Consider the following 57,671-nt stretch of genomic DNA (forward strand, 5'->3'; position numbering starts at 1 on the left):
GTGACGGATCACATTGGTCAGCGCTTCCTGCAGCACACGGTATAGCAGCTCGGATAAATCCGGCTTCCACCGGCTGGTTGGGCCGGAGACATCCAGTGCGATATGCAAGCTGCTGTGACTGCTTACCTGCGCGATCAGGTTCTTCAAACCGGCCAGTCCCGGCAGCCCCTCATCCGCAGCCATCTGATGGACAACGCTGCGCACCTCCGTCAAACAGCGCCTGGCTACATCCAGTACGGTAGCCACCATTTGATCCGCTTCCGCCGGATTAGTCCGGAGCACATACGGCATCGCCTGAAGCTGAACAATGACGGAGGTCAGTCCATGTCCGATACTGTCGTGAATATCCCTCGCGATCCGGGACCTCTCCTCCAGCACAGCATACCGTAGGGACCGGCCGGCGGCCTCCTCCAGCTGCGTATGCGCCTGCTCCAGCTCCTCATGAGTCCGCTCCAGCTCCTCGTGCGCTTTCTGCAGCTCCAGATGCGTCCGTTCCAGCTTCGCGTGCGTTTCGCCCAGCTCGCGAAAATGCCGTTTGCTGACGTCCTCGGCCTCCCTTCTCATCCGGTCGCCCCATACAAAGATATAGATCGCCGCATGAAAAATGGAGTACATCCAGATGAAATCATACGGCTCCCCTGTCCAAAGCATGATGGCTGCATCCCCCGCAATAACCCCGGCAGCCAGCAGAGAGGATTTGGAGGAAGGCAGCCGCAGCGCAATATAGGCGATGAGATAGAAAAGCAGCGAGATGGATATGCTTACGTTATGAAAAACACCCCATGGCACTGCCATCGCGATCCAGAGCACAAAGACAATGACTATGCGTCTCCGGTCAGTTCCGACCAGCCGGTCAGGTATCCAGAGTACGGCTATATGTGCAAGGCACAGCAGGATATTGACCAGGATAATGGAGAATATTCTGTCTGTCGTCTGGAATCCGACTATGACAATGACCAGGCTAAGGAGCACGAGCCGCAGGCGCTGAGGAGACTGTCTGCGAAACCACGAATGCCGTTGTACTGTTTCCATCTTGTTTCCTTCCCGCATTCCCCGCCGCTGATCAGGGTGCTTGTTATCTGTGCTGGCTGGCCATTTGCCTGTATCTTGAATAAATAATATATCGCCGCGCACAAACGCTGCCAAGAGGAATCAACAGCAGCGCGTTACTCAATAATACCAAAGCATGTCCTTTTCCCCAATACTCTACCAGCAGCCGCAGCACCATGGCACCGACGAAAAGCGCGATGCCGGCAGCGGTGCTTTGCGAGGTTATTTTGCCTGTCGCCGGGTTTACACGGACAATTTCAACCCTGCCTCTCCATATCCCAAGCGCCAGCCCGATGATCAGGCAGAGCAGATAAAGAAGAAATGTCGAAGCTTTTGGCTGAAAAGACTGGACCATGCCGGAACCGATAACGAATGCGTACAACACCGGAGTGATCCACAAGCGGGACGGCTGGACTTCCCTCTCCCTGCCCAGACGCAAAATAATGATGACAATAATAATCAGATAAACAGCACTGCTCGACATAAATTTCCTCTTTTCGTTTTTTAAAATCTGGCGGTTCTATGAACAAAGTATAGTCTTTCCCGCCATAGATGAAGTCCACCTCCGGATTGATATTAATTCGCTGCCTCTCCACCTGCGGATGCATGAACCACGAATGTCATGCATGGCTGTCCACTTCTCGCGGTCCTATGATTAATACAACCCTCTTCCCTCTGAGCTTTCAAGAGGCAGGGAAAAGGCATGACGCAAACCCGTACTTCTGGAACGTTGAACATAAAACAAGCCGTATGAGCGTTTTCGCTCATACGGCTTGTTTTATTTCATTATTGCTGATGATGAGCTACCATTCCAGAGTGACTTCAACACCTTCCGGACTTCCCGGATAACGGACCAACACGGTTCCGGATTCTGCATCCCGGCTCCACTCGGCCGGCTGCCCGCCAGCCACTGCGCGCACCGGCTCATTTGCCATCCGAATCCGCGTACTGACAGTCATATCGGACGGGGATTCGGAGAAGAAGGTGAGACGATTCGCTTCAAGCCGCTCATCCCGGATTTGCGACGAGCTGATAAGAATTTCCGCAGCGCCGCTCCCTTCCCTCGTCCAGCTCAAATCATAGAGGAGGCAGTCCTCTCCCTGCTTCAGCGCTACCCCTTGAAGAACGGGCAGCTCCGCCTCGAACAAATCGATATACCGGCCTTCGAAACGGATATCCTCAGCGGTATTCGTCTCGTCCAGCCGATGGGCGATCAGATAAGGGCCGCGTCTGATCTGCAAATGTCCCCTCGCCTTGTACTGTCCCTCTTCTCCGCGAATTGCCAAAGCCCGGCGGACGCTTGCCTGCACCTGCTTCGCACCCTCTCCGGATCTGGACAGACTGGCCGGATCAATCCGGTGAACCAGCACCGCGCCGCTGCCAACCGAATGCTCGCCATCCAGCGGATCAAGGCCAAGCCCCATCGACTCGAACAAATGCTGCTCCGGCCGCTCATACCGCTTGCGGCTGGCGGCATTGTTCCACCATTCCTGGACCCCGTGAAAAGGATCCGAGCCATCACCGACATAGATGAGCACGCCGCCTTCTCTGACCCACTGCCCAATCGCCTGATGAATGCCGGGATGCTCAGGCTTCATGAACTCATAGCTGAGCAGCAGCACCCGGTAATCCTCCAGGTAGCCGGGGAAGGTCAGGATATTGTCCAGCTGCACCGGGCGCAGCGGGATTCCATCCTTGACAAGCGGCAGGGCGAGCCCATAGAACGACGACCAGTCCAGCAGTTCCTGCTGGGGCGGCGAAAGCAGATCGGCGGTTGTCGTGCCGTCGTATTTGAACGCTGCTGCCTCTTCCTCGCCGGGAGCCAGCACCTCCCCGCGCTGATACATGGCCGAATTGGCCAGACACAGCCCGACCCCGGAGGTATAAGCTTCGCCCGCCTCCGCTTCTTCGTGATTATGCATATCCCGAAGCACGCTCATTACGGTCAGCAGGACCGTCGCGTAGCTGCCGGGGATGGTTTCTTTGCCTGTGCCGTCCTCGGTTGGATAACTGCCTTCGAATACCCGGCGCGGCCATGGACATACTTCATATTGGCTGACGCCGGGATGCAGCAGCGAAGCGACCACAGTCGAGCGGTAATTCTTCCGGTAATCGCTCCAGCTGTAGCGGGGATTATCTTCAATGGGATCGTGCAGGAACCACATCTCCCGCCCCGTACCGCGGGTCAACTCCTGCATAATGCCGTACTCCAGAAAAGCCGTCTCGAAGGTCCGCTCGCGGCGGACGCCCTGATACACATTCGGCGTCCGCGCCGTTCCCGTCCAGATCTGGGCGATGAAGCCATCGCAGGAGGGCATGGATACCAGCAGCGCCTCGGGACTGACAATCCGCCACTGCGTATAGTTGATCAGACTATGGGTCGGTACATAGAATCGCACGGTCCGGCCATAGGTGACAAGCGAATATTCCTTCATCTGGCTGCAAATCCGATCCAGCGCCCGGTAATAAACCGCAGCCTTCAGCTTCGATGCCCGGTACTGGGCGTCGGGCGAGGAATGGGGCGGAATCCACTCCTCCCCGTAAGCATTAAGCCATTCCCTCTTGAACGCCTCCGAATAGCCGCCAGCCGCCCAGAATTCAGGCTCCTCCATATGGATGGCTTCAACGCCGCAGTCAATGGCCTTCTTGATATGGCTGGCCAGATATTCGGCAAACGAAATTGTCGGCACCATGTAAGGCACATCCTTGCCATGCAGCAGATGCGTTCCTCCACGCTCGGCCTGCGCCTCGTCCCAGTGATCGCGCCCGTCATAACGGCCATACAAATAATCCTGATACTGCCCCCACGAAACGCCTGTCATCAGGTGGATCGTGTAGCCCGCCTTCTTCCAGCCTTCAATTCTTTCGGGCAGGTCGTTTGATATCCCGTATACCATGACAAAATCAGTGCGCAAATCATACTTTGGCCCGTAAGGACGTGATTCCTGAAATCCGGTCCATTCGGGATTTGCTTTCGTTCCTCGGCTCATGCCATTCCCTCCTTGGATCGATTCGATTAGTTCGGCATCTGCAGCTTCACAATTTCTTTGCCCTTCAATTGTTCATTGGCATATTGAATCGCTTCCGGGTAACCCGTTTTGTTCATCTGCCCGCGAAGATCGTTAATAACCTTCAGCGCCGCATCATCGGATTTGGTGAAAATAGCTGTTTTCCAGACATCGCCGATCTGATCCATAGACGGCTTCAATGTTTCCCACTGCGGTGAATTGCTCACGGCATCCCCCGGATTATAGGCCGAAATGACGCTGATTCCGTTAGGACGGAGAATCTTGCGCGCCTTCTCCATGGTGGCGATCCGGTCCTGGTCTGCCCAAATATCTCCGGCCCCCAGGGAAATTGTGCGGTCCTGCCCGCCAAGCGATTCGAAGCCGTCGGTAAGGCCTTCGTTTTTCTTCAATTTGCCTGTCGTATCTGCCATAAACTTATCGAACCATTCTTTCTTCGCCACCGGCTTGCCGTCTACCATGTCCCAGTGTACGCCTTGAACGCCATAACGAACGAGCAGCGTACCTTCGTCAGAAGCCAGATAATCGAGCAGGCGCAGAGCGGCATCCACATTTTTAGCCTTTTTCGTGATCACCGTTACATTGTTGCCTTGAATCCCAAGATCAGCAGGCCGGTCAGGCTCGGCTCCCGCCCGCTCCAATGGACCAAGCGGAATATACTCGCTGCCTGGATGCGTTTTCAAATATTCCTTGGATGCGTCAAGGATTGCCGGATAGTGAGCGGCCAGCACGGCGACGCGGCCCTGCGTAATTTTTTCTTTGGCGATAGGGTCTGTCTGGGTAAAGGTTTCCGGGTCGAGCAGCCCTTCGGCAATCAGCCTGCGGTAATACAGCGTATAGTCCTCATAAGCTTTCGTGAAGAAAACATGCTCGAAGGTCCCGTCCGCTTTGGCCGGATAATCAGTGCCATAAAACATCGTATTGCCGATCCCGACGGCCCAGCCGTTGCTGAATCCGCCAAGCGGCATGACAGGCATGCCATTCTCCTGCAGATTGGCGTCTTTGATTTTCTTCAGAAAATTGTACAGGTCATCCTTCGTCACGACGGATTGCGGATCCACCCCAAGCTTGTCGGCCACATCCTTGCGGACATAAAAGCCGTACAGCCAGTCGGTCGCATCCTCGTCCGTGGCGGGTTGATTCTGATAAAGCAAATATTTCTTGCCGTTGATTCCGCCGATGGCTTTGTCATACAAAGCAGGAGGGACATTTTCTTTGGCGACCGCCTTCGACAGATTCGGATATTTGTCCAGCTTATCGGTCAAATCGGCCAGCTGGCCTTCCTTAGCCGCCTTGATAATGCCGTCAAGCTCACCGCCCCAGGCCGGTCCGGTGTAAATATCCGGAAGCTCCTGCGTGGTGAATATCGTATTCACCTTCTCTACTTCGCTGCCTTTCGTATACTCCCATTTCACCGTAATCCCGGTTTTCTCTTTGATGTACTCGCTGACGGGCGTCATGTCCGTATCGGCACCCGTAGAACCATTCCAGTTATGAAGAATAGAGACCGTCACTTGCTCCGTTTCACTACCCCCGCTGTTATTCCCGCCTGATGGGGCATTTGTATTTCCATTTGTCGATCCATTACCGCCGGAATTGCTGCAGCCGGCGATCATTCCCGCAATCAAGCCTACGGCCAGCAGTGCTTTTGCACTTCCATACCTCTTGTTTCTCATGCAAACCCTCCTGATTAATGAGATTTATGATAAAGTTCCGGATCGGAACGCTTATCCATAGCTTTCTATCCTTTTACCGAACCGATCATGACGCCTTTGACGAAATACCGCTGCAAAAACGGATAGATGCACAAGATGGGAAAGACGGTTATGACCAAGAGGGCCATACGCATGGATTCGGGAGTGGCTCCGGCATTGGTGCTGATGGTCTGCCCGCCCTGCTGCTGCGAACGCTGCATGGAGGATGAGAGCGCTTCCGCTTCGGTCAGCAATTGCTGAAGCAAAGTCTGAACGGGAATCAGCTTCTTGTCGGTTACGTAATAGGCGCCCGTGAACCAATCATTCCAGTGCGCAACCCCGATGAACAGCGCAATTGTTGCCAGCACAGGACCGGATAAGGGAAGAATAATCTTCAGGAAAATTTGAAAATCCCCGTATCCGTCAATACGCGCCGACTCTTCCAGCTCCTCCGGGATTCCCTGAAAGAAGGTCCGGATGATCACAATATGCAGAAAGCTGAACAGCATCGGAATGACATAAACCCAGAAGCTGTTGATCAGGTGCAGCTTCTGAAGGGTAATGAAATAAGGAATGAACCCTGCGCTGAAGATGGTCGGAAGAAAGATATAAAAGGTGAAGAAGGTCCGGCCCGGCAGCGACTTTTTGGATAAGGCATAGGCCATCAAGGTGCAGAGTGCCACATGCAGGAACGTCCCCAGCAGCGTGCGTGCAATCGTGATTTTATAGGCCTGCCAGATCAAAGGGTTATCAAACACCTGCACATAATTATCCAGCGTAAATTGACGCGGCCAGAAGTAGAGCGCACCAAGCATGGAATTCTTGCCGTCGTTTAACGAGTACACGAGAATATAAATAAAGGGATAAACCATCGTAAACGCAATCAACGCCAGAATGACGTAATTGAACAGACTGAATAGTGAAAACCTCCGTTGACTCAACTCACATCACTCCTTAGAACAGGGATACATCGCTGTATTTACGAGCTAATTGGTTCACCGTTACAACCAGAATCAGTGCGATCAAGCTTTGGAACAGACCAACCGCTGCGGCGTAACTGAGACGGCCCTCCGAAATACCTGCGGTGATGACATGCACATCGAGTACGCTGCCGATGGCCGTTGTGGCAGGGCCATTCAGAAGCAGAAGCTGTTCGTAACCCGCATTCATAAGGCTCCCGGTGGCCAGAATTAACAAAATCACTGCAATATTGCGGATGCCCGGCAGCGTGACATGCCACATTTGGCGGAATCGCCCGGCGCCGTCGATCTTGGCCGCTTCATACAGCTGCTGATCGATACCGGAGATCGCCGCCATGTAGATGATGGAGTTCCAGCCGATATTCTTCCAGATATCCGAGCCGAGGACCACCTGGTAGAACCATGACGTATTATTCATGAACTGAATCGGACTCGTACCGAAAACGGTGGTAATCATGTCATTGACCGGTCCTCCGTATGGAGTCAGCAGCCGCTGCATGAGGGTGATCACGACAATCCAGGATACAAAATATGGCAAATACGAAAGCGTTTGCACAACTTTTTTGAATTTGCGGTTATGGACCTCATTCAGAAGAATGGCCAGTATAATCGGCATGGGGAACCCGATCAACAGCTTCATCAGACTGATGATGATCGTATTGCGGATGATCGTTCCGGATTGGTAATAATCAAAGAACTGCTGGAAGTATTTCATCCCGGCCCAGGGGCTTCCGGTGAATCCCCCCATGAAATTAAAATCGCGGAACGCCACCTGAATGCCATATAACGGAACATAAGAGAACAGAAAAAACCAGACGATACCGGGCAGCATGAACAGATAAAATAATTTATGACGCCAAATTCGTTTCCCCAGCAGGGAATCCTTCATCGTCGTCAGCCTCCTTCCTGGATTTAAGGGGTGCGTCTTGGGATAGCCGGCACGCAGCAACCGCCGCACACCGGTTATCCGGCACCCCGTATCCTTAACAGGGATGTTTCCCGCCGTTCATTGATCGTTTGCTACTCCATTAAGCGTCAGTTAGCCGTAAGCCTTAACGTCTTGATTTCAAACGGAGAGAAGGTAAGCGCAAGCTTCCCGTCTTCGGGATGAAGCTGCCCCCCATTGGTCTCCATCAAGTCCGTCGACCAGGCTTCCGAGAACGCGAAGCCGGTTGCCAGCCTGGTATTCAGCCTTGTGCCGGCTGTTTCGTACATGCGTACGATGATGCCATTACCATCCTCCGCCTGCTTGACCGTCTCGATCATGACGTTCGGATGATCCAGCGCAAGCAGCGAAGTTCGTTCTAACAATTGCCGCTGCCCTCTTTGACCTGCCGGTACGGCTGCCGCACGCACGGGAACATTCAGTTCATAGCCTCGCTTGTAGACCTCGGCCTGAACATGGTTGCCCCCATGGGGATAAAGCGAATAGGTGAATTCATGCACGGCGCGGTCTGCCTCCGGATCGGGATAGGACGGGCTGCGAAGCAGATTCAGATCGAGAATGCTGCCCGCTGCGCTGTAGCCGTATTTGCTGTCATTCAGAAGCGCAACGCCATAATCCGCTTCGGAGAGATCGACCCATTGGTGGGCGCAAATCTCGTCTTTGGCATAATCCCACATCGTATTGCGATGCGTCTGGCGCTTCAGGTAACCGAACTGGATCTCGCAGCTGACACTGTCCGAGCGGACATCGACCGGGAATGATGTGCGGAGCATCCGCCCGGATTCCTTCCAGTCCACCTTCGTGACAAAATCAATCCGGCGGCTCCCCTCGGTAAGCACAAGCTTCTGCGTCAGAGTGGATTGCCCGTACCGGTATTGCAGGATCAGGCCTGCCGCAGGTCCGTCGCTGAATGCAGCCGTTTCTTCAAGCGCAAGCGGAGCGCCTCCGGTATGGCGGTAATCCTGGCGGAAGTCCCAGGCATCGCCGTCGTCGTGGTAGATGCGCAGATCGTTCGCCCGCTGCCCCGGCGCGACCACCTCCCGCTGATGCTCTTTATCCCAGATGGATACGATAGCGCCGTCTTCCCCGATTTTCACGGAAAGCAGCCCGTTCTCCACCAGACGCTCCTCTGCCGATGCCCGCAGCCTGCCCGCCTCGGCTTCATAAGCGTCAGCACCTGCTTCGGCAAGCGCATAGCCCATCGCCGGCACAGTGACGCATACCCATTGCCCGCCAAGCTTCAGCCACTCATCCCGCTCCCATGGAAGGGAATTGAAGATAGCTGCAGGTCCCGCAGCGCTATGGGCCGCCGCTGCCGCTGCCGCCGGAGCGCTCCCCTCCACAACCGTGGCGTAAGCCTCTGCAATCAGCGTCTCCACACGCGCAAGCAGCAGCGCATACCGCTCAAGCGATTCATCGTAGACCCGCTTGATCGACGAGCCTGGCAGAATATCATGGAACTGGTAGAGCAGCACTTCTTTCCAGATTTCCTCCAGCTCGCTGGACGGGGCGGAAGCCTGGCCGTTAAGCTGCGCCAGCACCACAGCAAACTCCAGCTCGCGGAGCGCTTTCTCCAGCTTGCGGTTGTACCATTTGTTGCGGCCCTGGCTGGTCAGCGTGCCCTGATGCTTCTCCAGGTAGAGCTCCCCGCTCCAGGTCTGGTAACGCTCCGTATCTGCGCTCAGCTTCTCGAAGAATTGCGCCGAGGTTTCCTGAACGACCGGACTCAGGCCAAGCAGATTGCCTTCGCGGGCAAGCCGCTCCAGATGCTCCTCCCCCGGGCCGCCGCCGCCGTCGCCAATACCGAACAGCATCAGGCAGTTGTCCGAAATGTTCTTATCCAGGTACTGCGCTTCCGCCTTCAGAATGGAACGCGGCGCCGCCGGACTGTTGTAGGTATCCTCCGGAGGCATATGCGTCAGCACCCTGGAGCCGTCTATGCCTTCCCACATGTAGGTGTGATGGGGATGGCGGTTGTAGGTGCTCCAGGACAGCTTCTGCGTCATCATCGAATCGACGCCGGATTTTTTCAAAATTTGCGGCAGAGCAGCGGTATAGCCGAACACGTCAGGCATCCAGAGCGTCTTCATCTCCTGGCCGAACTCCTCCATGAAATAGCGCTTGCCGTACAGAATCTGCCGGACCAGCGATTCCCCGCTTGGCACATTCGTGTCCGATTCGACCCACATCGCCCCCTGCGGCTCCCACCGTCCTTCCTGAACGCGCTCCTTGATCTGCGCATACAGCTTCGGATAATGCCGCTTCATCCAGTCGTAAAGCTGGGGCTGGCTGGCTCCGAAAATATAATCCGGATACTGCTCCATCATCCGCAGCGCCGTCGAGAATGTCCTTGCCCCCTTGCGGATCGTCTCGCGGATAGGCCACAGCCAGGCCAGATCGATATGAGCGTGGCCGACCGCGCTGACGGTCAATACCGGATCGCCGCCGCGCTTCGCCAGCTGCTTGCCCAGGAGATCCCGCGCCTTGGCAATGCGTTCATCCGTAAGCTCGGTCAGCAGCAGCGAGACATCGTACAGCACGCGCAGCAGACGCTCCTTGCGCGCCGTTCCGGCAGGCAGCAGCTCCGCCGTCTCCAGCAGCACTTCCACGTCATAGTACAGCTGACGGGCATTCTCGCGGCAGATCGCGATGACGGCTTCCTTCAGCGTGCCGCTGCGGTACCGGCCGAACAGATCATTGCAGCCTGCGTCGGCCCAAATATCTATGGCCTCCGATCCCGCGGACTCCGGGCTGATATGCACCACCCGCTTGCCCGGAAGGCCAAGCTCGTAATCGAATTCCGAATTGATATTGGTCAGCCCCTGTACCGGCGAGCCCTCCTCATCGACCAGACACAGCTCGCCATTCACATCGATAAGCAGGACAACCTTGGCTCCTCTGGCGCTCTTCGGCACTTGACCGGTGAAGCGGAACCAGGCGCAGTCCCACAGGCTGCCCCATCGGTCGCCTTGAACAAGGTCTACTTGGGCTCCTGACATCCGCTGCTCATAGGAGACCGGCTCCGGCGTGACCCAAGCGTTCACCCGCAAATCCGCAACGGGTTCATAGATATGGGCCTGCAGCCGTTCCAGCATGGATTTTAGTCGGTTTGTTTTCACTGTTTCGTATGGCATGTTGGCCTCCTTGGGCGATGTCATGATGAAATTGGATGTACCGCAGCATAAAACGCAGATTCCAAATGCTTCTAAACGAACTCTCCATCCCAATATAATATAAATATTATATATATTCAATATATTAAAATTATTTTAATTTTTAAAAAGCCTTAGAAGCATCGGTTATCGATTCGAATAAATAAAAAAAAACCGCTTCCACGGTGGGAAGAGGTCTTAGTTTCCGTTGATTTCGCGAAGCTATGAGGAAGCATTCGGGCCGGTCGTTTGACGGATAACGAGCTCAGGCTCAATCAAGGTTTTGCTGTATTTGCCGAAGCGGCCTTCACCGGCATGGATGACTTCCAGTAGCTTGTCCGCCGCGCGGTAGCCCATATCATACTCAAACTGTTTGATATGCGTAAACGTGCTGAATTCCTCGACGATCGCCGTCGGATCATCGAAGCTTACAATCGACAGGTCCCGTGGAACACTTAGGCCGGCCTGACCGGCCATTTGGTAAATCTGCACCCCGAGCTTGCCGTTAAGGGTAATGTAAGCCGTTGCCATCTTGTTGCGGATATAGCGGAATAACGGGTGCGTTTCCGCATCTTTCAGGCTCTCTACTTGAAAACCGGTAATAATGTGGGCGGGGTTGATAAGCGCCCCCTTGTTCTTAAGCGCATTCATATACCCTTCGATCCGCTCCTGTACCGTAACCGTTTGCAGCGGAGAATCCGAACAAATCGCAATTTCCCGGTGCCCCAGCTCCCACAGGTAATCGACCGCAAGGCCCGTTCCCATCCTGCCGTCGGCAGCGATATAGTTGGTTTCCACGCCAGGCAGATAGCGATCCACCAGCACAAAGGGAAAGCCGCTGAATTTCATCCCGATAATTTCTTCGTTGTACTGCTCCTCATCCACCGGGAAAACCAGCATTCCTTCGACACCGATGTCCTTAAGCGCCTTGATGGCTTCCTTCTCTTCCTCAAGCTCGCCGTTGGAAAGCAGGATCATCATCCGGTAATTCTTCTCGCCAAGCGCCTTCTGAACGCCTTTGATCAGACGGGTGGCAAAGTAATCGTCAATGGAGGGCATGACCAATCCGATGATGCGGGTACGCAGACCAGCCTCGGATCCAACCGTTTCAACCATCTGATCCTCATGGGCGCCGGCGGCCTCCGGCTGAATATGCGATTCCCTGTCACTGACGAAGCTGCCTCTTCCGGGCACGCGGTTAATAATCTTCTCATTCGCAAGTCCGGATAAGGCGTTGACCACCGTGATCTTGCTGACATTGAAGCGCTCCATCAGCACCTTCTCCGTCGGAATACGATCCCCGGTCTTCAGCCCCTCGGAATCAATAAGCTCGCGAATATACTCCTGGACCTTCTGGTAAAGCGGTATTCGATCAGCCGTGCTCATTTTATCACCAAACTTCAGATATTTGTAATATATATTATATCCTAGATTGGTATAACGCAACTGCATGAGCATGGTCCAGGCAGGACTTAAACAAGCTTTATTTGGAAAAAAATAGCTTGGCTCTTCCATCATTTGAACTAATTAAGCCTTATTCAGCCCTATTTCTTGGGAGGTTTTGTCGAATGACTTGAAATTATTAAATATAATATATTTAATATGTATTATATCTCGACCAGAGAGGGGGTGAGCGATTACAAATAATCAGGCCTCAGTACGCGACGGTCACGTTCAGCCGTTCATGCAAAAGCAGCCGCTGCGCTGCTCAAGCTCTGCTTATTCTTCAAACGCTTCGCCAAATCAGCATAAAGTTGAGGTGTTTTGTTCATGATTCGAAAATTAACCAGCGTAAGCCTTGCTCTAATTTGTCTCTTCTCTCTGTCCATCGCGGTATCTGCGGAACCGGCAGCCAAGCCCCCGTCCTCAGGCTCTATCAACTGGCCAAATTCGCAAGCGCTTCCATCCTTCGCGAAGGCGAAGCAGCTGGAGGTAGCCGATGTCTATGACGCTCCCGGGGATATCAAGCTGATGATGGCCACCCTGCAGGGTGTGGTGAACCGTGCGGAGCCCCGCATCTACCTGCTGGAGAACAAGGAGGAGGGCAAATTCGCATGGCTGAACGATCTGGATGTCCCTTATAAGGTACGTGACGATTACTGGGACATTGTGCTCAAATTCAAAAATGAAATCAAAGGCATCATTGTCTATGATCCGAAAGTGCCGGACAGCATCAATGTCGCAACGACGCTGGCCGGGTTGAAAAATGCGGTTGTCGCAAGCCCCGAACTCGCAGCCAATTTGACGGGGGCTCCCTACAATCTGAAGGTGCTCGATGATCTTCAGGGCAAATTTAAGGACCGGCTGGACGCCTACACCTGGCAGTACGATAATCTGTGGAATCAGGCGACCCACCGTATGCTGATCGGTTTGAGCCCGGATACATCCGTCAAGCTGCCTCCCGGCCTTCCGGCTTCGTTCAAAGTGCTGGCGGAGGATACCACCCAGGAACGCGACGGCAATAACCGCCAAGCCTATGATTTGGACTTGTCATCCCTGCTTGGAAAAGAGGCGGTTTATCTGCGTTTTGAAGACGCCTTTACCCAGGATGGCTGGGGTGCGGCCGTGCATCAGGTGACAGTGAAGGCCGATGACCAGGTCATCGCACAGTTCATTCCCGGCACGCCGGAGGAGGAGCCGTTCCTCTATGACGCCCAGAGCTCGCAGCTTTCCGCAGGAAATGAAGGGCATCGTTTTGCCGATAACGGCCGCTATTTTGTCTACAAATTCGCCGTGCCCGCCGGAACCGGGAAATTGACCGCTTCCGTGGACATGTGGAATCAATACAAAGTACTGGCAGGCAATGAAGAGCCGCCATCCTCGGAGCAGAAGGAGCCTTACGGCTATCTCCGCGATTACGCGGTGGCGAACAAGGCAATGGTGTTCTGGCTGGATTCCAATATTCCGGAGCAGAAAGCGCTGTTCGAGAAGATATTGTCGGACGTACAGCCCGGGACTCCTTATCTGGGATGGTTCAGCAACGATGTCGAGGGCGAATTCAGCTCGGTTGAAGTCACATCCAACCATAGTGTTTATGTGCTTGCGGCAGATTGGTTCAGCAACCTGACCGTGTTTTCCGCAGCTCAGGCCAAGTCCTCTACCCCTGACCAGAAACCGCAAAAGCCAAAGCTGGAGAACAAAATCTACGTCACCTACACCTTCAGCGAAGGCGATAATTTCCAATACAACCAGCATCGCATGCGGATTTTATGGGATGATCCGGGCCGCGGCCAAGTGCCGATCAACTGGACCTCAAGCCCGCTGCTGGTTGACGGAGCTCCGGCTATTCTGGACTACTACAACAGGACAGCGACCAGGAACGATCAGCTGATTGCCGGTCCTTCGGGAGCCGGATATTTCTATCCGGATGCATGGCCCAAGTCCACGCTGCCGGCATTCCTGAAGCAGTCCTACTCCTATCTGAAGAAAAGTGGCATGACGGTACCGTATGTGCTGAACCGGGTAGACGGCCAGAACATTCCGCTCAGCCAATCAGTAGCCGACGCCTACCAGCAGAACTATCATGCAGCCGGCCTGTTCCTGAGCTGGGAGGATCGTTATGGCGTTGAAATTGTGAACGGCAGCCTTCCCGTATCGATCATTCAGGGTATCAGCACCGTGCAGGACGGCAAACGTATTCTGGAGGACGCCAAAGCCAAATGGGACGGCAAATCGCCGCTGTTTGTGTCCCTGGGACTGCTCGCCTGGAGCCTGACTCCAACCGATGTCGCGGCAATTTCCGATTCGCTGGGGCCCGAGTACAAAGCCGTTCTGGCCGACCAGTACTTCTCGCTTATCCGCGAAGCGAATAAGCTGCCGGCAAAGCCATGAGGTTTGTAATCGTGTAGAACAGTCACGAAGAAAAGAATGAAGCCTGGCTGTAACAGGCAGGAAAATTAAGAACCGCAAAGCGAGATTATTGATCTCGTGCTGCGGTTCTTTTGTTTTGTGTCTTCAACGCTGCCGGTAGCTCTTATAGGGATTGATTTGATCCTTTTCTCTTAGAAGCCATCCGCAAATTGATAATGAAGAAAACACCTGTAATGTTATACAATGATCTCAACCCTCATGGAAAGCAGGTGCAGGCAAATTGAGTACCACCCTAAGCAGATTCATTCGGGAAGATGAACTGGAAGAGCTCTTGCTGCTTTATAAGTTTCTGCAGCCGGCTGATCCGGAGCTGGCAAGAGATCAGGAATTGGCTGATCTTTGGCAGGATATCCTGAAGGACGAGAATATGAAAATCATTGTGGTCGAGCACAATGAAGTTATCGCCGCTTCCTGCGTCCTTGTCATTGTCAGGAACCTGACCCGAAGTGCAAGACCCTATGGATTGATAGAAAATGTCGTTACACATGAAGCATATAGAAGGAACGGATTCGGGCGAATGGCTCTGGAGAAAGCGATAGAGATTGCCGGGGAAAGGAACTGTTATAAGCTGATGCTGATGACGGGTTCCCACAGAGAAGAAATACATCGATTTTACGAGCAGGCCGGATTCGTGAAAGGGAAGAAAACGGGATTTATTATGCATATGTAAGGGATAAATTGTGGCGAATTATCTAATCCAGATACCTCTTAAACCCCTTGGCACCTCGCCCGATCCCGCCATTCTGCCTCTCTGAGCATGAATAACCTCCGATTTATTGAGAATAGTTTAATTTTACCATATATCCTAATATATGATAAATATCGTCAGCAGAATGGCCAGTGGGGCCCCCTCATGGAGAGCAGGCACCAATTCAGGAAGTCCGGGCATACCCTGTATTGTGCTGAGACGACAGCCGCCTTCAGATAAATGAAGAGGAGGATTTCCATGCCATTCAGCGGCAAAATAGTTACCGATACCCTGATCAAGCGGGAGGATATCCCTACGGGGCTCAGTTATGAGGATCTTATGCCCGCCTTCGAGCGGGAGCTGGGACGTTGGGACCCGGTCATCGAGAACGCGCTCATCGAAGCCGAGGCGCCCTGGGACCAAGTGAAGGCTGCCTTCCATACCATGGCCGGCCCGCATGGACTGATGATTTTCTTCAAGGTGAATCAGGGCCGCTTGACGTCGCTTCATAATGGAATCAAACGCTGCTGTCTGTATATTGTGGGCAACGGGATCGTGGCCGAGGAAATCCTCTCCATCGATATCCGGGCCAGCCTCTATGTGCCGTTCCATGTTTGTCTTTATGATAATGGCAATCCCGGCGGCGCCATCATCGCTTATGACCGTCCTTCTTCCTTTCTGGCGGTATTCAACAACCCGGCTCTGGTTGAAATCGGCTACCTGCTCGACCACAGAATGGATCGTGTCGTACAGGCCATCAAAAGCAATAATCGTTAAGATCGGCGCCCCCCGCATGTTCTTCATCCTTGGAGATTAAGCGCGGGCTGCTATTTTTGCTTCCACGCTATAGCTTGGCAGCAATGCCCGGTTCATAGAAAATAGTCGATATCAAGTCGGATAAATTGAAGAAGCTTGGACTTAATGAAACAACGGTTAAAATGCCGATCCAACCCTCCTCATTAAAAGCTCCCCTGAGGATGTTCACGCTGGGCCAAGCGGTAAAAGCGGTCGTCGTGGACGGAAGCAATCTCGCTCGAACATGTGAAAGAGTCATTCCTATAGCTCCCACAGAAGGAGTGCCATCCTGATGACCGCTCTTGCCACCATCGGCGCCCTGCTGCCGATACGTTTCGTAAAAGAATAATCGCCCCCCACCTGGTCTGAATAACCAAGTGGAAGGCGATTGTTTTCATTAAATGACCGGTATCGGGACGAACCTTGATGCCTCGGTGTTACTCGTAAATAACAGCTTTCACTTCATCGCTGTCGATATTCGTTTTGTCGTACCAGACGAAGCCGCTGTCGATTAAGGCTTCAACTGTTTCGCCTTTGGCTGCCGCTACCGCCGCTTTGACCGTTTCGTAGCCGATGCCGACCGGATTTTGGGAAATCGCGCCAGCCATCAGGCCGCTTTTGATCGCGTCGATTTGCGCCTTGCCGGAGTCGTAGCCGATTACGGTAATTTTGCCTTCGGCCTTCATTTCGGTTACCGCATTGATAACGCCGACTGCAGATCCCTCATTGGTGCCGAAGAAGCCCTTCAGATCCGGGTGAGCCTGCATGATCGCTTTGGCCAAGTCGGTTGATTTCAGATGGTCGCCGCCGCCGTATTGAATGTCGACGATGTTGATGTCGGGATATTTTGCTTTGATCTGGTTCACGAATCCGTCGCGGCGGTCAATCCCCGTACGGCTGGTTTGGTCGTGTGCGATTATGGCGATTTCGCCTTTTCCGCCGATCAGCTCAGCCATCTTGTCTGCGGCCGTGCCTGCTGCGGCAACGTTGTCCGTCGTGACAAGACTGGATGGAATGTCGCTGTCCACGCCTGAGTCGAAGGCGATAACCGGAATGCCTTCATCCTTGGCTTTTTGCAGCAGCGGAATCGATGCCTGGCTGTCGAGAGCGGCGAAGCCGATTGCGCTCGGTTTTTTGTCCAGCGCGACCTGCAGCATCTCCAGCTGTTTATCCACCTGCGATTCCGTCTCAGGACCCTCAAATGTGATTTCTACATTAAATTCAGAAGCGGCTTTCTCGGCGCCTTGTTTAACCGCTTGCCAGAACTGATGCTGGAATCCTTTGGAAACGAGCGGTATATACATTTTTTCCGCCGGCGCATTGGCGCCGGCATTCGCGTTATCGGTGTTAGTGGCCGCAGGGTCTGCTGCCGGAGCCGGCTCATTGCCGCCGTTTCCATTCCCGTTGCCTCCGTTACCATTCGAACCACAGGCGGTGAGGACTAATACAAACGCTGCCAACAAAACAAACAAACTCTTTTTCATCTTCATTTCCCCTTTTATGCCATAGTATGATTGCTGTTTTCCATTCCCCCGCGCCTCTCTCGCGGAAGAACGCCCTGCTGTTCAAGCATTGGTTCAAGCTTTGCGCCGGCGCAGAATATCCGCATAGACAGCGAGCAGAATAACGAAGCCGACGACAACCGTCTGCCATTCCTGCGGCACCGACAAGATGCGGAGACCGTTCGTCAGCACACTCATAATCAGTGCGCCGATGACGGTGCCCACGATGGTGCCCTTGCCTCCGCTGAGCGAAGTGCCGCCAATAACCACGGCCGCAATCGCTTCCAGCTCATAGCCCGAACCAAGCGACGGCTGAGCCGAGTTAAGACGAGAGGCGATCAGGATCCCGGCAAGACCCGTGAACAGACCGGTAATCGTATAGATCACGATTTTCCAGTTGCGGACATTGACGCCGGACAGGCGCGTTGCTTCTTCATTGCTGCCGATTGCGAAGTTATACCGTCCGACAATCGTGCGGGCAAGCAGGATGCTGCCGATCACCGCCGCGAGGAAGAAGATGAGCACTGCATTCGGAATATCGAAGCCGGGAATCAATTCGCCCAGCAGTGAGCCCTGCGAAATTTCCATAAACACCGGGGTATCCGTAAAATAAACCGGCTTCGTGCCCGAGATAACGAGTGCCAGCCCTTTGGCGATCATCATCATGGCCAGCGTCGCGATGAAAGGCGGTATGCCGAGCCTCGCGATGACGACTCCGGATATCAATCCGCACAGCGCTCCGGTGAGCAGCCCGCCGATTATGCCTACCGGCACAGGCAGCCCCCACATCGTAATAAACACCCCGGTCATAACTGCGCACAGCGTCATCACCGTTCCCACCGACAGATCGATCCCGCCGGTGACGATGACGAATGTCGAACCGAGCGCAAGCACGCCGATTACCGCGGTTGACAGCAGAATTCCAACCATGTTGGAAAAATGAAAGAAGTTGCTGGATGCAAGTGAGAAAAAAACAATCATCAGAATCAAACTGCCGAAAGCCAAAAACTGCTGCAGCCCCGATTTAAACGCAAATTTCGGTTTCGGGGATACCACTACCGTATCCTTCATAGCCCACAATCTCCTCCTGTCCGAGCCTAGCCGATCCGCCTGGTCGCATACGTCATAATCTGTTCCTGCGAAGCATGCTGATCGTTAATAAGCTCTCCCGTAATTCTTCCTTCGCACATGACGATGATCCTGTGGCTCAGCCGCAGAATTTCCGGCAGCTCCGAGCTGATCATGATAATCGATTTGCCTTCCGCCGCCAGACTTTCGAGCAGCTTGTAAATCTCGCTTTTGGCCCCGACATCGATGCCCCGCGTCGGCTCGTCGAAAATCAGAATATCGCAGTCTCTTGTCAGCCATTTGCCGATAATAACCTTCTGCTGGTTTCCTCCGGACAGGAATTTGAGCTTCTGATTGATCCCCGGCGTCTTCACGCGCAGCTCCTCGACGACCTTGACCGAAACTTCGGCCATCCGCCTGTCGCTCATGAAGCCGAGCCCGCTTGTAAAGCGGCCCAATGCCGCGAGCCCGACATTCGTCTTGACGTCCATATCCAGCAGACAGCCGAAATGCTTCCGGTCCTCGGACAAGTATCCAATGCCGTGCTTCACCGCCTGATGCGGCCCGGCAATGCGGACCTCGCGTCCGCGGATCAGGATGTCTCCGGCATCAATCGGATCGGCGCCGAAAATCGCCCGCGCCATCTCCGTTCTGCCTGCGCCGACCAGTCCCGCGACGCCCAGGATTTCCCCTTTGCGCAGCGAGAAGCTTAAATCGTGAAGGACGTTCCTCCGCGAAAGACCGCGCACCTCCAGCACCGTCTCCGGCGCCTTCTCCGCCTTGCGGTCCGGCTTGACCGGCTGGTAGATTTCCCGGCCGACCATCATGGCGATAATCTGGTCGATGCTGATATCCGGCGTCTGGACCGTATCGATATAAGTGCCGTCGCGCATAACCGTAATCCGGTCGGTAATTCGCTTGAGCTCCGCCATCCGGTGCGAGATGTAGACGATACCGACGCCCTTCTCCTTGAGCTGCGCGATCATCCGGAACAGCTCGTCGATTTCGGAATCGCTGAGCGCCGCCGTCGGCTCATCCATAATCAGCACTTGGGATTCGTAGGAAATCGCCTTGATGATCTCCACCATTTGCTGTTTGGCCACCGTAAGCTCCGCCACAGGCGTCGTCGGATCGATGTCCAGCTTCATCTGCTTCAGCAGCAGAGCCGTTTGCCTGTTCATTTCCTTGTCATCCAGAAACAAGCGGATCGCCTTGCGCGGCTCCTTGCCAATAAATATGTTCTGCGCCACCGTCAGATGGGGAGCCAGATTCAGCTCCTGGTGGATCATGCCGATCCCCAGCTTCTGGGCGGACCTTGTATCGGCGATTTGCACTTCCTCGCCTTTATAGAAGATGCTTCCCTCATCCTTGCGGTAGACGCCGGTCAGCACCTTCATCATGGTTGACTTCCCTGCCCCGTTCTCACCGACGAGCGCGTGCACTTCACCGGCCCGCAGCTCAAACCGGCAGCCCTTCAACGCATGAACGCCGGCAAAATGCTTCTCGATTCCTTCCATGCGCACAATGGTCTGTTCCATCTTTCCACCTCCCTCAAACTCTTGTTCCTGCTGTTGTAGCTAACTTTACACGGTCCGGCTGCAGGCTAACATGTGATTTCTTCCTGTAAAAGTCGAATAATTTTGGAGGTTGCGCGCCGGACAAGAGCAAAAAAACGGGGCCCCCGAGGCCCCGCATAATACGCTATTTGTTGACGAAGGGAAACAGCAGCTTCTGGTTTTCCTCCTCGTACATATTCTGTTTCGTAATGACCAGAGAGCCGGTATCGATCATCTTCGGCACCTTCTTCCCCCTGACCGCGTCCACAGCCGTCTTAACGCTCAAATAACCCATCTGGAAAGGCCGCTGAATGACGGTTGCCTTCATCACCCCTTCGTCCAGCAGCTTGATCTCGTTGACGGAGCTGTCGAACCCGATCAGACTGACCCGGTCCTTGAGCTTGAGCTCCTGAATCGCCCGGCCGGCGCCGACGGTTGTAGGCTCGTTCAGTCCGATAATGCCCACGACATCCTTCTGCGTCTGCAAAATATTCCTTGCCATCAAGTAGGCGTTCTCCTCCGAGCCTTCGACATAATAGGTGTCGAGCAGGTCGAGACCGGCATTGCCGCCCAGAATGGAACGGACGCCTTTCTCCCGGTCGATATGCGAAGCGGCATTTTTGACATAGCTGATAATCGCGACCTTCGCATTCCCCGAGATATGCTGCCGCATCGCTTCGCCCGCCTTCCTGCCGGCAATTACATTGTCTGTCGCCACGCTGCTGTGCGCGACACCGGAGTTGATGCCCGAGTCCACAATGATGAGCTTGATTCCGCTTTGCCTGACTTTCTCGGCAACGGGAACAAGCCGGTCAAAATCGTTCGCAGCCAGCACAATCGCATCGGGCCGGTCCCGGATCGCCTGCTCCACCAGCGCAATCTGCTCGTCGACATCCGTTTCGGTTTTGGAGCCTGTAATCTGGACTCTGGTGTCGAATTCCTGCGCTGCCTCGCGTACCCCGTCGATCAGCACCAGCCAGAACTCGATCGAAGCATCCGTCGATTTAATAATGACCCTGATATCCAGCGGTTTCCGCTGCGACAGCCAGCCTCCCCAGCCAGCCAAGCCTGCCGCAATAATCAGAAGCAGCCCGACAATCGCCAGTGTCCGCTTATGCTTCCAAATCATCTTCTGCCTGCCTCCAATAACGGCGGAGACTTGGGAAAGCGGATGAGCACCGTCGTCCCTTCGCCTGATACGCTTTTGTAAACCAGTCCATACTGCGCGCCAAAATAAAGCTTGAGCCGTCCATGCACATTGCGGACGCCGACACCTCTGCCATCCTCTCCTTCATTCAATGGAGTCAGAAGCCTGGACAGCTTCTCCTCGTCCATCCCGTTCCCGTTGTCCCCGACGATCAGCAGTATATCCGTCTCCGTCTCTTCGGAGGAGATCGTAATGAGGCCCGGCCCCCGCTTCATCTTGATGCCGTGATAAATCGCATTCTCCACGATCGGCTGCAAAATGACCTTGATCGTCCTGTACTGCCTGACCGAATCGCCGATCTCGATCTGATAGTCCAGCTTGTTCTTGTAGCGCATCTTTTGAATCTTCAAATAGTTCGTAATATGCTCAAGCTCGGTTTCGATCGTGACAAGCTCCTCACCCTTGCTGATCGACGCACGGAACAGCTTCGCCAGCGCCGAGGTCATGAGGACGACCTCCTGGAACTTCTTGCTCTCCGCCATCCAGATGATGGAGTCCAGGGTGTTGTACAGGAAGTGGGGATTGATCTGCGCCTGCAGCGCATTCATCTCGCTTCTTCTTTTCAGCTCCTGGTCCCTGACGACCTGCGACATCAGCTCTTTGATCTTGCCCACCATAATGTTGAAGGCCCGGGCCAGCCTGCCGATCTCAATCGTGGTCGGAACGGGAACCTGAATGTCAAAATTGCCCTTCTCCACCTCTTTCATGTAGCCCTGCAGCTGCTTGATCGGCTGGCTGACCCGCTGCGACAGGAACAGGGAAATGACAATCGCCAGCACGATGCAGATCAAGCCGAGAAAAATAAAAGAAAGCCGCACCTCATTCTGGTTGCCGACCAGCTCATTGACATAGGACACGCCGACGATTTTCCACCCGAAGTCCGACTCCTGAACGGTGTACATCCTGCTGTTGCCGCCTTCATCGCTGATGAATGTGCCATTCTTGATCTGGAGCACCTCGGCGATTTTCTCCGTTTTCAGGCTGCTGTAAATCAGCTGCTGCTGCGGGTGGTACACGATTTTGCCCTCGGAATCGACGATGAACAGATAACCCCGCTGGCCAAGCCGGATATCCTGGAACATGTCGTTCATCACGCTGAAATTCAGGTCGATCAGGAATACGCCAAGCTTCGTCCCGCCGTCCTTGCTGACCAGCTCCATGCTCAGGGAAACGACCCAAGGATACCGGTCCTTGAACACCGGCTGCACATGCGAGGGAGAAATCACGTACGAGCCTCCCGCCTCCCGGGCGCCACGGTACCAGCTGAGGCTCGAAATATCGATGAACGGGTTCAATTCCAGCCCTTTGCTTCCCGTCACAAACTGCCCGTTGTAGCCAAACAGGCTCACCGAAGAAATGTCGGCGCGCGATACAGCCATCGATTCCAGAAAGTCCGCGACGGCCTGTTTGCTTTTCTGCTCTTCCGTCAGGCTTTCGTATTTGAATTGAGACAAATATTGCTGCACATACGGGTTGCCGTCCACCATATCGGAAATATATTTCATCCCGTTCACATAAGACTTGATATTGTTGTTCACTTGCTTCACAAGCTCCGTCGTATAAGTCTGCGCATTGGACTGCACGGCGTCTTTGGACAAATAATAAGAAACGACGCTCATAATCAGAATCGTCATCAGGATGAGCAGGACAAAGGCCAGCACCATGTTCGTCTGGATGCTGCGGAATCGCGAGAAGAGGCCCAGCTTCATCCCTCATTCCCCGTCATTTTGAAGCGAAAGTCCGTCGGCGTGTCCCCGGCATGCTTTTTGAATGCGCTGCTGAAATACTGCGGATCGCTGTAGCCGACGGCGTAAGCGATTTCGTAGCTTCGCATGGAGGTCAGCTTCAGCAGCTCCTTCGCCTTCTCCATCCGCTCGTGAATCACATATTCCACGAAGGTCCGGCCGGTATTCATCCTGAACAGGGTGCTGAAGTAGCTGGCGCTCATGGACACATGCTTGCATACGGTCTTCAGCGACAGATCCGGGTCTGTATAATGCTGCCTGACATAGGCCATCGCCTTCTCGATCTGCAGCACGCTGTGATCCTCCCGCATGCCCCGGATGACCGTCACCGCTTTGCCGCACAGCTCTTTCATCCAGATTTCGATTTCGTCCAATGCCGCGAGCCTGCTGATTTCCGCCACCGGATTGGCCTCTTCCCCGAACACCCTGCCGGTATCGCTCTCCATTTCATACAGCGTATGCATCAGGGTAAGAACATACCGCTGCAGGTAGATATAGCAGACATCAATGGGGACAAGCTGCTTACGGAAGGTCGAAAACAGCTTGGCGATCCATTCGTCCATTTCCTGCGGCGTACCCGTCTTCAGCTTCGTGATCAGCTCATGCTCCCAAGTGACCGCGGACAGCAGTTCCGGGCGCTTGCGCCTTTCCATATCGGAGATGCGGATAATTTCATTGGTGCCGATAACATAGCGGTAATCCAGAGCGGACAACGCCGACCGGTGAACCAGGGCGACATGATCCTCAAGCCTGCAGGTATGGCCGATTCCAATAGAAGCCTTCACGGGCAAATAGGTGGTGACCGCAGTGTGGATTTCCTCCGCCGCCGCCCCGGCTTCCTCGCACAGCGCTTCGGGATCGGTGCCGGACAGCAGGATGAGCACGCGGTTTTCCCTGTCGCGGAACACCTCCGCACCGGCACTCTTCTCCGTTAATTCCTTGGCGATGTTATAAATGGCAAACCGGAACAGCTCATCGTCGGACGGTGTAGCCGGATGCTTCAATATAAGCTCGTCGACATCGATCGCAAGCTCGATCAGGAATGACTGGTCCCAGACGATTTGAAAATAACTGCAGCTTTCGCGTTTTTGCTTCGCTGTCATCGATGAAGTAACGAGCCGCTCCAGAAACCGCTCCTTGAGCAGCGGCATGCTTTCCTTCAACTGGCGCTTCAGCTTCTCGTAGTCCCGCTTATGCCGGTTCTCATTGTCCAGCTGTTCGCCAAGCCGCAGCAGAATTTCCTCCATCTCGGCGGCTGTAACCGGTTTCAGTATATAGTCCGCAACCTGCATCTTCAGCGCCTGCTGGGCATATTCGAATTCATCGTACCCGGTCAGGATGATCACTTTCACATCCGGGTAACGCACGGAGAGCTCGCGCGTCAGCTCGATGCCGTTCATGAACGGCATCCCGATATCGGTCATCACGATATCCGGATTTTCCCGCTCGACGAACTCGAGCGCTTCGATTCCGTCCTCGCAGGACCCTACGCATTCAAGTCCCATGGCCTCCCAGTTCATGCCATCCTGGATCGCTTCGCGAACCAGCGCTTCATCGTCCACAATCAGCAGCTTATACATGAAGTTTCACCTCGTTGTCCTGCGGTATTTGAAATTTCACGATCGCTTCGGCAAGTTTTACAGAGGCTTGTTCCAATTCCTGCGCCATCTCGCCGTCCGGCGAGCTTCCGCCTGCCACCCGCTGCGCCAATTCCCGATCCGGAAGCGGACGGTTGACCGGGTATCGGGCCTTGTTTCTGCTCGATATGACGCTGTCCTGATCATCCAGAATAAAAATCTCTGCCGATTGGCCCAGATCGGTCCCTTCATAAAGCCTGGCGATATGGTTTTCCTCCAGTGTGATGACGATAACGCCAAGCGATTCCCCGTTGACTGCCGATCGGATCGGCTTGCTTATGGAGAGAAACGCTTTTCCCTTCACCTTGTCGTCTATGAGAAAGTAGCGATAGTCCGTACCGCCCTCGGTCCTTTGAATAATCGAATCCAGCTGCTCCTTATCCAGGGAATTGTACGTACCCAGCGTCGTCTGCCGGTCTACGCGAATTGTGACGCTGGAGATGTAAGTGAGCATGGACAGCTTGTGAGAAATGGTCTTGTTGATGGCATTGGTCAGCGTGTACTGCTGACCGCCGGATATCTTCAGGCCGGCCAAGCCGCTTTGCACATCTTCGCCCGATATAATATCCTCCATGACAAACTGGATATGCTGCAGCTCCAGATCAAGATTTCCGCCGATCTGTCCGATCACCTGCCTGGAATACAGCTCGATTTTGCCATTGAGCGCTGCGCTGGATTGCCGGTAATTCACCACACCGACAGTCGCGATGGAGGCAAACAGGATAAGGGTGAAAAAGAGGGTCAACCTCACTTGAATCGTGGAAAAACGTAAAATGCCAAGATTGGAGATGCGTTCCAGAATCGAATTGTGCCTGAGCGACGAGTCCACCGCTGTCCCGTCAATCAAACGCAATATAAGGCTCCAGCTCCGCGAACAACGGCCCAACCTCCGCCTCGTCCGGAACGACGAGGAATAACGGCTCGTTGATTTTCAGCACATACATGCCCAGCAGCGATTTGGCGTCAGCCATGCCGCTTTTGCTGTGTATCCAAATATCGAACGGATACCTGGACACGATGCGGTTGATTTGTTCGATATCATTCGCATTTCTCACTTTAATCGGTTTAATCATAGTCAATCGACCCTCTCCCGCAATTGAGCTCATATTCGGCTTTGAATCCGCTTTCAAGATTGCCTCAAGCTTCCTGTCTTTGTCTTTTTAAAGCTTCCGGCTACGCCTATTATACAGCCGTCCCCGGCATTAGCACATGTATAATTATCGCTTTTTAGTCGAATTATTTTCTGATCGCGCCGCAGGATCCAAACCGGGCATATCAACCCCGCTGCGCGCGAAAATGAACGTGGAAAACGGAGCTCCCGGAGCCCTGGAAGATCCGAATGCCCAACACTAACGAAAAAAGAGAAGAGCGCAACATCCTCTTCTCTCTTCGTACGCTTACGATAATCCCGCTCAATCCGCGCGATTATTGCACTGCGTTATAAATGTTGTACAGCATGACCGCCGCTTCCGCGCGGGTTGTTGCCGATTTGGGTTGAATTTGATTATTATAGCCGTGAATGATTCCGCTCTTGATCAGATACTCGAAGCTTTCCTTGGCGTAAGTGGCGGCGGCATCTTTATCCTGGTAGTCATCCAGGCCTGTCGCCGTCGTTTCCTTCAGGAGTTTGTTCGCCGCTTTCAGCGCCTTCTCCGTCAATACCGCCATATCTTCCCGGGTGATCGGATTCATGGGCTGGAACAGATTATCGCCGGTGCCGTCGGCAATACCGAGTGCTCTGGCCGTCAGCAGGGCCTCACTATAATAAGCGCTCTCGGGCACATCGGCAAATGAAGCTCCTGTTTTCCCTTTCAGCTCCAGCATCCGCATCAGCAGCACCAGGAAGTCTGCGCGGGTAACCGGCTTGTCCGGTTCGAACGACTCATTCGAGAACCCGTTGACAATGCCTTTTGAAGCCAGCACTTCAATCTGCGTTTTCGCCCAATCCAGAGCAGCGATATCGCCAAATGTTTTCTGCACAAATGCCACGGCATACGTACCCGATTGTGCAGCTGTGAAAGTGACCTGCCCGGATTCGGGGTCATACCTTCCGCTGGTTACAGGCTGAGTCCGGCCTGCATCATCGACAGACCAGATGACGATATGCTCGGGATTCTTCAGCTCTTCCGCGCTTGGATTGTAAGGAATTCGCACGGTAACCGGCGTCTGCGAATGATTCCATTCAGCGGTCTGGCCGCCGGACAGGACCTTCAATTCAATTGCCGGACGGCCGCCGATCTGCTGCTTGATGCTGTCATTCAATTGCCCATCAGCAGGCTGGCCCAGATGAAACTCTACGTCACCGGAAGTCAGCGCGCTTCCCCGGAACAGGCTGCTTGGAACAACAAGCGTCGCCAGAGGGGTACTGATTTCGATCGGGACGGGATTCGACTCGCCGGACAGCGCGGAGACCCGCAGGGTTTGCACATAGCCTTGAGCGCCTTCCGCATTTAATTCAATGCTTACCGGAGTTTTGCCGGTTGTGTCGGCTTTTGCGGCCGCAATCGCTTTATTCAAGGCTTCCGCATCGACGGAAGAGCTCGCGATGCCCGTAGCCTTATCCAGTACAGATACCGGCTTGATCACATTAGGTGTACTGGCCGGCGAATCTGTTGAGTCCCCCGGATCCGTTGTATCCGGATCGGTCGGGTTTGGATCTGTTGGAGTTGGATCCGTTGGATCCGGATCGGCCGGATTCGGATCGGTCGGGTCCGTTGGATCTGTTGGATCTGTTGGATCTGTTGGGTCTGTTGGATCGGTCGGGTCCGTTGGAGTCGACGGATCGCTGATAACGGCAACCACATGGGCATCGCTTGTAAACTCGGACGAGGCAAATTGGGAATCCACCAGCGTCAAGCCCGCAAGCCCGATTTGGGCGGACCCTGTGCCAATCGCTTTGAAAGTCAGCCTGGCCAGCGTCGGATTGCCGGATTGCCCCGGCGTGCTTCCTGTTTCCGTATGCGCGATTTGAATCGTACTGCCGCTGACAATCGGTGTAATGGAGTAGCCTCCAGCCAATGGTTCCACGCCTTTGAACTCCAGAAGAGCGGGGTTATAGCTTACATTGATCTCATAACCGTACATATCGGTGACCTGGCTTGCCGCTACGCTGACTTGGAATTCCTCCTGCAGAGCCGGGCTTTCATTCGTAATCGCAAGCGAAAACGATGGTGTGCTGTCCGCCAGCGCGATACCCGGGCTTACCAGGGAAACCAGCAGAATGAAGACCATACTTATGGATCGCAATTTATATGTCATGAACTAAGATTCATCCTCTCGCGGAAAGATAGCCCGGGGAAGCGTCATGCTTGGCCGCTTCCCCAAGCTGTAACAACTGCTGTTATTGCCCGATCTTGGAGGCCAGTACCGCAAGATCAACAATCGTGATTCTAAGATCGCTGTTCCAATCGTACCTGTTGACCAGCTGCCAGTCAGGATTTGCGGATGTCAGGCCATACTTCATTCCCAACAGGGCAAGATCCTCAATAGATGCCGTCGTGTTCACGGCTGCCGTGAAAGTCTGCACGGCGGTATCCAGTGCATTGGCTGCCTGATCCGCCAGCTCCTGGGTGGCGTCCACGCTCGCAGCCGCCGCTTTGGCATTCGCGATCTCCAGCAGGAGGGCATCAACTGCTCCCTGCGAATATTGACCCCACAGCGTTCCAACCGAAGCTGCGGATACCAGTGAATCGGCATTGGTGATTTTCACATTCAACAGCGCCAGATCTACCGGTATGTTCAGCTTTCCGGTCGGCAGCGAAGGAAGAGCGCTTGATGTCGCTGCTGTCCGGACGCGGAGATCGTCATTCGGCGCTGCAGACAAATCAAGCGTGGCCGTGCCTGCAGCAATCGAAACCGTAACATTGGACCAGTTAGAGCCTCCATCCAGACTGTACTGCATCGTTGTCGCTGCTCCCACCAGCTTGACTTGCTCCATGCCGTAGTAAACATTGGCTGTTACTGTCGGTGCGGGAGCCGGCGCTGCCACTGTTGCCAGCAGGCTGTTGATGCTGTGATTGCCCACTACCCGCAGATAAATCTTGCCCGGGACGAATGCAACCGGCGTAGTTCCCGTACCTGCCGCAGCCCAGCTGCCGTCGCTGCCATCTGAGGAATCCAGGCTGAATTCCATATCCTCAGTTGTGCCGGAAATTTGACCTGCCCCCACATTTACGCTCACACCGTTGAAATTATCCAGAGGCTGAACGATAAAATAGTCGATGTTCGATCCGGAATCTCCATTATTGAGCATCAATTTAACCGCTGATCCAGCCGGAATGCTGACATTCGTCTTCACGACGGCATACGCTCCGCTCCAGACGCCGGTGGAAGGGAAGCCGATGCTCTTGATAAACTTGTCGTCTACATAGAGACTCAGCTTGCTGTTTGCATTGGCTGTCGTATATCCGATAACCAATTGCCCGCCCTTGGCCGTGCTTGTGAAGACCATGGAAGAACTGCCCGGGGTGGACAAGCCGGTAACCGCTTTGCCGCCGGAAGCCGCTCCATCCGAAGAAGCGTCTACTTTGGTTAATGTGGTGTTCTCCGCCTCGTACATTTGTCCGACAATGGTCTGCAGCAGCTTATAGTTGTTCGGGTTTGCCGCTTCTCTGACAAAAATCTTGCCCGGCGCCATGACAACCGGCGTATTGTCCGCCTTGGCCGCGGTCCATGTGCCGTTCCTGCCGTCGGTCGAGTTCACGCTGTACTCCAGGAACGGATTCGTGCCTGTAATTTGACTGGTCGCCGTGTTCAGGCTTACGCCGGTCAAATCCTGCGATTGCACAATCATATAGTCAATATTGGCTCCCGAATCTCCGCTGTCCAGCTGCAGCTTGACCGTTGCGCCCGCTGGAATGGCTTTGGTGACCGTGACCATGGAATAGTTGGTATTCCAGCCGTGGGTAGTCGGGAAAGTGATATTCCCGCTATCCATTCCATTGATGTACAAGCTGAGCCTCCCCGGATTATTGTCCGTGCAGTACGCAATAATCAGCCGCGAGCCCGTCGCAACATTGGACAAGGATACGGAATCTCCGTTATTGGAGAAGTGATCCACGACTTTGCCTTCGGAAGCTTTGGAATCCGAGGCTACGTTGGTTGAACCGGTTCTTGTGCCGCTCTCGGCTTCGTACTTCGGTCCGCTGAACGGCGGTACCGTTGCAATCAGGGCAAAATGACCCGGATCGCTTATATCCCTGATATATACTTTTCCGCCCAGGAACATAACCGTCGTGCTGCCGGCTGTAGCCGTCGTCCATGTGCCATTGAGACCATCCGTGGAATCTAGGCTGTACTGCATATCGACCGTAGTGCCTGTTATCAGATTGGAAGCTACATCCACGCCTACCCCGCTCAAATCCATGGATATGTAGGAGAGGGAATCGAGATTGACAGCGCTGTCCCCGTCATCCAGCTGGAATTTGACGGTTGCGCCTCCCGGAATATTTACCGGCACCGTCAAGGAAGGATATCCTCCCTGCCATACGCCGTTCGTCGGGAAGCTGATAGGCTTGCTGAAGACACCATTAATATAGAGGCTGATCTGTCCAGGGTCGCTGGCTGTGGCATACGTAAATATGATCTTGGAGGCCGAACCGGAGTTCTCGAAGGTTAACGAATCGCCGGTCTCCTCGAATTTTATTGCATTGCCGCCCGAAGCCGCAGCATCCGCATATTTGTTCGCAGGATTGCTTAATGTGCCGCTCTCGGCTTCAACCTTTGTGCTGCCGTCGCTAAGATAGATTTTCACCGATGACATCTTATCGTTGGCATTCGGATTGGTTCCGGACGGGAAATCCGTATCCGAGGTGAACAGCCACTTGGTTCCCGTAAAATTGTCATTGTCGTACACAGCAACCGTGTAGCCGGCCGGTACCCGTACCGACGACGCCCAGTTATTCGGTATGTTCGCCGTCATCAGCTGTGCTGTCGTGTAGCTCCCCGGCGCCAATGTCTCATCTGTTCCTCCGTAAGAGCCGTCCGCATAAAAAGTCGTAATGGCAACGCGGCCTCCCGCAGCGCTAAGCCCCAGCTTGGAGCTTGTGCCGCTTAAGGATTTTACGCCTTCATTGGCAGTCCCAGTCAGTTTGGCATGTGTATAATTGCTCAAAGGCTTGGCGGTGCGTTCTACCACATATACGGTGTCCGCATCCGTATTGAACGTAAATTCACCGCTTGACGAGGTCGTGACGACAGAGTTGTCGGAAACCTTTCTGACCTGTACCGCCTCCGTTCCCCAAGGATTGACTACAGTTGCCGGGTTGCCGTACAGGCTTTTGATCCCGACATATTTGATCTCGTCGCTATCCTTCTCGGAGCTTACCTGGAACCCGCCGCTGGCCGACAATGTAAACTTGCTGACAAAAGCGGCGTCTGTTGGCAAAGCAGGGAAAACTCTGATCTTGTCGTTATAGCTTTGCAGCAGCGATTCGTTCATGGCCAAAAGGTGCACGCCCATGTACTCATACTCGCCGTTGGTATTCGTCGTGCGTCCGTTCGGATACTGCTGGTACCGTTGAAGCATCATTCTCATACCCAAATAAGCTTCGTCTCCCAATCCGAGCCGGGCTGCCTGGATAGGGGCCGGATCCCAAACGTTGTTCGACGTGTACTTGTATGGACGGTTATTGTATCCGTTGACCAGCTTCTGATAGTCCGGATAGCCGATGCCGCTTACGTTATAAGGCCACGCCAGCTCCAAAATGGAATTCTCATTGTTCCGGTTCTGGGACAACGGCGGAGCATGCGGCAAATACTGGTTGGGGTCGTTCGGATCGAGCGGGTATGGGACAAGATTATCCAGAACGTCCTGCCACTTGAGGCGGAGATCCGCATCCAGCTGCAAATCCTCGCTCGTCTTGATTGCCGCCGGAAACAGACCCCGTACAGCCGCCAGGTCGGTAATGGCATTCTTCACGTCCCAATGCTGCTCATGCACATTCGAGGATTCCATAAAGTATTGGCCCGTTGTTTCGTCGAATGAGAGCTTGGCCGCATAGAATTTGGCCGCCTCCCGCATGAACGGATACGCGATATTCTTCAAGTAATCGGTATCATTCGTATACTTGTACTGCGCATACATATTCATCGCCGCTTCCGATGCGGTCGATAGCGTATCCTGCGTGTAGTCGCTGTTGATCGTGCCTGCAGCGCTTGCGTTCCAGCCCATCGTCTCCGGAACCCAGATGCCGTCGATGCCGTACCTGGTCTGCGTGTATGCCTTCAGCGTATCGAAATTGCGGCTGTATAGATTGTTGAAGACTTCCACCATATCCGCATGGTTGGAGGCGAGGAACGAATGGTAAATATCCCTCTGATTCCAGTACCAGTACGCGTTGCTCCACTTTCCGCTGTCGCTGTCTTCCACGGCGCTGAATACGCCGTTGATAAAGTGGAACGGATAGTTGCCGAATGCGCCTGCGGCGATAATATACGTGCTCAGATAATAAAAGCTTTCCATATAATCGGCATCGCCTGATGCGTCGGAATACTGGACGAAGGACTTGGACCAGAAATCATGCCACCAGTCCTTGTAGCTGGCCAAGGTGGTATCGTAGCCGGCAGCCTTGACAGTGGTTAACTGTTTCTTGGCTTCGGCAATCGAGTCATACTCCGGGGCATTGAGCCGGCTGGCCGTAGAAATCCAGATCGTATAGCTCGATGTAGGCTTAATGTTCAGCCTTACCTTGCTGCCATTCACAGTCTGGGTCGTGAAGTCCGCCCCTTCGACCGTCGCAGCCATCGTGTAGCCAAAATGATCCGGGTCGGCCTGCCCTCTGCTGAACCCGACGACAGTCGGATCGGCGAAGGTCGTGACCGTTCTCCATGCGTTGATATTCTTCACGTCGCCTCCGCCGAAGTTGCTGACATCCCACAGGCTCAGATCCAGCGAAACGCTGGCCAGGCCCACACGGCTGTCTTCGACATGGATGCCCATCACCTCGGAATTCGGCGATCCCATAATCGTAATCTTGCGGTTGGAATCGTACTCGGTCGTCAAGAGACCGTCATACAAGGAAAGTCTCTGTTTATATGCAGAGTAGCCCGTATTCAAACCGGGGTTCGTATATAAATTAACCAGGCCTTGCGAAGCGAAGCCTTCCTGCGAAGCATCCACTCCGGAAACCTGCATCGTAAGTCCGTTGGCTGTATCCCAGACCATTCCGCCCACCTTGCCGTTCCCTACGGTCAAAGCCCCTTTGGGATCGGTGATCGGCGCATTGTATACCACATCGTGCTTGGACAAGTATGAAGCATAGTCCACATCGAGCGTGCCCGTGCTTGTGTTGAAAGCTTCAGACGCCGTATTGTCCGCCGCCCCCGCCACGCCCGGTATCAGGCTGGAAGATATCGCAAGGGATAAAACAACTAGCGAAAGGAAAGATTTCTTTACTTTTCTATTCTTATAAAACTTCATGGGCCAAAAGCCTCCCTGTATGATCATCTTTGTTTTTCATTTATCCCTGCCGGGACTTCCGTTCACTGATGAAACTGAATGAAGCGCTTTCACGTTCAATCATTTGTTATCGCTTACAACATCGGATACGCGAGTCTGTCCGTCAGCGATAGTGACCCTCATCCTTTCCTTTTCTAAAATGATTCTGTTCATTGCAACACACCCTCCTATGGTGTTTATATCCTAATCATAGTCCCTGCGTAATTAAAAACAATTGAATAATATCTTCAAACAGTTTAGAAAGTTACGATCAACGATTTTTCACCCCAGACTCTTGCTGTCATCGCTGCTGCACAACGCCAACCCCTCTGATCTACCTTCGCTTTTCAATATCAATCCATGTCATCAAATGTCCATACAAACGCAGCGCGAAGCGATTGCCAATGATGTCAAAATGGCGTAGTCTAAAAAGAGACCGTACCGTCCGGTCTCGAAATCAATCGGAGGGGATTCAAATGCTTGTGCAAATTGTGTTGTTCGACGGATTCGACCTGCTGGACGCATTGGCGCCTTACGAGGTTTTTACCGAGGCAGGAAGGTACACGGGAGGCGCGATTCGCGCCGAGCTGGTGTCGGCTGAAGGCCCGAGATCCGTTCCCAGCGGGATCAACGGCCTGCAAATTTCCGCATCCGGGGCGATCGATCCGACAGCCGCGGCGATAATCGTTGTCCCCGGAGCGGCCGGACCTGTGTACGGGGAAGGGGACGAATCAATCGTCTCTCTGCTGCGAAAGGCGTCGCAGACGGAGCTGGTCCCCAAGATAGAAGCTGCCTTGTCGGTTCCGGGACTGACAGTCGCAGCAGTGTGCGGAGGTTCGCTGCTGCTCGCCATGCAGGGGCTGCTTGAGGGCCGCCGTGCCGCAACCCACCATCTGGGCATAGCGGCGCTGGGAGCGACGGGAGCTGTCCCCGTGCATGCCCGCGTCGTCGATGACGGCAATCTTGTATCGGGCGGAGGCGTGACTTCGGGTCTCGATGTGGCGCTGTACATCGTCGAGCGCGAGCTGGGGCCGCAAATCGCACATGAAGTGGAGAAAATGTTCGAATACGAGAAGCGGGGGACGGTCTGGCGCCCGGTCGGCATGCTGCCCATTATGGAATCTTCGGATTTCGAAGCAGCGGCATTCGGGGCGGATGAGCGGGAGCCGGAAAATACGTCCGGCATTCTCGATACCGGAGACGGGATCATCTCCACAAACGGGCCAACTGCCCGTGAGAATGCCGGAATAACCGTGTTTGTCGGGAGGTGGGAGGTAATCGTTGCCACGCCCGTTGGAAAGCTCCCGGTCACGTTGAACATCTCCGGGGACAGTGGACGTGTGAGCGGAACGGCCGTGCAGGGCGATGAGAGAGTCGAGTTCATCGATCCCGTCGTGGCTGGCAGCCTCTTAAGCTGGTCGCTGAAAGTGAAGAAGCCGATGCGTTTGAACTTGAAATTCGAGGTGACCGTGCTGGGGGACGAAATGTCGGGCAGAGCCAGGGCCGGCCTGCTGCCTGCTTCCAAGGTATCGGGCAAGCGCACGGCAGCGAACTGAACGAATCCGCAGAACCGGCCACTAAGAACCGGCTGACGCCGGAAGTTGGCGGCTTCTCCATGTTTCTTTCTTCCCTAAGGAATAGAAGCAGCGTATTCAGAAGCCCCTGGACCGCCGCCGTTACGTTTATGCCGTATGGTTCACGTCCGGACGCAGGAGCGCAGTGTGCTTTCGATCTGTTTCGTCGCGAAGGCGACATGCTTGTTGTCCCGGGTCAGCCGGCTCGCCATTATGGCGCCTTCGATCGCCGAGAAGAAGAAGGAGGCGAGAGCCTCGGTGTCCATATCCGGCTGGAATTCTCCGGCAGACACCCCCTGCTCCAGAACGCCTTGCATAAAGGATTGGGTATGCCCGTATGCATCGATCGCCTGGTCCCGCAGCAGGGGAAAAGAATGATCGGCCTCGACGGCGGTGTTCAGAAACGGGCAGCCTCCCTGCAGAGGAGGATTGTTCACGGTGTCGCTGTATACGTTGCACATCGCGATAATCTTCTCTGTTGCCGTCTCGCAGTTCTCGGTCGCCTGGGAGAACAGCCGCCAGAGCACCTCGCCCGCATATTGAAACGCAGCAACGGCAATGTCATCCTTGCCGGAGAAGCTGCGGTACAGCCCGCCCTTGGTCAGGCCGGTCTCGTCCATGATATCCTGCATGGTCGTAGCCGCGTATCCTTTCCGGTTGAAAAGCTCGGCGGACTTCATGATGATCCGGAGCCTTGTTTGTTCGCCCTTGCGCATGGTTCAAACCCTTTCACGATGCAGACTGTTTCCCTAAATAATAGCACAGAGGTGTCCGGAATGCCCAATACGAAGCGATTGTACCGGCTTATGCTGATAGTGGCGGCAGGCTTTATCGCGTACGTTCTGTACGTCAATTTCATTGCTGATCCCCGGGCAGAATCCTTTCTAAGCCATAAAGCAAATCTCAAGCATCCCATTAACGTTTCGGTCTGGTTAAACGTCTTGTATGTTCATGTGGCATTCGCGTGCGCGGCCATGGTATCGGGAGCCATCAACTTCTCGCAGAAAGTCGTGTATAAGCACAGGAAGCTCCATAGATTCAACGGGTACTTCTATTTGATCGCCGTTTTTGCCGTCGTGATCACTTCCGGCTATATGGCTCCAGCAGCGACAGGAGGCAAGGCGGCCAGTATGGCTTTCAACCTTCTGAACGTCCTGTGGCCGGCCATGACGATTACGGCGGTGGTCCAGATCAGAAGAATGCGGGTCGACAAACACCGGAAGTGGATGTGCAGAAGCTACTCCTTCTGCTTTACCAATATGTTTATCCACCTGTTTACCTTCATTGGCACCAAGGGATTCGGTCTCGCTTACGAGAAGAGCTATACGGTCAGCGTCTACGGAGCTATTGTGCTATTGCTGTTGCTGGCCGAACTGGTCATACGAACGGTTTACAGCAAACCGGCGGGAGGGCTGCAGAATTAGGAATCCGCCATCACAAAAGAAATAACGATCGTCAGCTTCGCGGCAGCGGCAGCCGGCTGAAATCGCTTCCAAAATGTGGCAGCCTCTAGACGGGTGTTAGGGAAATCATAATGACGGCGGAGTCCCCCAAAGGGACTCCGTTCATGCTAACGGCCCATACCCCTGCTTATCCAACTCCTCCGCAATTACGCTGTAGCCCCGCCCGTTGGGATGAAAATGATCCAGCCATAAGAGCTCCCGCTCCCTTCCCAGAAACGAGCTGTAAATATTCGCGACCTTGAGATTCCCGTCCTCGAAGCTTTCGAGCTGGCTGTTGAAGCGCCTGACCCACAGCCCTGCTTCGGGCTGGGAGGGTGTGGGATTATACAGATCGACCGCGCGGATCAGATAAGGCTTGGAGCCGGACTTCAACTGCCTGATGACCGCGAGAATACCTGCAAAATTCTTCCTGCAGCTCGTCAGGGCCTCACTGAACACCTCTTCGTTCCGGTGGACTGCGAAAGCTCTGGCTGCATCGACCATATCATTGCCTCCGACTGTCAGAGTGATGATATCAGCGTTCCCCAGGATGGCCCTCGCCTTGGGATCGTGTCTTACAACCGATAGAATACGCGGCATCCTTGCTCCCGATATACCCATTTTGTCGTAATAAACGGGCTGTCCCAATCTCTCCTGAATCAGCCATCCATATTTCGGAACAAAACCACCGCCTAACAGTCCCCCCACTCCGGCAGTCAGTGAATCCCCGATTGCGGCATAATGGATCACTCGCGCTCCTCCACCTTCCCCATGATAATCGCCTTCCCCTTCATATACCATCAGCATATGATTTCCCGTCTTTATCAGTGCTTTGGGGAGCATAAAAAACGGCATTGTAAATTTGAAAAGGCAGGAAATCCCCGGGGAGATTTCCTGCCTGCTTATGGGTTTGCTTCATGGCTCGGGGAGACCTGGACAGGTACCTCCCGGCGTGTATTATCCTTCGTTTGGCGTTTCCATCTGGGCTGAAGTTTCGGGCTGCGCCGGGGCCGGATGAGCTTTAACGTATTCAATCGCGTTATAGATCATCTCAGCGGATTCAGCGCGCGTGATTTCCGCTTTGGGATGGAAGTTCCCCTCTGCATCCAGCGACGTAATGCCCAGAACGATTGAACGCTGGATCGGTCCGTTATATTCTACGGTGAAATCGTCCTGGTCCTTGATATCGACGGTTTTAACATTGATCATCGGCAGCGGGAAATGCCCTTCCATCGCCAGCATCAGCTGGTGGGCGAATTCTTCTTTCGTCCATTTCTTGCTCGGATCGAGATCGGCCGGCAGATCGAAGCCGCTGTTTGCCGCGATAATCAAAGTATCGGCGTACCAGGCATCATTTTTCGCGTTTTTGTAGTAGTCGGTTGCCAGCGGCATTTTGACGAAACGAAGGGTATCGATATTCAAATCAAACGCTTTGACGATCATTTGAATACCTTGCGAAGCCGTCAGCGTAGCGGCGGGAAGAAACAGGTCGCTGCTCACGCCCGATACGAATCCGCCTGCCTGCAGGGAAATGATTTTATCCTTGGCAGCTACCTTATCCAGATCGGTAAAGGTTGTCGATGCGGCAAAGCTTTGTCCGGCAAAAGACAACGAAAGCACGACGGCTGCGGAAAGACCCAGCATTTTTTTCTTGGATGTCATCTCTATCACCTCTTCTAATTTATGGAACGTTTCATAGACTCAAACGTTGTGCAGGCACCCAGTGTTGCATATTGTCGAGGATTTATATGTTAATATTATGTGAAGCCCCGGGATGCTGCCAAGGCAGTCCATTCTATTTACGTGCAGGGCAGCGGATCATAATCTCGAATATAAATTTAGAAGAGTTGAATTACGCATCCTGATAATCAAAATTTGGGAGATGATTTCATGACGAGAGGCGATAACGTTTATATCAGAGCGCTAAATACGGATGATGCGGCAGACAGCCTTAGATTACAAACGGATAATCGTGATTTCTTCGAAAAATTTTCCATGCCTCGTGATCGTGATTTTTATACAATAGAAGGTCAAATCAGGAAGATCGAAAAATATGCTGAAAATAGGCATAAAGACGAAGAATATTTCTTTGGAATCTTCAGGAAGAATGACGATACGCTAATTGGCACAATTAGCCTTTTTCAGGTGCTTCGAGGCGCCCTTCAGAGTGCTTTTGTCGGTTATTATTTAGACAAAATGCATAACGGCAAGGGCTATACAACGGAAGCTGTTCAATTAATTGTTGAATATGCATTCCATGACTTAAAGCTGCATCGGATAGAAGCGGGTGCTATGCCCCATAATATGTCGTCCATTCGAGTATTAGAAAAAGCGGGTTTTCATAAAGAAGGAATCGCTCAAAAAAATGTCAGGATAAATGGAAAATGGGAAGATCATCAGGTTTTAGCCATAATAAATCCCGATGACTATTTGGATTGAAAATCAATAACAAGAAGAAACGGCTGTCGCCTTCCTGCAGCGGCGCAGTTCGTTTCTTCGCTTTTATAGACATGAACAAGAGTGAGTGAATCTTATACATAAAAAAATACAGAGCAGCAGAGACCCCGCCTCATCATGCTCTGTATGGGAATCACTCGAATGAAAACTGCATCACAAGTTCCCTCAGCTCCTGCGCCTGCCGCGAAATGCTGTCCGCCGATGCGGACATCTGCTCCATCGTGGCATACTGCTGCTCCGCATTCTTTCAGAATGAACCGTTCTGGATATCTCCCTCTTCAAAGTACAGGTCAAAAAAGCATTAATTAGGAGACTGCAGGAAATTCCGAGAGGCTGTATTATGTTTGAGAGGGTTCCCGACGATATTAATTAATGAAAGAATGAGAAGCGGTTTAGAAAAGAGAGGAACTGAATAGATGAACAACAAAGTCAACTCGCTGGAAAGCCTCGTTGCCCTGCTGCCTGTCATACAGGCGGCCGTGCCCGCGGATATGTCTATCGCAGTATGCGACCTTACAAAATTCATTGCCTACTATCCCGGGGAAAATATTGACCTCCATATCGAAGTCGGTCAGCAATTGAATCCGGATGAGCCGCTTGCGGCCGCCATTCTGGAAAACAAATATTTCGAGGGAGATGTCCCGGCCGGCTTCTACGGCTTCGAGTTCACCGGCACGGCTCTTCCGGTTCATAATGACGAAGGCGTCGTTATCGGCGGACTGGCCGTCCAAATTCGACGGCACAGCGAATTGATCGAACTCTCGAACCATATCGTGGTTGCCCTGTCCCAAGCGAACGAAAGAATCGCCAAGGCTGTCAGCGGCTCCAACATCATAGCCGATCTCAACCGTCAGCTGCTTGTGCTGTCGCAGCAGGGGAGCCAGAATGTGGAGAAGACGGATCAAGTGGTGTCGATTATTAAAAATGTCGCCGATCAGTCGAATTTGCTCGGCTTGAACGCTTCGATTGAAGCAGCGCATGCGGGGGACAAGGGGAGGGGCTTTGGCATCGTCGCCGGCGAGATCCGCAAGCTGTCCCAGGAAACCATCGATTCGACCAGGAATATCCGCCAAACGCTGCTGTCCCTGAAGGAAGTGACACAGCAGATCAGAGACGCTATCAGCCAGGTGGCTTCCATCAGCCAGGAGCAGGCAGTATCGACAGAGGAAATATCGTCGTTTATCAGAGAAATCCAAGAAATGACAAACCGGCTAAACGATTTTGCCCATAAATTGTAACCCCTCTTAGCTCCTCGCCATAAAAATGCACCCCTTGGAAGCTCATCGGACAGATTGTCCAAGGTCTCTCCCAAGGGATGCCGTTTCATGCATTCTAAATCTCCGACAACCGCTCCAAATAATCTCTCAGCACATCGCGCTGGAGAACGAGATTCATAAACTTGCCTTCGCGGATGATCTCCACCAGGCCAGCCGTCTCGAGCTCCTTAATATGATGAGAGATTGTCGCGGCGCTGACACGGTGGGTTTCGTGCAGGTCGCTGCAGGGAAACGGGACGCTGCTGGCTCCGATTTCCTTGAGCATCTGATAACGCCGCGGCTCCGCGAGAGCACGGGATATCCGCGTAAACTGCTGGTCTGTCATATGGGTCATTAGGCTTGGTCTCCGTTTCCTATGGGTTTGTCGGGAGTACGCTAATGTTCTTCCGGCAAAGGACGGGCTTGAACCCCTTCGAAGGTAATCGCAACCGGCTGGATGGTGCCGTCCTCGTTGAAATACATCCGGTCGATGCAGACGACCCGGTGATTGGCAACGGTCTCCGTCAGCGGTCTCCGATGGTAAACGATGTACCACTCATCCTGCCCTGGAATCTGGATCATCCCATGATGGCCTGCGCTTGTTGCGACATCGGGATTCTGCTGCAAAATCTTCCCTACGCGCTCGAACGGGCCGGTCGGGGATGACGAGACCGCATAAGCGACCGAATAGTCCGGCTGTCCCCAGCCGCCCTCCGCCCACATGAAATAATAGCTGCCGTTCCTCTTAATCATGCACGGCCCTTCGACGAACAATTCCGGCGTTATTTCCTTGTACACCTCTCCATCCCCGAATGTATCCAGACTGATCATATCCTCGTTCAGCTTGACCACATTGCAGCGTCCCCAGCCTCCATAATACAGATAGGCGCTGCCATCCTCATCGATAAAGACATGGGGATCGATCGGCTGCGCGCCGTGATGGAATTTATCGATCAGCGGCCGGCCGATCGCATCGCGAAACGGGCCTTCCGGCTTGTCGGCTACGGCAACGCCAATCCCGCCCAATTCGTCATCGCTCTGAATGTCGTTGGCGGCAAAATAGTAATAATATTTGCCCCCGCGTTCAATCGGGGAAGGCGCCCACATAGCGCGCCACGCCCAGGAAATATCGGCCATTTTGAGAATTCCGTCAACCTTCGTCCACTCTACCAGATCCTTGGAATAAAAGGCATCGAAGAAGGCCTGTTCCCCATACGGGGCAGAGTAGGTAGGATAAATCCAGTAGCTTCCTTCGAAAATACGGGCTTCCGGATCGGCATACCAGCCCGGGAAAATCGGATTGCCTGCTGTGCGTTTGTCATTGCTGCCTGAAATCGTCATGGGATATTTTCACTCCTTGGCTGCAGAAAAAAACCATAGTCTTCACGATGGTTTTTTTCTTATTGTAGATGATTTTCCCGCCGCTTGCCATGCTTCAGCAATTATTGACAGGCGGCAGTGATCCCGGGAGGGCGAAGGAGCTCCAGGCTTCCCGCGAAGCAAGCTATCTGATATGTCTGAGCTTATCCGGATTAACGACGATATAAATGGCGGAAATGCGCATATCCTCGATAAGAAAGGTGAAAACACTGGCGGGACTGTCATGTTCGTACGTAACGATTCCGGGTTGACCATTAACCACTGCGGTTTTGTAGGAGAAGCCGGGCTGCAGTTTCTTCAATACACCGGCAAAGAAACGGGATATCCGGTCGGGACCCAGGATAGGCAGGACCGCGGCGGATACTTTGCCCCCGCCGTCCGTGTAAAGAGCTGCGTCATGGGACAAGGCATGCATTAACTGGCTGACGTCGCCTTTGGTCAATGCCGATACAAACTGATTGACCATGTCCGCTAATTGATCATTCTGCGGCTTGGGCAGCCGGTCTGCCGCAGAACTTCCCATCTCCTGCTGCGTTGATGGTGGTCTAATGCTGCGCCTGGCGCGGTGGAAAATCTGCCGGCAGTTCGCCGGGCTTTTGCCTACGATCTCCGCGATTTCATCGTATTCATACTGCAGCACCTCCCGCAGCAGGAAGACTGCCCGCTCCACCCAGGACAGCTGCTGCAGCAATAAAAGATAGGCCATGGACAAGGATTCCTGCCGGGCGTAAGCATCATAGGGATCCTCACTACCGCTCTGCCCGGTGATGAGCGGCTCAGGCAGCCATGTACCGACATAAAGCTCCCGCTTCTTCTGGGAGGAACGGAGACGGTCGATGCAGCGGTTCGTTACAATTTTGCACAGATACGATTTTATATTATGAATCCGTTCGGAATCTGCGGCGTTATACGACAGGAACGCTTCATGCACAATGTCCTCCGCGTCCATGACACTTCCCAGCATGCGATAGGCCAATGTGAACAGCAAGGTCTTGTAGGAAGCATACATTTGATCCGTGAATGAGGCATTTTCCATGAGAAGCCCCCTTTCTCTCCTTTGTAAGAGCCGGTTGATGATTTCGGTGCCCCCGCCTCGCTTCCGCTCCGCTTCTTCAGGAGAAGACGGACTCGGGGACGAGCGATTCACCAGCCGCCGAAAGCTCCTTCAAGAGCTGGATGGATGCGCGTCTGGCGCTCGCTGCAGCCGCATCCGCCAGCATTTCTCCATGGCTGGCCCAATCTCCTGCCACATAAAGACCTTCTATTCCTGCAACAGCCGGTCCTGGCATGGGGTCTCTGCGGCCAATATGCATGTAATCGTGAACGACCGTTATATTCGGCAGATACTGTCTGGCGACCACTTCTTTTTGCCAATGGGGATGCAGGAGATTCATCGTTTGCTCCAGCTTGCGTTCGTCTTCCCGCGGATCACTCTCCCCGGTCCCATTATACTGGATAAGATGCACGATCTGCTCGCCGTTGTCGCTCAATTTGGAGGATCTTGAATGATTTGTGAAAAAAACGGGCTGGTCAATTCCCATTGCAAGCTGTCTGCCGGGTACGGGCAGGCGTCTCAGGGAGAGGTCCAGACACGCCGCCATAATCGGCCGGGCATCCTCCGTCCAGCTTCGCAGCGCGGTTTGCTCAGCGCCCGGGAACAACCGGGACGTTTCATTCGGAGATAGTGTGCTGATGATCCGGGAAACATTCAGCACTTCCTGGTCATCCAGCAGCAGGCCGCAGACAGAGCCATTATCATGCCTGATTTGCGATACCTTCTTATTATTCAGCACGGTTACTCCAGCCTTCACCGCCTGCACGCGAAGCTGATCGACGATCGTTTGCCAGCCCCCGTCCAAATAGAGCACGCCGCTCTTGAGCGCGAGCTGCACCTGCCGGACCGCAGGACCAACCCGTTGATAATCGATGTCTTTGCTGTAGGTGGATGTCCTGCACAGCGCATAGAACAGATGACGGACCATCGGATCGCGGATTTCCTGCTCGGCCCATTCCCGCAAGCTGATATTCCCCATGGCGGCGGTATCCATTTTGCCCAATTTGATCATAAACCGTCCAAACTCCATTTTACCCGACAGGGTCAGAAGCCGGGACGATAATAATTTCAGGGCATCGCCCGGCAGCGGGACAATCCCGTTCTGCCAAATGGCCAGCCCGCTTGCAGAAGGCTTCCCTCCCTGCAGACTTACGCCTAACTGCTGCAGAATCGGATAGGCTTCCCCTCCGAGATAAAGCGCATGGCCTCCCAGATTAAAGAGGGCGCCATTCTTGTTGACGGTGATGGCCCTCCCTCCTACACGTGACGATTTCTCCAGTAAAATAACAGACTTCTTCGCTCTTGCCAAATCTATCGCCGCGATTAACCCGGATATTCCTCCACCGATTACGGCTGCATCATAATTTTTCATGTTAAGCTCCTCCTTATTTGGTTGAACTGCAAACAAGACGGAGATCGGTGATCTGCTGTGACAAATCATTCAAAAAAACATTATGCGGCTGGGCAGAAAGGATTTGTTTTTTAACCATTATGTAATAATTACGAATAATTAAAGCATATCTATTCTATATCCCGATCAGGGAAATGAACGAAACGATGAAAGGATACAATGGAAATGACCATTCCAGTTATGATCTTGAGCGGCTTTCTGGGCAGCGGCAAAACGACTCTGCTGCTGCGGCTGCTGGAAGAGGCGCGAATCCGGGGGATAAGGCCGGGGATATTAATGAACGAGTTGGGCAAACAGGACGTGGACGGGAATATTTTAAGCGAGCAGCTTGGTGTTCAGGTCGAGAAGCTGCTCGACGGCTGCGTCTGCTGCAGCAAAAAAGAAGAACTTGCCGGAAGTCTGGAAGCGCTGCTTATGGGACAACCCGATATTCTCTTGCTGGAGCTTACGGGCGTGGCTGATCCCGGGGATGTGGTTGCGATTGCGAAAGGGCCGGCGTTTGCAGAGCATATCGGGGACATCCGTGTCATTACTGTCCTGGACGCCGAATATGTACTGGATTATAACAGCATCTTCGCTTCCGACCGTCAGCTTGTGAAGACTTTGCGCCGCCAAATCGTTTCGGCCGGTCTTGTTATCGTCAATAAAACGGACCTGATCCACCCGAATATATCCGGAAAAATTGAAAAAGCAATCCGCAAGCTCAACGAAAAAGCGGAGATTGTCTACACCGTCAGAAGCCATATCGATACCGCTGCACTGCTCGCCGGCATACGTCCGAATGAAGAGCCGCCTTCAGCCGCGAGTCCATTCCGTGTGTTAAGCGGACATCCCCCCGCAGAGGGCAAGCCGCATACAAAGCCCCATCATCACATCGCCGAATCCTACTCGCAGATGCAAGCCGTTACCCTGCCCTCTCCGGCCGGGGAACAAGTCAGCAGGGAGCAGGTGGAGCAATTTCTGCATGATTGGAGCGGGCATCTGGTTCGGGCCAAAGGATATATCCGCATCGCAGGCGCAGAGGCGATTCAATTAGTCCAATATGCCGGGAAGCGAACGGTATGGGAGCCCTCCAATTACCCCGGCACTCCTTATCTGGTCGCGATCGGCATGCAATTGAACGATACGGATCTGGCTGCCCGCTGGACGAGGCTTTGGCAGGCGGAGGTTGAGGTTTGAACGGGCATTAACCGTATACCCTCCCGCGCTTAATCCTTATTGGAGCAGGTTCAGCAGGGTTTTGACGGAATTGTCTATAAACGAACGCTCGGGGCGGGACTTCATCATGACGGTAAGCCCGATCAGCGACACCACGAGCGTTTGAGCCATTACCTGAGCATTCATATCATTCCCAAATTCACCCGAACGGATGCCTGTTTCAATCGTCTCCTGAAACAAGGCAGCCAGATACATCTGATGTTCTCTTGTCAGGATCTCCATTTTTCTGTCATGCGGGGCGAGCTCTACCATCGTATTGATGCAAAAGCAGCCCCTGCTTGGCCCGTCATCATACCCCTCTTCCACGATGCTTTCAAAATAGGAGCGGAAGGCTTCTTTTACCGATGCGGTGTTTTGCAGCTTCGCCCTGGCATTGGAAGAGTGGTCACGGGTGTATTTGCGGAGCGCGGCTTCAAACAGCCCCTGTTTATTGCCGAAGGCCGCATATATGCTTGGCCTTTGAATGCCCATTCCGGATGTCAAATCACTCAAGGAAACGGCTTCATACCCCTTCTCCCAAAAGAGCTGCAGCGCAGCATCCAATGCTTGATCCTCGTCAAATTCCCGTGGCCTTGTCATAATATGACCTCATTTCATATCAATCAGTATAATATCATGTTAGTATGATCAGCGATTATTGTCAAATTCAACTCCAATTATCAAACGACTTTCTGTTATTATCAACAATTTCGGGTTTTTATCTTGACATTACATATTCATCATCGTTATATTTACATCAATTCATAACGTACCAATTAGTATGAAATAATCGTGATTTCACTCATCAAGGGGAGTTGTTGATTCATGGAATATGGGGAATCCGGTAAAGGAGTGGCCCTCATCGGAGAGAATGTCAACGTACAGCCGGAAACAGAAGAAGCATCCAAAGAGACCGTATCCGAAGCTGCTCCTGTTCCCGCACTGAAAAGTTCCACAGCAATGCTGTTTGCCGTTTCCTGCGGGCTGGCGGTCGCTAATATTTATTATGCCCAGCCGCTTCTTGACACTCTTGCGGGCGAATTCGGTATTGGACAGGCATCCGTCGGCATGGTCATAACCATGACTCAAATTTGTTATGCGCTGGGACTGCTGCTGCTCGTCCCGCTTGGCGATCTGGTCAACCGTCGCAGGCTGATCGTCACTCATCTCCTGTTGTCCGTACTGGCGTTGGTCATAGTCGGATTCGCGCCCACCGGCATTATATTGTTTGCGGGAATGGCTGCTGTCGGCTTGCTTGCCGTCGTGACGCAGACTGTGGTTGCCTATGCCGCAGCGTTGGCGGCACCTGCCGAGCGCGGGCGTGTGGTGGGACTGGTGACAAGCGGAATAGTTATCGGAATTTTACTTGCCAGAACTTTTGCGGGGATTTTGACCGATTTGGCAGGCTGGCGTTCGGTCTATTATATTTCTTCGGCTGTGACGCTGGCGATGGCCTGCTTATTGTTCCGGGTACTCCCTCGATATGAGCAGAGGAAAGCGCCGCTTTCCTATTCGCAGCTGCTTCGTTCGGTATTCGCCTTGTTCCTTCAGGAGCCGGTTCTGCGCATCCGCGCCGTGCTCGCTCTCTTGATCTTCACCGCGTTCAGCATCCTTTGGACTTCACTGGTACTGCCGCTAAGCGCGCCGCCTATCTCGCTTTCCCATACTGCAATCGGCTCGTTCGGGCTTGCTGGGGCGGCCGGGGCATTGGCGGCAGCAAGGGCAGGCAGGCTGGCGGATCGGGGGTTGGGACAATGGACCACCGGAACCGCGCTTGCCCTCCTGCTCCTCTCATGGCTGCCGATCAGTTTCATCAACCAATCGCTATTCGCTTTAATTGTTGGGGTTGTCCTGCTCGACCTCGCGGTACAAGCGGTGCATGTCACCAACCAGAGCATGATCATGAGCGTTCGTCCCGAGGCGCGCAGCCGGCTCACAGCCGGTTATATGATCTTTTATTCCATCGGCAGCGCTGCAGGTTCAACCGGCTCGACCGCAGTCTACGCGCATGCCGGCTGGAGCGGTGTATGCATGCTTGGCGCAGCGGTCAGCGCATTCGCCTTGTTGTTCTGGGCGCTGACTCGCCGCCGGACCGACCGGCTGCTCAACCAATCCTGAATTATTACGTTATTCGCGGTAAGACGGTTGAATCAATCCGGGATATTAACCTTTTGCCAGGTTGAGCTGCCAGGAAACGCCGTATTGATCCGCTACCCAGCCAAACTTCTCACTCACGGGAGATGGCGCCAGCGGCATCAAGATCTGACCGCCTTCGGACAACCGTTCGAAGACGCGGTTGATTTCTTCTTCAGTCTCAAAGGATACGAACAGGGAGATGGCCGGTGTGAATGTGAAAGCATGCTCGACGATGCTGTCTATACACATGAACGATTGACCTCTCAGGGTGAATACAGCATGCATGACCGTTCCGTCCTCATGGTGCATGATACTGTTTACCTCGGATTGGCCGAATAAAGAGATGTAGAAATTCATTGCCTCCTCCGCCTTGCCGGAGAACATGAGAAACGTGGTAATGGATTGATTTGTCGCTGGTCTCTATCCCGGATGGGAATACACCAGGCGTTTTTATACATTCAAAAATTAAGTTACAATTTATATATTATGTAACTTGACACATGAAACTTGAAACAGTAATATAGCCTCATAGGAAAGGAGGAATGTATCATCGCAGACTCCACGATTTCCCGGACATCCATTCTTGATGCCGCTGAAGAAGTTCTCCGACGATTCGGAATGGCCAAATCCAACTTGTCCGACGTGGCCCGGGCGCTCGGTGTCAGTCATGCAGCGATCTACAGGCATTTTGACAATAAAGCTGCGCTCCGCGAAGCTATGGCCGAGCGGTGGCTGAACCATGTCATGGAGCCGCTGAATGCCATTGTAGCCAATAATGACGAACCTGAAATCCGCTTGCGAAGCTGGCTCGATACTCTGCGGGCATTCAAACGCAGCCGGGCCTTAACCGATCCGGAGCTCTTCGCCATGTATATGGCTCTGACCGCTGAAGCGGCCGACTTGCTGCATCGTCATGTCGGGGACATGCTGGAACAGCTGACTGTCATTATTGCAGACGGTATTGCCGCAGGCGTTTTTGCGCCGTGCGATGCGCGGGAGAGCGCACGGGCATTTTATCTGGCTACGACCCGTTTCCATCATCCCAGTCATGCGGGGGAATGGGAATTATCCGATTCCGACATCAATTATGAAATTACCTGGAAACTGCTGATGAGTGGTTTAACAAGCAGATCCTAGGTGCAACAGGTCCAGTCTTCAAATAATGTTGTTGTTTTGAGGGGATGATTGCAGATGTATGCCATTATGGGCATTACAGGACAAGTCGGAGGTGCTGCAGCCGAGGCGCTGCTGGCGGAAGGCAAGCAGGTTAGAGCCATCGTAAGGAATGAAGAAAAGGCCAAAGCATGGCGTGAACGCGGCGCCGAGACGGCGATTGCGGATTATCGCGACTCTGCAGCCCTGCAGGAAGCTTTTACAGCCGTGAAAGGTGTATTCGTTATGAATCCGCCTTATTTTTATCCGGAGGATGGATTTCCCGAAACAAGAGCGGTTGCGGAATCCATACGCAGGGCGCTTGAAGCCGCAGCTCCGCCGAAGTTCGTTGCTTTGTCCTCTGTTGGCGCGCATCGCGATCATGGACTTGGAATTATTGAATCTCTGCATATCCTGGAGCAGGAGCTTGGGCGGCTGTCTATTCCTTCGGCATTTCTGCGAGCAGCCTGGTTCATGGACAATTCTTTCTGGGATATTGAGCCTGCGCGAAGAGAAGGACAAATTCCCGGTTTCCTTTCCCCATCGGATCGTAAGATACCGATGATTTCGACGTTGGACATCGGCAGAATTGCAGCCGAAACCCTTCAGCAAAGCTGGGAAGGCACGCGCTATCTTGAACTGCAGGGACCAGACTCCTATTCCCCCGATGATATTGCTTCTGTGCTCGGCAGGCTGCTGGATCGCAAGGTAGGGGCCGTTTCCATTCCCCGTGCTGATTGGGATGAGCTCTTTATCAGCCAGGGCGGGATTGCCGGACAGATACATGGCAGAATTGAAATGCTGGATGGCTTCAATAACGGATGGATTGACTTTGAGCGCCAAGGAACTGAGCTTGTCTCGGGTTCAGTGACATTAGAGGAATCTTTGAAAAAGCTTATGTAAACAATATAACGAGAAGAGCTTGCTGTAATATCCATTTTGCGGAGGTGTATCAGGAAGATGATGAATAAGAGAGTGCTTGGTAAGAATCTTGAAGTGTCCGCGCTGGGCCTGGGCTGTATGGGCATGTCCGCTTTCTACGGCGGAAGGGACGACGAGGAATCGAACTTGACGATCGAACGCGCATTGGAGCTGGGTATTACTTTTTTTGATACAGCTGATATGTATGGAACAGGCCGGAATGAAGAACTTGTCGGCAAGGCGCTTGCCAAGCGCCGCAGCGAAGTTGTGATCGCGACCAAATTCGGCAACCAATGGAACGACGAAGGCAAGATGATCGGCATCAATGGGCGTCCCGAATATGTGAAGGCTGCCTGCGAAGCGAGCCTGCGCAGGCTTGGAACAGATCATATTGATCTTTATTACCAGCATCGCGTAGACCGCAATACGCCGATTGAAGAAACGGTTGGGGCTATGTCCGATCTCGTCCGCGAAGGAAAAGTGCGATACATCGGATTATCCGAAGCCGGTCCCGCCACCATCCGCAGAGCCCATGCGGTTCATCCGATTACGGCCCTGCAGACGGAATATTCGCTGTGGAGCCGGGATGTCGAGGATGAGATCCTGCCGACATGCAGGGAGCTCGGCATCGGCTTCGTCCCGTACAGTCCGCTTGGACGCGGGTTCCTGACCGGGGAGATTAAGAAATTCGATGATCTTGCGGAGGATGATTTCCGCCGAAACTCCCCGAGATTCCAGGGCGACAATTTCCGCAAGAATCTGGACCTTGTCAGCAAGATCGAGGAATTGGCCGCCATTAAAGGCTGTCAGCCTTCGCAGCTGGCGCTGGCCTGGCTGCTGGCTCAGGGCAACGACATTGTGCCCATTCCCGGTACGAAGCGGAGAAAGTATCTGGAGGAGAATATAGGCGCGCTTGGGATTCAGTTCACTCCGGACGAGCTTAAGCTGATCGACGAAATCGCCCCCAAAGGTGTGGCGGAGGGAACCCGCTATGCAGAGGCGGGCATGAATAACCTGAGCTTGTAATGATCGTATCTGCTGGATAACGATCACACTGTCCTGCTTCCCGTCAGCAATGCTTTACTTGTTGGTTCTGGTTGCTCGTTTCTCAAACAAAGAAGGCCACCCGGGTGTCTAACTTCGCCCAGGTGGTCTTCTTTGAATTCTAAAACAATCTGTCCAAGCGCAACTCGTTCAGAGCCGCATCGCTTAAAAAAAGCCAAGCGCAGATTGCCCGAACAGTCATTGATAAATGCTACTCCTTCAGATCGGCCAGACTTACCGCTCCGCCCGAACGCGCCGACAGATTGGAAGCCTCCATCAGCCGAGTCAGATCGAGTGCAAGTTCCATATTCCGGGTGCCCGGAATTCCGCTGCGGATACTCGATACCCACTGCTCGAACGCCGTTGGCAGCGCGTCGGGCAGCGGCCACTCCACAACAGGATCTGCGCCGTTAGCGTAGCCAGCGACGATAAGCTTGCGGCTGTGAGCGGAATACTGCAGGCTGCCCTCCGTCCCGTGCACTTCAAGCGTGAACGGCGAGAACGGGTTCACAAACCCCGCCTCAACGATACCAAGAGCACCGTCAGGATAGCGAAGCACGACTGCGGCATTGTCCTCCACTTCGCGGCCGGTTACATAACCGTAGCTTGCGCTGACGCTCTCCGGCATGCCGAGCAGCAGGCGCGTCAGATACATCGGATGGCATCCGAGATCGATCATCGCGCCGCCTGCGCACTGCTCCAGGCTGTAGAAATAAGCCGGCAGCCCGGTTTCCGAAAGCGCGCCTTTATGCGCCAGCCTCATGCGGGCCAGCGTCAGCCTGCCGAGCAGACCTTTGCCGATAACCTCCTGCGCAGCCTGTGCGAACGGCGTATTCAGCCGTGGCAGCGATACGGTAAGCATGACTCCTGCGGAATCCACGGCCGCCATAATTTCATTGCACTCCAGGATGGTAGGGGCAAGCACCTTTTCCGTAAAAATATGCTTGCCTGCATTCGCAGCCGCCACCATAATATCCCGATGCATCGTCGTTGGCGCGGTTACGATGACCGCATCGATGCCAGGCTCAGCCAGCAGCTCCGCCAGATTATCGTAATAGGGAACCTGATGCGTATCCGCGTGCATGCGCCCCCGCTGCGGATCCTCATCCCATACGGCCGCAATGGCAATATCAGGATGCTGCTGCGCCTGCAGCACGTAATCCTTGGCATGAACATGCCAGAAGCTCAATATTGCTGTCCGGATCATTTTATCCCTTCCTCCCATCGACCGGATCAGTCAAAATAGACTGCATTCCCGGTACGGTTCGATTCATAGATTGCCTCAATAATCTCGGATACGACGCACGCCTGCTCCGGTGTGGTCATCGGTTCCGTGTCATTCACAACAGCTTCGATCCAGAGACGGATCTCCTTGTCGTGCATGCTTTCCTTGCGGCCCTCGAAGAAGTCCGCGCCTTTGACGTTGAATTGGATATCGGTATCGTACAGCCGCCCGAACTTCTCTCCGTTGATGCGCAGCGTTTCCTTCACATCCGCTCCGCCCTCGGTTCCGCACAGCGTATAGATGGCCTCCCGCGCATCGAGCATATTCAGCGCCCAGCTGGATTCCAGCATGACCGTAGCGCCGTTCTTCATCACGATCATTCCGAATGCCGAATCCTCAACCGTGAATTTCTTCGGGTCCCAAGGACCGGCGGCATTCGCAGCCTGCTCGCGCTGCGACAGCTTGTGATAGGCCGAACCAAGCACTACGCGCGGTTCATAATTGTTCATCAGCCAGAGAGTCAGATCGAGCGCATGGGTGCCGATGTCGATAAGCGGCCCGCCGCCCTGCTTGTCCTTGTCCAGGAAGACGCCCCAGGTCGGTACGCCCCGTCTGCGGAGAGCATGCGCCTTGGCAAAATAAATATCGCCCAGCTCGCCGTTCTCGCACATTTTCTTCATGAACAGACTGTCCGGACGGAAGCGGTTGTTGTAGCCGATCGTCAGCTTCTTGCCCGTACGGCGGGCCGCTTCCGCCATGCGGCGGGCATCCGCTGCCGTCTTCGCCATCGGCTTCTCGCACATGACGTGCTTGCCTGCTTCCAGCGCCGCGATGGACACCTCGGCATGGGCGTCGTTCGGGGTGCATACATGGATGACATCGATGGAGGCATCCGCCAGCAGCTCGCGGTAGTCCGCATAGACCTTGGCTCCGGAAACGCCGAATTTATCCGCAGCCTGCCGGGCACGTTCAGACACGATATCGCTGAACGCGCACAGCTCGACCTGCTCCAGCTTGCTGAGCGAGGGCAAATGCTTGCCGGAAGCGATGGACCCGCAGCCGATCACGCCAACCTTTACTTTGTCCATCATTGCTGGCCACCTCCCAGCAGCTCTCTGATTTCCGCCAGTCTGTCCTTGATGCGCAGCGGTACTTCCGCATGCAGCTCGGCCCAGGTCACATACAAGGCGGGATCGATGCGATACTCGGTAAATTCCATGGATGGCTTGAAACGGCGCGTCTTCAAGTACTGCTCCACCAGCCGGTCCGTCTCGTCATCGGTCGTATAGACGCCGTCGAACGGACTGGTGATGAGCAGGCCCCGCCGTCCAGCCGTTTCATACGTGCAGGTCATCAGCTCGGGCAGCAGATAGAACATATCCGGCTGCGGCAGGAAGGCGTGCTTGCCGGGCTGGGAATACAGCTTGACATGGGTGCCGTCCACCAGATTGCTGCGGTCATGGAGCAGTCCTTTGAAATGCCGGCCGTGAAAGCTGGCGTCGCAGTCCACTACTTCGCCGTCATGTCCGACATAGATCCATACATGCTCCAGCTCGTAAAGATGCTGGATATCGTAATCCCAATAGATTGCATATTCGATCAGATATTTGACCTGCGGGTCTTCAAATTCGAAGATTCTGCGCGTCGAGGGAGAAGGTCCCGCCTCTTCCAGTACGGTAACGCCGACACGGACAGGGAAGAAAGGCTCGTTGTTGTCAAAATAAATATAAGGGGCGTATTTGGAAATCCATTCGTTATTCATTGTTATATTCATCCTTCCAGGAGAGCTGTTTTTTGGGTGATACGATTATGGCTTTGTTCGATTTCTTCAGGCAGGCACTGTGATTTCAGTTCATATACCTTGATTGGCGCGCGCTTGATGACCTCGAGGAAATGGTCGAAATAGACGTCATCCCCGCTGTGCACATACGGGCACCAGTGATCCGACAGTCCGATCGTCTCGTGAATATGAACGCCGACGATATGGGTACTGACCTCCCGCAGGTCGCGCAAATTGTCGTACAGGCCCATCCGGTCCATCATCATGGCGTGTCCGATGTCGTACCAGAGCCCGACCGGGCTGCCCTTCAGGCTTTCTATAAGCGCCCCGGCCTCCCGTAGCGTCGGGATCTGATAGCAGCGGGCACGCGTCTCAATGCCGATGGCGACGCGATAGCCTTTTCTGGCCACAAATTCACTGATCTCCTCCAGGCTGTGCCGGATTCGATTGAGATAAGACGGGGCAAGCTTCTCCCGCCTCTCCGTCATCTCCTGCCACAGCTCCCGGTATTCCTGCGAATCCCGGCCCTGCTCGCGGTAGATCTGCTTGAGCTGCGAATCGATATTGACCGGGAACGGCACCTCGCCGGGATGAACGACGACCGCCCCCGCCCCGTAACGGTCCGCATATTCAATGGACTGCTTCAGCAGGTCGACTGCGCGCCTGCGTTTCTCTTCATCCTCGAAGCCGAGCATGACGGAATCCGTGTCGTACTCCTTGTCGTCGACGAACGGGAACGCATGATGAACGCTGGATATGCGGATCCCGCCGCTGTCAATCATCGGCTCGATCGTCTCCAGATGCTCGCGCGTCACATTATAGTTCAGCTCGACGCAGCCGAAACCAAGGCCTTTGATCTCTTCGATCATGGCCCGGCCATCCCGGTGCTTCTTGATGTTCCAGCAGGTAGAAAACGAAAACTCTCCCTTGTCCGTTACCTTGTTCATATCGGGTCTCTACTCCTTCACCGATCCCAGCATGACGCCCGAGATAAAATATTTCTGCAGCCACGGATACACGATCAGAATCGGCACCGTGGCGAACATGATGCTTGCCGCTTTAATGCTCTCCGGCATTATCGAGACCAGCTGGTCTCCCTGCATCGACAGCGGATCGTTGGTCATGCTGTTCACGATGACCTGATACAGCTTGAGCTGAATGGGATACAGCTCGGGATTGGTAATATACATGAGCGCATCCATAAAGCTGTTCCAGCGGCCCACCGCATAGAAGAGACTAAGTGTGGCAAGCGCCGGCATAGACAGCGGCAGAATGATCTGGACAAGCGTCCGAAAATGGCTGCTTCCGTCCATCTCGGCTGCCTCCGACAGGCTTGCCGGGAGCGAGCGGATGAACGTGATAAGAATGATCAGGAAGAACGGATTTACCATCGTCGGCAGTATGAGCGAGCCGATATTATTCGTCAGGTGCAGACCCCTGATCAGCAAATAATCAGGAATCGTCCCGCCGCTGAAAAACATCGTGAACAAAATCAGAAACATGAAGAACTTCTTGCCCCGCAGCCTCTTGGATAAGGGATAGGCCGCAGCGATCGTCATCAGCATGGCCAGACAGGTGTAGCCTGCCGTCATCACCAGTGTCAGTCCAAGCGATTTAATCATCGTATCGTCCTGAAATACCTTCCGGTAGGCTTCCATATTGATGCCCCTTGGAAAAACCGTCACTTCTCCCGACAGTATCGCTCTGTTGGAGCTGAGCGACACCGAAGCGATATGAAACAAGGGAGCGAGGCAGAGGATCACCAGCACAACGATCAGGATTACGTTGACAGCCTCGAAGGGCCTCCCTTTGCGGGCCGTTATCAGTCGAGTGTTCTCAGCCATCGTTTAGAATACTCCGTTTTCGGTTATTTTTTTGGCGATATAGTTCGCTCCCAGAAGCAGCACAATGCCGACCAGAGCCTGAAACAGACCGACGGCGGTCGCAAGCGAGAATTGCGAGGTCTGTATCCCCATTTTGTACACGAAGGTACTGATCACCTCCGAGAAATCCCGGACGCTCACATTCCCGATCACAAACGGCCGGTCAAAGCCGATCTGGACAATTTCGCCGATCTTGAGAATAAGCAGGACGACGATGGTCGGCTGAATCCCCGGAAGCGTCACCGACCACATCCTGCGCATCCGGCCAGCCCCGTCGACTGCGGCGGCTTCGTACAGCTCGGTATTGACGCCGGTAATGGCGGCCAGATAGATAATCGTCCCCCAGCCCGCGCTCTGCCAGACGCCGACAGCCAGATACGTAATAAGCCAGTCATATTTGTTCGTCAGGAACGGAATCGGATCGATGCCAAAATGGCCGAGCAGCAGATTGATAATACCGGTATTCGTTGCAAACACCTGATACATGATCCCGCCGATAATAACCCAGGACAGGAAATGGGGCAGATACAACGCCGTCTGCGCCAGCTTCTTGAACCGGCGTCCGCTCAGCTCGTTCAGCAGCAGCGCAAGCACGATTGGAGCGGGAAAGGATACGATCAGATCCAGTATGTTGAGCATGAAGGTGTTCCGCAGCGCTTCATAGAAGCCGCTCATCCCGAACACTTCCCGGAACACGTCAAGCCCGACCCAGGGACTGCCGCTGACGCCTTTGAACAGATTGTAGTCCTGAAAGGCGATCAGAATGCCGTACATCGGACCGTACTTGAAGATCAGGAAATAGGCGAGCGGCAGGACCAGCAGGGCATACAGCTGCCAGTTACGGTAGAAATAAAGGCCTTTGTTGTTCAATCCAGCTCACTCCCTTGCTGCTTTGCGAATTAAAAGCCCGGTGAAAAAGACAGGCTGATCATGCGAAAAACATCTTTCTGATACTCGCGGGGGCGCTGTAAGCATGTCTATCGCTTGCCGCTTGTCGAGATCACTGTTGTACTCCTGTAGATGCTCCCGAATCAGCTTTCTTACGAAAGCTTTCAGCTTGCCCTTCTCCAGACTGTTTCCGCCTGCTCCGCCTGTTATTCACCGGACTTTAATGCTCCTGCTGTTATTTCTTCATCGCTTGAAAGGCTTCCGTGCGTTCCTTCACAATGGCGTCGCCGCCGCTTGCCATATAATCCTTGAGCAGATCGTCGTAGGTTTTGTTGAAAGCCTCCGGCTTTGCCATCACGCTCTTGACGATAATTTCATCGTACTTGTCCTGCAGCGTTGGCATATACTTGTTCTCCGCTTCGATCGGCGTCGTAAAGTTCGCATAATTGATCGTATCCGTCAGCGACATCTTGTAGGCATCCTTCACATACTGCTGGAATTCCTCAGGCACAGCCGCAGCTGCCGCCGCCCAATTCTTCTCGTCGCTGCCGAAGTCCTCGCCTTGGGTAATCATTGTAATGTCGCTGGAATTGTACATCCGCTTGCTCGTCGCATCGGATTCGATGCGGTGCGGCAGACCGTCCTCCAGCGTATAGTCCTCGCCTTCGACGCCGTTCATCAGCGTAAACAGGACATCCGGCTGCGCCATCCAGTCCAGATATTTGACCGCTTCCACTCCGCGCTTGCTGGATGCCGGCACCATCAAAAAGAAGCCCGTCGGATCATATTCCGGCTTGAGATGCTTGCCGGCGTTATTCGTATACGGATCGACAGGGACAAGCTTGGCGTCAGGGACGTTCTGCGTCAGCACCTTGGCGATGCCCGGTGTCGCATTGTAGCTGTTGCCCAGATTGTCGCTGTACATGCCGACTTTACCCGTCATGACATCCTGGAAGACCTGCTTCTCATCCTTGTCCAGCGCGAAATCGGGACTCATCAGCCCTTCGTTGTACAGCTTGTTCAGAAACTCAACCGCATCCTTATGCCCCGGGAGCAGAAGCGGATAGCCCATGCTCTCCGACAGCGTGTAGCGCTGCTCGTCCGTAAGACCGTCCTGAATGAAGGACCAGACAATCGGCTCGATGGACGCAGGCGTCAGCGAGAAGCCGAGGGGAATAACCTTGTCGCCCGTCTGACCGGGGTCCTTTTCCTTGAACGCTTTTAAGGTCTGATAGACCTCTTCCGTTGTCTTCGGCATCGGCATCCCCAGCTTATCCAGCCAGTCCTGACGGATGAGATTCTCATATTTGCCCGTATTGACGCGTCGTCCGGGAATCGAATATTGAACGCCCTCCACCTTGCCGCGGTCAAGCGTGGGAGCCAGATATTTTTTCAGGTTCGGACCGTACTGATTGATGAGATCATCAAGCGCCAGCAGTCCTCCGTCCTTGGCGTAGCCGTAGGATGTGAGCACGTTCGTGTTGGCGAATACGATATCCGGGGCGTCGCCGCTGGACA

The 57,671-nt window shown here is 53.8% G+C and carries 47 protein-coding genes (2 of these 47 cut by a window edge); 12 read left to right on the forward strand and 35 right to left on the reverse strand.

Annotated elements, in window-relative coordinates:
• From AC0YOA_RS20815 to AC0YOA_RS20850, 8 genes are all read right to left on the reverse strand, one after another.
• Window positions 1-1,032: the 5' portion of a histidine kinase gene (locus AC0YOA_RS20815; RefSeq protein ID WP_475788225.1), read on the reverse strand. 246 nt of this gene lie to the left of the window's left edge; only the first 1,032 of its 1,278 coding nucleotides appear in the window; its start codon is at window positions 1,030-1,032; its stop codon lies off the left edge, out of view.
• Window positions 1,033-1,075: 43 nt separating this feature from the next.
• Window positions 1,076-1,534 (reverse strand): hypothetical protein, encoded by a 459-nt coding sequence (locus tag AC0YOA_RS20820; RefSeq protein ID WP_475788226.1) that lies wholly within the window; start codon window positions 1,532-1,534, stop codon window positions 1,076-1,078.
• A 319-nt stretch (window positions 1,535-1,853) separates the two neighbouring features.
• The gene (locus AC0YOA_RS20825; protein ID WP_475788227.1) at window positions 1,854-4,040 is read right to left on the reverse strand and encodes a hypothetical protein; all 2,187 of its coding nucleotides are present in this window, start codon (window positions 4,038-4,040) and stop codon (window positions 1,854-1,856) included.
• A gap of 26 nt (window positions 4,041-4,066) precedes the next feature.
• Window positions 4,067-5,752, reverse strand: coding sequence for an extracellular solute-binding protein (locus tag AC0YOA_RS20830; RefSeq protein WP_475788228.1), 1,686 nt, complete (start codon window positions 5,750-5,752; stop codon window positions 4,067-4,069).
• Window positions 5,753-5,817: 65 nt separating this feature from the next.
• Window positions 5,818-6,711, reverse strand: coding sequence for a carbohydrate ABC transporter permease (locus AC0YOA_RS20835; RefSeq protein WP_210038780.1), 894 nt, complete (start codon window positions 6,709-6,711; stop codon window positions 5,818-5,820).
• 13 nt (window positions 6,712-6,724) lie between these two features.
• Window positions 6,725-7,639: an ABC transporter permease gene (locus AC0YOA_RS20840; protein ID WP_210038779.1), complete on the reverse strand. Its 915-nt coding sequence runs from the start codon at window positions 7,637-7,639 to the stop codon at window positions 6,725-6,727.
• 146 nt (window positions 7,640-7,785) lie between these two features.
• Window positions 7,786-10,830: an alpha-mannosidase gene (locus AC0YOA_RS20845; protein WP_475788229.1), complete on the reverse strand. Its 3,045-nt coding sequence runs from the start codon at window positions 10,828-10,830 to the stop codon at window positions 7,786-7,788.
• Between the two features lie 240 nt (window positions 10,831-11,070).
• Window positions 11,071-12,234 carry a GntR family transcriptional regulator gene (locus AC0YOA_RS20850; protein WP_475788230.1) on the reverse strand — a complete coding sequence of 388 codons (1,164 nt, stop codon included), beginning with the start codon at window positions 12,232-12,234 and terminating at the stop codon, window positions 11,071-11,073.
• A 384-nt stretch (window positions 12,235-12,618) separates the two neighbouring features.
• Between AC0YOA_RS20850 and AC0YOA_RS20855 the strand changes: the two genes are divergently transcribed.
• From AC0YOA_RS20855 to AC0YOA_RS20865, 3 genes are all read left to right on the forward strand, one after another.
• Window positions 12,619-14,679, forward strand: coding sequence for a GxGYxYP domain-containing protein (locus AC0YOA_RS20855; protein ID WP_475788231.1), 2,061 nt, complete (start codon window positions 12,619-12,621; stop codon window positions 14,677-14,679).
• A 259-nt stretch (window positions 14,680-14,938) separates the two neighbouring features.
• On the forward strand, window positions 14,939-15,388 hold the full coding sequence (locus tag AC0YOA_RS20860) for a GNAT family N-acetyltransferase (RefSeq protein ID WP_475788232.1): 450 nt from the start codon (window positions 14,939-14,941) through the stop codon (window positions 15,386-15,388).
• 276 nt (window positions 15,389-15,664) lie between these two features.
• Window positions 15,665-16,183, forward strand: a complete 519-nt coding sequence (locus AC0YOA_RS20865) for a DUF302 domain-containing protein (protein WP_475788233.1) — start codon at window positions 15,665-15,667, stop codon at window positions 16,181-16,183.
• A 67-nt stretch (window positions 16,184-16,250) separates the two neighbouring features.
• Here AC0YOA_RS20865 and AC0YOA_RS20870 read toward each other — a convergent pair whose 3' ends face one another.
• The 11 genes from AC0YOA_RS20870 to AC0YOA_RS20920 all read right to left on the reverse strand — a co-directional run bounded on the left by AC0YOA_RS20870 (window position 16,251) and on the right by AC0YOA_RS20920 (window position 33,335).
• Entirely contained in the window at window positions 16,251-16,460 is a 210-nt protein-coding gene (locus tag AC0YOA_RS20870) for a hypothetical protein (protein WP_475788234.1), read from the reverse strand.
• Window positions 16,461-16,638: 178 nt separating this feature from the next.
• Window positions 16,639-17,691, reverse strand: a complete 1,053-nt coding sequence (locus AC0YOA_RS20875) for a substrate-binding domain-containing protein (RefSeq protein WP_475788235.1) — start codon at window positions 17,689-17,691, stop codon at window positions 16,639-16,641.
• Between the two features lie 87 nt (window positions 17,692-17,778).
• A complete protein-coding gene (locus tag AC0YOA_RS20880) occupies window positions 17,779-18,774 on the reverse strand; it encodes an ABC transporter permease (RefSeq protein WP_475788236.1) in 996 nt (331 codons plus the stop codon).
• Window positions 18,775-18,800: 26 nt separating this feature from the next.
• Entirely contained in the window at window positions 18,801-20,309 is a 1,509-nt protein-coding gene (locus AC0YOA_RS20885; RefSeq protein ID WP_475788237.1) for a sugar ABC transporter ATP-binding protein, read from the reverse strand.
• A 163-nt stretch (window positions 20,310-20,472) separates the two neighbouring features.
• Window positions 20,473-21,456 carry a substrate-binding domain-containing protein gene (locus tag AC0YOA_RS20890; RefSeq protein ID WP_475788238.1) on the reverse strand — a complete coding sequence of 328 codons (984 nt, stop codon included), beginning with the start codon at window positions 21,454-21,456 and terminating at the stop codon, window positions 20,473-20,475.
• Entirely contained in the window at window positions 21,453-23,243 is a 1,791-nt protein-coding gene (locus AC0YOA_RS20895; RefSeq protein ID WP_475788239.1) for a cache domain-containing sensor histidine kinase, read from the reverse strand. Before AC0YOA_RS20895 ends, AC0YOA_RS20890 begins: the two co-directional genes overlap by 4 nt.
• The gene (locus AC0YOA_RS20900; RefSeq protein ID WP_475788240.1) at window positions 23,240-24,859 is read right to left on the reverse strand and encodes a response regulator transcription factor; all 1,620 of its coding nucleotides are present in this window, start codon (window positions 24,857-24,859) and stop codon (window positions 23,240-23,242) included. Before AC0YOA_RS20900 ends, AC0YOA_RS20895 begins: the two co-directional genes overlap by 4 nt.
• A complete protein-coding gene (locus AC0YOA_RS20905; RefSeq protein WP_475788241.1) occupies window positions 24,852-25,769 on the reverse strand; it encodes a cache domain-containing protein in 918 nt (305 codons plus the stop codon). The genes AC0YOA_RS20900 and AC0YOA_RS20905 overlap by 8 nt, the downstream gene beginning before the upstream one ends.
• Window positions 25,756-25,989, reverse strand: coding sequence for an HPr family phosphocarrier protein (locus tag AC0YOA_RS20910; protein ID WP_210038936.1), 234 nt, complete (start codon window positions 25,987-25,989; stop codon window positions 25,756-25,758). Before AC0YOA_RS20910 ends, AC0YOA_RS20905 begins: the two co-directional genes overlap by 14 nt.
• Before the next feature lie 352 nt (window positions 25,990-26,341).
• The gene (locus AC0YOA_RS20915; RefSeq protein ID WP_475788242.1) at window positions 26,342-28,174 is read right to left on the reverse strand and encodes an S-layer homology domain-containing protein; all 1,833 of its coding nucleotides are present in this window, start codon (window positions 28,172-28,174) and stop codon (window positions 26,342-26,344) included.
• An 82-nt stretch (window positions 28,175-28,256) separates the two neighbouring features.
• Complete coding sequence (locus tag AC0YOA_RS20920) at window positions 28,257-33,335, reverse strand: glycosyl hydrolase family 95 catalytic domain-containing protein (protein WP_475788243.1); 5,079 nt, start codon at window positions 33,333-33,335, stop codon at window positions 28,257-28,259.
• Window positions 33,336-33,829: 494 nt separating this feature from the next.
• Here AC0YOA_RS20920 and AC0YOA_RS20925 point away from each other — a divergent pair, with 494 nt between their 5' ends.
• Window positions 33,830-34,909, forward strand: coding sequence for a DJ-1/PfpI family protein (locus AC0YOA_RS20925; RefSeq protein WP_475788244.1), 1,080 nt, complete (start codon window positions 33,830-33,832; stop codon window positions 34,907-34,909).
• A 140-nt stretch (window positions 34,910-35,049) separates the two neighbouring features.
• On the opposite strand, the gene AC0YOA_RS20930 is transcribed toward AC0YOA_RS20925, so the two are convergent.
• Window positions 35,050-35,643: a TetR/AcrR family transcriptional regulator gene (locus tag AC0YOA_RS20930; RefSeq protein ID WP_475788245.1), complete on the reverse strand. Its 594-nt coding sequence runs from the start codon at window positions 35,641-35,643 to the stop codon at window positions 35,050-35,052.
• 60 nt (window positions 35,644-35,703) lie between these two features.
• On the opposite strand from AC0YOA_RS20930, the gene AC0YOA_RS20935 reads away from it, so the two are divergent.
• Window positions 35,704-36,351 carry a DUF2306 domain-containing protein gene (locus tag AC0YOA_RS20935; RefSeq protein WP_475788246.1) on the forward strand — a complete coding sequence of 216 codons (648 nt, stop codon included), beginning with the start codon at window positions 35,704-35,706 and terminating at the stop codon, window positions 36,349-36,351.
• A gap of 141 nt (window positions 36,352-36,492) precedes the next feature.
• Here AC0YOA_RS20935 and AC0YOA_RS20940 read toward each other — a convergent pair whose 3' ends face one another.
• Window positions 36,493-37,176 (reverse strand): GDSL-type esterase/lipase family protein, encoded by a 684-nt coding sequence (locus tag AC0YOA_RS20940; RefSeq protein WP_475788247.1) that lies wholly within the window; start codon window positions 37,174-37,176, stop codon window positions 36,493-36,495.
• A gap of 150 nt (window positions 37,177-37,326) precedes the next feature.
• A complete protein-coding gene (locus AC0YOA_RS20945; RefSeq protein ID WP_475788248.1) occupies window positions 37,327-38,031 on the reverse strand; it encodes an S-layer homology domain-containing protein in 705 nt (234 codons plus the stop codon).
• Between the two features lie 228 nt (window positions 38,032-38,259).
• On the opposite strand from AC0YOA_RS20945, the gene AC0YOA_RS20950 reads away from it, so the two are divergent.
• Together AC0YOA_RS20950 and AC0YOA_RS20955 are read left to right on the forward strand one after the other, a co-directional pair.
• Entirely contained in the window at window positions 38,260-38,808 is a 549-nt protein-coding gene (locus AC0YOA_RS20950) for a GNAT family N-acetyltransferase (protein ID WP_475788249.1), read from the forward strand.
• 434 nt (window positions 38,809-39,242) lie between these two features.
• Complete coding sequence (locus AC0YOA_RS20955; protein WP_475788250.1) at window positions 39,243-40,064, forward strand: methyl-accepting chemotaxis protein; 822 nt, start codon at window positions 39,243-39,245, stop codon at window positions 40,062-40,064.
• Between the two features lie 94 nt (window positions 40,065-40,158).
• On the opposite strand, the gene AC0YOA_RS20960 is transcribed toward AC0YOA_RS20955, so the two are convergent.
• The 4 genes from AC0YOA_RS20960 to AC0YOA_RS20975 all read right to left on the reverse strand — a co-directional run bounded on the left by AC0YOA_RS20960 (window position 40,159) and on the right by AC0YOA_RS20975 (window position 43,888).
• Complete coding sequence (locus AC0YOA_RS20960; protein ID WP_475788251.1) at window positions 40,159-40,437, reverse strand: ArsR/SmtB family transcription factor; 279 nt, start codon at window positions 40,435-40,437, stop codon at window positions 40,159-40,161.
• A 41-nt stretch (window positions 40,438-40,478) separates the two neighbouring features.
• Window positions 40,479-41,423 carry a glycoside hydrolase family 43 protein gene (locus AC0YOA_RS20965; protein WP_475788252.1) on the reverse strand — a complete coding sequence of 315 codons (945 nt, stop codon included), beginning with the start codon at window positions 41,421-41,423 and terminating at the stop codon, window positions 40,479-40,481.
• Window positions 41,424-41,586: 163 nt separating this feature from the next.
• Window positions 41,587-42,498: an RNA polymerase sigma-70 factor gene (locus AC0YOA_RS20970; RefSeq protein ID WP_475788253.1), complete on the reverse strand. Its 912-nt coding sequence runs from the start codon at window positions 42,496-42,498 to the stop codon at window positions 41,587-41,589.
• 76 nt (window positions 42,499-42,574) lie between these two features.
• Window positions 42,575-43,888 (reverse strand): phytoene desaturase family protein, encoded by a 1,314-nt coding sequence (locus AC0YOA_RS20975; RefSeq protein WP_475788254.1) that lies wholly within the window; start codon window positions 43,886-43,888, stop codon window positions 42,575-42,577.
• Between the two features lie 204 nt (window positions 43,889-44,092).
• Between AC0YOA_RS20975 and AC0YOA_RS20980 the strand changes: the two genes are divergently transcribed.
• Window positions 44,093-45,106 carry a CobW family GTP-binding protein gene (locus AC0YOA_RS20980; RefSeq protein ID WP_475788255.1) on the forward strand — a complete coding sequence of 338 codons (1,014 nt, stop codon included), beginning with the start codon at window positions 44,093-44,095 and terminating at the stop codon, window positions 45,104-45,106.
• A 36-nt stretch (window positions 45,107-45,142) separates the two neighbouring features.
• Here the strand turns inward: AC0YOA_RS20980 and AC0YOA_RS20985 are convergent, their stop codons facing one another.
• Window positions 45,143-45,724 carry a TetR/AcrR family transcriptional regulator gene (locus AC0YOA_RS20985; protein WP_475788256.1) on the reverse strand — a complete coding sequence of 194 codons (582 nt, stop codon included), beginning with the start codon at window positions 45,722-45,724 and terminating at the stop codon, window positions 45,143-45,145.
• A 360-nt stretch (window positions 45,725-46,084) separates the two neighbouring features.
• On the opposite strand from AC0YOA_RS20985, the gene AC0YOA_RS20990 reads away from it, so the two are divergent.
• The gene (locus AC0YOA_RS20990) at window positions 46,085-47,242 is read left to right on the forward strand and encodes an MFS transporter (protein ID WP_475788341.1); all 1,158 of its coding nucleotides are present in this window, start codon (window positions 46,085-46,087) and stop codon (window positions 47,240-47,242) included.
• A 45-nt stretch (window positions 47,243-47,287) separates the two neighbouring features.
• Here AC0YOA_RS20990 and AC0YOA_RS20995 read toward each other — a convergent pair whose 3' ends face one another.
• A complete protein-coding gene (locus AC0YOA_RS20995; RefSeq protein ID WP_475788342.1) occupies window positions 47,288-47,659 on the reverse strand; it encodes a VOC family protein in 372 nt (123 codons plus the stop codon).
• 180 nt (window positions 47,660-47,839) lie between these two features.
• Between AC0YOA_RS20995 and AC0YOA_RS21000 the strand changes: the two genes are divergently transcribed.
• Genes AC0YOA_RS21000 through AC0YOA_RS21010 form a run of 3 tightly spaced genes read left to right on the forward strand, consistent with a single transcriptional unit; the run spans window position 47,840 to window position 50,359 of the window.
• A complete protein-coding gene (locus AC0YOA_RS21000; RefSeq protein ID WP_475788343.1) occupies window positions 47,840-48,397 on the forward strand; it encodes a TetR/AcrR family transcriptional regulator in 558 nt (185 codons plus the stop codon).
• Window positions 48,398-48,451: 54 nt separating this feature from the next.
• Window positions 48,452-49,315: an NmrA family NAD(P)-binding protein gene (locus AC0YOA_RS21005; RefSeq protein ID WP_475788257.1), complete on the forward strand. Its 864-nt coding sequence runs from the start codon at window positions 48,452-48,454 to the stop codon at window positions 49,313-49,315.
• A 60-nt stretch (window positions 49,316-49,375) separates the two neighbouring features.
• Window positions 49,376-50,359: an aldo/keto reductase gene (locus AC0YOA_RS21010; protein ID WP_210038935.1), complete on the forward strand. Its 984-nt coding sequence runs from the start codon at window positions 49,376-49,378 to the stop codon at window positions 50,357-50,359.
• A gap of 229 nt (window positions 50,360-50,588) precedes the next feature.
• Here AC0YOA_RS21010 and AC0YOA_RS21015 read toward each other — a convergent pair whose 3' ends face one another.
• The 7 genes from AC0YOA_RS21015 to AC0YOA_RS21045 form a co-directional block, all read right to left on the reverse strand.
• A complete protein-coding gene (locus AC0YOA_RS21015) occupies window positions 50,589-51,584 on the reverse strand; it encodes a Gfo/Idh/MocA family protein (protein WP_475788258.1) in 996 nt (331 codons plus the stop codon).
• A 26-nt stretch (window positions 51,585-51,610) separates the two neighbouring features.
• On the reverse strand, window positions 51,611-52,693 hold the full coding sequence (locus tag AC0YOA_RS21020) for a Gfo/Idh/MocA family protein (protein WP_475788259.1): 1,083 nt from the start codon (window positions 52,691-52,693) through the stop codon (window positions 51,611-51,613).
• The gene (locus AC0YOA_RS21025) at window positions 52,690-53,364 is read right to left on the reverse strand and encodes a hypothetical protein (RefSeq protein WP_475788260.1); all 675 of its coding nucleotides are present in this window, start codon (window positions 53,362-53,364) and stop codon (window positions 52,690-52,692) included. Before AC0YOA_RS21025 ends, AC0YOA_RS21020 begins: the two co-directional genes overlap by 4 nt.
• Before the next feature lie 8 nt (window positions 53,365-53,372).
• A complete protein-coding gene (locus AC0YOA_RS21030) occupies window positions 53,373-54,329 on the reverse strand; it encodes a sugar phosphate isomerase/epimerase family protein (RefSeq protein ID WP_475788261.1) in 957 nt (318 codons plus the stop codon).
• A gap of 9 nt (window positions 54,330-54,338) precedes the next feature.
• Complete coding sequence (locus AC0YOA_RS21035) at window positions 54,339-55,226, reverse strand: carbohydrate ABC transporter permease (protein WP_475788262.1); 888 nt, start codon at window positions 55,224-55,226, stop codon at window positions 54,339-54,341.
• Between the two features lie 3 nt (window positions 55,227-55,229).
• Window positions 55,230-56,135: an ABC transporter permease gene (locus AC0YOA_RS21040; protein ID WP_379113514.1), complete on the reverse strand. Its 906-nt coding sequence runs from the start codon at window positions 56,133-56,135 to the stop codon at window positions 55,230-55,232.
• 253 nt (window positions 56,136-56,388) lie between these two features.
• Window positions 56,389-57,671: the 3' portion of an extracellular solute-binding protein gene (locus AC0YOA_RS21045; protein WP_475788344.1), read on the reverse strand. It continues 286 nt past the right edge of the window; 1,283 of the gene's 1,569 nt are visible here — the last part of the coding sequence; its start codon lies off the right edge, out of view — the gene reads right to left on this strand; its stop codon occupies window positions 56,389-56,391.

Source organism: Paenibacillus sp. JT22N12 (assembly GCF_056269365.1).

Coding starts and splice junctions, on each gene's coding strand:
- AC0YOA_RS20820 (WP_475788226.1), bottom strand. CDS start 1,534: ATGTCGAGCAGTGCTGTTTATCTGATTATTATTGTCATCATTATTTTG.
- AC0YOA_RS20825 (WP_475788227.1), bottom strand. CDS start 4,040: ATGAGCCGAGGAACGAAAGCAAATCCCGAATGGACCGGATTTCAGGAA.
- AC0YOA_RS20830 (WP_475788228.1), bottom strand. CDS start 5,752: ATGAGAAACAAGAGGTATGGAAGTGCAAAAGCACTGCTGGCCGTAGGC.
- AC0YOA_RS20840 (WP_210038779.1), bottom strand. CDS start 7,639: ATGAAGGATTCCCTGCTGGGGAAACGAATTTGGCGTCATAAATTATTT.
- AC0YOA_RS20845 (WP_475788229.1), bottom strand. CDS start 10,830: ATGCCATACGAAACAGTGAAAACAAACCGACTAAAATCCATGCTGGAA.
- AC0YOA_RS20850 (WP_475788230.1), bottom strand. CDS start 12,234: ATGAGCACGGCTGATCGAATACCGCTTTACCAGAAGGTCCAGGAGTAT.
- AC0YOA_RS20855 (WP_475788231.1), top strand. CDS start 12,619: ATGATTCGAAAATTAACCAGCGTAAGCCTTGCTCTAATTTGTCTCTTC.
- AC0YOA_RS20865 (WP_475788233.1), top strand. CDS start 15,665: ATGCCATTCAGCGGCAAAATAGTTACCGATACCCTGATCAAGCGGGAG.
- AC0YOA_RS20870 (WP_475788234.1), bottom strand. CDS start 16,460: ATGACTCTTTCACATGTTCGAGCGAGATTGCTTCCGTCCACGACGACC.
- AC0YOA_RS20875 (WP_475788235.1), bottom strand. CDS start 17,691: ATGAAGATGAAAAAGAGTTTGTTTGTTTTGTTGGCAGCGTTTGTATTA.
- AC0YOA_RS20880 (WP_475788236.1), bottom strand. CDS start 18,774: ATGAAGGATACGGTAGTGGTATCCCCGAAACCGAAATTTGCGTTTAAA.
- AC0YOA_RS20885 (WP_475788237.1), bottom strand. CDS start 20,309: ATGGAACAGACCATTGTGCGCATGGAAGGAATCGAGAAGCATTTTGCC.
- AC0YOA_RS20890 (WP_475788238.1), bottom strand. CDS start 21,456: ATGATTTGGAAGCATAAGCGGACACTGGCGATTGTCGGGCTGCTTCTG.
- AC0YOA_RS20895 (WP_475788239.1), bottom strand. CDS start 23,243: ATGAAGCTGGGCCTCTTCTCGCGATTCCGCAGCATCCAGACGAACATG.
- AC0YOA_RS20900 (WP_475788240.1), bottom strand. CDS start 24,859: ATGTATAAGCTGCTGATTGTGGACGATGAAGCGCTGGTTCGCGAAGCG.
- AC0YOA_RS20910 (WP_210038936.1), bottom strand. CDS start 25,989: ATGATTAAACCGATTAAAGTGAGAAATGCGAATGATATCGAACAAATC.
- AC0YOA_RS20915 (WP_475788242.1), bottom strand. CDS start 28,174: ATGACATATAAATTGCGATCCATAAGTATGGTCTTCATTCTGCTGGTT.
- AC0YOA_RS20920 (WP_475788243.1), bottom strand. CDS start 33,335: ATGAAGTTTTATAAGAATAGAAAAGTAAAGAAATCTTTCCTTTCGCTA.
- AC0YOA_RS20925 (WP_475788244.1), top strand. CDS start 33,830: ATGCTTGTGCAAATTGTGTTGTTCGACGGATTCGACCTGCTGGACGCA.
- AC0YOA_RS20930 (WP_475788245.1), bottom strand. CDS start 35,643: ATGCGCAAGGGCGAACAAACAAGGCTCCGGATCATCATGAAGTCCGCC.
- AC0YOA_RS20935 (WP_475788246.1), top strand. CDS start 35,704: ATGCCCAATACGAAGCGATTGTACCGGCTTATGCTGATAGTGGCGGCA.
- AC0YOA_RS20940 (WP_475788247.1), bottom strand. CDS start 37,176: ATGCTGATGGTATATGAAGGGGAAGGCGATTATCATGGGGAAGGTGGA.
- AC0YOA_RS20945 (WP_475788248.1), bottom strand. CDS start 38,031: ATGACATCCAAGAAAAAAATGCTGGGTCTTTCCGCAGCCGTCGTGCTT.
- AC0YOA_RS20950 (WP_475788249.1), top strand. CDS start 38,260: ATGACGAGAGGCGATAACGTTTATATCAGAGCGCTAAATACGGATGAT.
- AC0YOA_RS20955 (WP_475788250.1), top strand. CDS start 39,243: ATGAACAACAAAGTCAACTCGCTGGAAAGCCTCGTTGCCCTGCTGCCT.
- AC0YOA_RS20960 (WP_475788251.1), bottom strand. CDS start 40,437: ATGACCCATATGACAGACCAGCAGTTTACGCGGATATCCCGTGCTCTC.
- AC0YOA_RS20965 (WP_475788252.1), bottom strand. CDS start 41,423: ATGACGATTTCAGGCAGCAATGACAAACGCACAGCAGGCAATCCGATT.
- AC0YOA_RS20970 (WP_475788253.1), bottom strand. CDS start 42,498: ATGGAAAATGCCTCATTCACGGATCAAATGTATGCTTCCTACAAGACC.
- AC0YOA_RS20975 (WP_475788254.1), bottom strand. CDS start 43,888: ATGAAAAATTATGATGCAGCCGTAATCGGTGGAGGAATATCCGGGTTA.
- AC0YOA_RS20980 (WP_475788255.1), top strand. CDS start 44,093: ATGACCATTCCAGTTATGATCTTGAGCGGCTTTCTGGGCAGCGGCAAA.
- AC0YOA_RS20985 (WP_475788256.1), bottom strand. CDS start 45,724: ATGACAAGGCCACGGGAATTTGACGAGGATCAAGCATTGGATGCTGCG.
- AC0YOA_RS20990 (WP_475788341.1), top strand. CDS start 46,085: ATGCTGTTTGCCGTTTCCTGCGGGCTGGCGGTCGCTAATATTTATTAT.
- AC0YOA_RS21005 (WP_475788257.1), top strand. CDS start 48,452: ATGTATGCCATTATGGGCATTACAGGACAAGTCGGAGGTGCTGCAGCC.
- AC0YOA_RS21010 (WP_210038935.1), top strand. CDS start 49,376: ATGAATAAGAGAGTGCTTGGTAAGAATCTTGAAGTGTCCGCGCTGGGC.
- AC0YOA_RS21015 (WP_475788258.1), bottom strand. CDS start 51,584: ATGATCCGGACAGCAATATTGAGCTTCTGGCATGTTCATGCCAAGGAT.
- AC0YOA_RS21020 (WP_475788259.1), bottom strand. CDS start 52,693: ATGATGGACAAAGTAAAGGTTGGCGTGATCGGCTGCGGGTCCATCGCT.
- AC0YOA_RS21025 (WP_475788260.1), bottom strand. CDS start 53,364: ATGAATAACGAATGGATTTCCAAATACGCCCCTTATATTTATTTTGAC.
- AC0YOA_RS21030 (WP_475788261.1), bottom strand. CDS start 54,329: ATGAACAAGGTAACGGACAAGGGAGAGTTTTCGTTTTCTACCTGCTGG.
- AC0YOA_RS21035 (WP_475788262.1), bottom strand. CDS start 55,226: ATGGCTGAGAACACTCGACTGATAACGGCCCGCAAAGGGAGGCCCTTC.